Origin of the sequence: Pseudomonas silensiensis (genome assembly GCF_050434865.1) — a bacterium.
Classification (GTDB): Bacteria; Pseudomonadota; Gammaproteobacteria; order Pseudomonadales; family Pseudomonadaceae; genus Aquipseudomonas; species Aquipseudomonas fluorescens_W.
Genome location: NZ_JBNDJH010000015.1, coordinates 57,001 through 112,611, shown reverse-complemented (window position 1 = coordinate 112,611; position 55,611 = coordinate 57,001). Strand labels below are relative to the sequence as shown.

At 59.8% G+C, this 55,611-nt stretch carries 55 protein-coding genes and 2 pseudogenes (2 of these 57 cut by a window edge); 27 read left to right on the top strand and 30 right to left on the bottom strand.

The genetic code is table 11. The annotated features are described in order from the left end of the window. On the bottom strand, window positions 1-109 hold the start of the coding sequence (locus tag QF010_RS21330; RefSeq protein WP_429510195.1) for a monovalent cation:proton antiporter-2 (CPA2) family protein. It extends 1,703 nt beyond the left edge of the window; 109 of the gene's 1,812 nt are visible here — the first part of the coding sequence; its start codon is at window positions 107-109; the stop codon falls past the left edge of the window. A gap of 157 nt (window positions 110-266) precedes the next feature. On the opposite strand from QF010_RS21330, the gene QF010_RS21325 reads away from it, so the two are divergent. Further along, entirely contained in the window at window positions 267-1,172 is a 906-nt protein-coding gene (locus QF010_RS21325; protein WP_033054471.1) for a LysR family transcriptional regulator, read from the top strand. On the opposite strand, the gene QF010_RS21320 is transcribed toward QF010_RS21325, so the two are convergent. From QF010_RS21320 to QF010_RS21305, 4 genes are all read right to left on the bottom strand, one after another. Next, complete coding sequence (locus QF010_RS21320; RefSeq protein WP_429533887.1) at window positions 1,162-1,938, bottom strand: substrate-binding domain-containing protein; 777 nt, start codon at window positions 1,936-1,938, stop codon at window positions 1,162-1,164. The two genes, QF010_RS21325 and QF010_RS21320, sit on opposite strands and share 11 nt — an antisense overlap. A gap of 19 nt (window positions 1,939-1,957) precedes the next feature. Then, window positions 1,958-3,262, bottom strand: coding sequence for an MFS transporter (gene tcuC, locus QF010_RS21315; RefSeq protein ID WP_033054472.1), 1,305 nt, complete (start codon window positions 3,260-3,262; stop codon window positions 1,958-1,960). Window positions 3,263-3,420: 158 nt separating this feature from the next. Further along, entirely contained in the window at window positions 3,421-5,337 is a 1,917-nt protein-coding gene (locus tag QF010_RS21310) for a M48 family metallopeptidase (protein ID WP_429533886.1), read from the bottom strand. Window positions 5,338-5,361: 24 nt separating this feature from the next. Further along, window positions 5,362-5,958 carry a LemA family protein gene (locus QF010_RS21305; protein WP_429533885.1) on the bottom strand — a complete coding sequence of 199 codons (597 nt, stop codon included), beginning with the start codon at window positions 5,956-5,958 and terminating at the stop codon, window positions 5,362-5,364. Between the two features lie 230 nt (window positions 5,959-6,188). On the opposite strand from QF010_RS21305, the gene QF010_RS21300 reads away from it, so the two are divergent. Then, complete coding sequence (locus tag QF010_RS21300; RefSeq protein ID WP_429533884.1) at window positions 6,189-6,497, top strand: RcnB family protein; 309 nt, start codon at window positions 6,189-6,191, stop codon at window positions 6,495-6,497. A gap of 12 nt (window positions 6,498-6,509) precedes the next feature. Here the strand turns inward: QF010_RS21300 and QF010_RS21295 are convergent, their stop codons facing one another. After that, complete coding sequence (locus tag QF010_RS21295) at window positions 6,510-7,583, bottom strand: diguanylate cyclase domain-containing protein (RefSeq protein WP_429533883.1); 1,074 nt, start codon at window positions 7,581-7,583, stop codon at window positions 6,510-6,512. A gap of 164 nt (window positions 7,584-7,747) precedes the next feature. Here QF010_RS21295 and QF010_RS21290 point away from each other — a divergent pair, with 164 nt between their 5' ends. After that, entirely contained in the window at window positions 7,748-8,086 is a 339-nt protein-coding gene (locus QF010_RS21290; protein ID WP_429533882.1) for an FKBP-type peptidyl-prolyl cis-trans isomerase, read from the top strand. A gap of 77 nt (window positions 8,087-8,163) precedes the next feature. Here QF010_RS21290 and QF010_RS21285 read toward each other — a convergent pair whose 3' ends face one another. Together QF010_RS21285 and QF010_RS21280 are read right to left on the bottom strand one after the other, a co-directional pair. Beyond that, the gene (locus tag QF010_RS21285; protein WP_429533881.1) at window positions 8,164-8,472 is read right to left on the bottom strand and encodes a hypothetical protein; all 309 of its coding nucleotides are present in this window, start codon (window positions 8,470-8,472) and stop codon (window positions 8,164-8,166) included. A gap of 200 nt (window positions 8,473-8,672) precedes the next feature. Next, window positions 8,673-9,707 (bottom strand): D-cysteine desulfhydrase family protein, encoded by a 1,035-nt coding sequence (locus QF010_RS21280; RefSeq protein ID WP_429533880.1) that lies wholly within the window; start codon window positions 9,705-9,707, stop codon window positions 8,673-8,675. A gap of 139 nt (window positions 9,708-9,846) precedes the next feature. Here QF010_RS21280 and QF010_RS21275 point away from each other — a divergent pair, with 139 nt between their 5' ends. The 3 genes from QF010_RS21275 to dmeF all read left to right on the top strand — a co-directional run bounded on the left by QF010_RS21275 (window position 9,847) and on the right by dmeF (window position 12,053). Beyond that, a complete protein-coding gene (locus tag QF010_RS21275; protein ID WP_429533879.1) occupies window positions 9,847-10,728 on the top strand; it encodes a LysR substrate-binding domain-containing protein in 882 nt (293 codons plus the stop codon). Window positions 10,729-10,844: 116 nt separating this feature from the next. Next, a complete protein-coding gene (locus QF010_RS21270) occupies window positions 10,845-11,120 on the top strand; it encodes a metal/formaldehyde-sensitive transcriptional repressor (protein WP_033054491.1) in 276 nt (91 codons plus the stop codon). Window positions 11,121-11,132: 12 nt separating this feature from the next. After that, window positions 11,133-12,053, top strand: a complete 921-nt coding sequence (gene dmeF / locus QF010_RS21265; RefSeq protein ID WP_033054492.1) for a CDF family Co(II)/Ni(II) efflux transporter DmeF — start codon at window positions 11,133-11,135, stop codon at window positions 12,051-12,053. Window positions 12,054-12,057: 4 nt separating this feature from the next. Here dmeF and QF010_RS21260 read toward each other — a convergent pair. Both QF010_RS21260 and QF010_RS21255 read right to left on the bottom strand, forming a co-directional pair. Next, window positions 12,058-12,216 (bottom strand): annotated as a pseudogene (locus QF010_RS21260) (cytochrome P450); the annotation flags it as partial. A 125-nt stretch (window positions 12,217-12,341) separates the two neighbouring features. Next, on the bottom strand, window positions 12,342-12,950 hold the full coding sequence (locus QF010_RS21255; protein ID WP_429533878.1) for a LysE family translocator: 609 nt from the start codon (window positions 12,948-12,950) through the stop codon (window positions 12,342-12,344). Window positions 12,951-13,055: 105 nt separating this feature from the next. Between QF010_RS21255 and QF010_RS21250 the strand changes: the two genes are divergently transcribed. Then, window positions 13,056-13,979, top strand: coding sequence for a LysR substrate-binding domain-containing protein (locus QF010_RS21250; protein ID WP_050482763.1), 924 nt, complete (start codon window positions 13,056-13,058; stop codon window positions 13,977-13,979). On the opposite strand, the gene QF010_RS21245 is transcribed toward QF010_RS21250, so the two are convergent. From QF010_RS21245 to QF010_RS21220, 6 genes are all read right to left on the bottom strand, one after another. Next, window positions 13,964-14,491 (bottom strand): serine acetyltransferase, encoded by a 528-nt coding sequence (locus tag QF010_RS21245; protein WP_033055193.1) that lies wholly within the window; start codon window positions 14,489-14,491, stop codon window positions 13,964-13,966. The genes QF010_RS21250 and QF010_RS21245 overlap by 16 nt on opposite strands. Before the next feature lie 162 nt (window positions 14,492-14,653). Continuing rightward, entirely contained in the window at window positions 14,654-15,673 is a 1,020-nt protein-coding gene (locus tag QF010_RS21240; RefSeq protein ID WP_429510187.1) for a branched-chain amino acid aminotransferase, read from the bottom strand. Between the two features lie 243 nt (window positions 15,674-15,916). After that, window positions 15,917-17,302: a dihydrolipoyl dehydrogenase gene (lpdA, locus tag QF010_RS21235; RefSeq protein ID WP_429533877.1), complete on the bottom strand. Its 1,386-nt coding sequence runs from the start codon at window positions 17,300-17,302 to the stop codon at window positions 15,917-15,919. Between the two features lie 3 nt (window positions 17,303-17,305). After that, window positions 17,306-18,577: a dihydrolipoamide acetyltransferase family protein gene (locus tag QF010_RS21230; protein ID WP_429533876.1), complete on the bottom strand. Its 1,272-nt coding sequence runs from the start codon at window positions 18,575-18,577 to the stop codon at window positions 17,306-17,308. Next, a complete protein-coding gene (locus QF010_RS21225) occupies window positions 18,578-19,636 on the bottom strand; it encodes an alpha-ketoacid dehydrogenase subunit beta (RefSeq protein WP_033054499.1) in 1,059 nt (352 codons plus the stop codon). A gap of 1 nt (window position 19,637) precedes the next feature. Further along, on the bottom strand, window positions 19,638-20,873 hold the full coding sequence (locus QF010_RS21220; RefSeq protein ID WP_033054501.1) for a 3-methyl-2-oxobutanoate dehydrogenase (2-methylpropanoyl-transferring) subunit alpha: 1,236 nt from the start codon (window positions 20,871-20,873) through the stop codon (window positions 19,638-19,640). Window positions 20,874-21,058: 185 nt separating this feature from the next. Between QF010_RS21220 and bkdR the strand changes: the two genes are divergently transcribed. Further along, the gene (bkdR, locus tag QF010_RS21215; RefSeq protein ID WP_008005367.1) at window positions 21,059-21,547 is read left to right on the top strand and encodes a Bkd operon transcriptional regulator BkdR; all 489 of its coding nucleotides are present in this window, start codon (window positions 21,059-21,061) and stop codon (window positions 21,545-21,547) included. Window positions 21,548-21,693: 146 nt separating this feature from the next. On the opposite strand, the gene QF010_RS21210 is transcribed toward bkdR, so the two are convergent. After that, complete coding sequence (locus QF010_RS21210) at window positions 21,694-22,557, bottom strand: MBL fold metallo-hydrolase (protein WP_429533875.1); 864 nt, start codon at window positions 22,555-22,557, stop codon at window positions 21,694-21,696. Between the two features lie 159 nt (window positions 22,558-22,716). On the opposite strand from QF010_RS21210, the gene QF010_RS21205 reads away from it, so the two are divergent. After that, window positions 22,717-23,517, top strand: a complete 801-nt coding sequence (locus tag QF010_RS21205; RefSeq protein WP_033054506.1) for a sulfite exporter TauE/SafE family protein — start codon at window positions 22,717-22,719, stop codon at window positions 23,515-23,517. Between the two features lie 83 nt (window positions 23,518-23,600). Continuing rightward, window positions 23,601-23,834, top strand: coding sequence for a hypothetical protein (locus QF010_RS21200; RefSeq protein ID WP_429533874.1), 234 nt, complete (start codon window positions 23,601-23,603; stop codon window positions 23,832-23,834). Here the strand turns inward: QF010_RS21200 and proS are convergent. Beyond that, window positions 23,826-25,316, bottom strand: coding sequence for a proline--tRNA ligase (proS, locus tag QF010_RS21195; protein ID WP_429533873.1), 1,491 nt, complete (start codon window positions 25,314-25,316; stop codon window positions 23,826-23,828). The two genes, QF010_RS21200 and proS, sit on opposite strands and share 9 nt — an antisense overlap. A 200-nt stretch (window positions 25,317-25,516) precedes the next feature. On the opposite strand from proS, the pseudogene QF010_RS21190 reads away from it, so the two are divergent. From QF010_RS21190 to nahK, 4 genes and pseudogenes are all read left to right on the top strand, one after another. Continuing rightward, window positions 25,517-25,663 (top strand): annotated as a pseudogene (locus QF010_RS21190) (sulfite exporter TauE/SafE family protein); the annotation flags it as partial. Window positions 25,664-25,872: 209 nt separating this feature from the next. Continuing rightward, window positions 25,873-27,057 carry a porin gene (locus QF010_RS21185; protein ID WP_429510183.1) on the top strand — a complete coding sequence of 395 codons (1,185 nt, stop codon included), beginning with the start codon at window positions 25,873-25,875 and terminating at the stop codon, window positions 27,055-27,057. A gap of 268 nt (window positions 27,058-27,325) precedes the next feature. After that, window positions 27,326-28,492 (top strand): nitric oxide-sensing protein NosP, encoded by a 1,167-nt coding sequence (gene nosP / locus QF010_RS21180; RefSeq protein WP_033054515.1) that lies wholly within the window; start codon window positions 27,326-27,328, stop codon window positions 28,490-28,492. Then, window positions 28,461-31,058 carry a hybrid sensor histidine kinase/response regulator NahK/ErcS' gene (nahK, locus tag QF010_RS21175; RefSeq protein WP_429533920.1) on the top strand — a complete coding sequence of 866 codons (2,598 nt, stop codon included), beginning with the start codon at window positions 28,461-28,463 and terminating at the stop codon, window positions 31,056-31,058. Before nosP ends, nahK begins: the two co-directional genes overlap by 32 nt. Before the next feature lie 164 nt (window positions 31,059-31,222). Here the strand turns inward: nahK and QF010_RS21170 are convergent, their stop codons facing one another. The 6 genes from QF010_RS21170 to QF010_RS21145 all read right to left on the bottom strand — a co-directional run bounded on the left by QF010_RS21170 (window position 31,223) and on the right by QF010_RS21145 (window position 36,336). Continuing rightward, window positions 31,223-31,885 carry a response regulator transcription factor gene (locus QF010_RS21170; protein WP_008149733.1) on the bottom strand — a complete coding sequence of 221 codons (663 nt, stop codon included), beginning with the start codon at window positions 31,883-31,885 and terminating at the stop codon, window positions 31,223-31,225. A 56-nt stretch (window positions 31,886-31,941) separates the two neighbouring features. Beyond that, window positions 31,942-32,499, bottom strand: coding sequence for a PQQ-dependent catabolism-associated CXXCW motif protein (locus QF010_RS21165; protein WP_033054520.1), 558 nt, complete (start codon window positions 32,497-32,499; stop codon window positions 31,942-31,944). A 138-nt stretch (window positions 32,500-32,637) separates the two neighbouring features. Beyond that, window positions 32,638-33,429 (bottom strand): ABC transporter permease, encoded by a 792-nt coding sequence (locus QF010_RS21160; RefSeq protein WP_429533872.1) that lies wholly within the window; start codon window positions 33,427-33,429, stop codon window positions 32,638-32,640. Continuing rightward, window positions 33,426-34,157, bottom strand: coding sequence for an ABC transporter ATP-binding protein (locus QF010_RS21155; protein WP_033054523.1), 732 nt, complete (start codon window positions 34,155-34,157; stop codon window positions 33,426-33,428). Before QF010_RS21155 ends, QF010_RS21160 begins: the two co-directional genes overlap by 4 nt. Next, the gene (locus tag QF010_RS21150) at window positions 34,154-35,113 is read right to left on the bottom strand and encodes a YVTN family beta-propeller repeat protein (protein WP_033054524.1); all 960 of its coding nucleotides are present in this window, start codon (window positions 35,111-35,113) and stop codon (window positions 34,154-34,156) included. Before QF010_RS21150 ends, QF010_RS21155 begins: the two co-directional genes overlap by 4 nt. A gap of 38 nt (window positions 35,114-35,151) precedes the next feature. After that, the gene (locus QF010_RS21145) at window positions 35,152-36,336 is read right to left on the bottom strand and encodes an ABC transporter substrate-binding protein (RefSeq protein ID WP_429533871.1); all 1,185 of its coding nucleotides are present in this window, start codon (window positions 36,334-36,336) and stop codon (window positions 35,152-35,154) included. A 252-nt stretch (window positions 36,337-36,588) separates the two neighbouring features. Between QF010_RS21145 and pedF the strand changes: the two genes are divergently transcribed. The 13 genes from pedF (at window position 36,589) to QF010_RS21080 (ending at window position 50,026) form a co-directional block, all read left to right on the top strand. Then, window positions 36,589-37,050 carry a cytochrome c-550 PedF gene (gene pedF / locus QF010_RS21140; protein ID WP_033054527.1) on the top strand — a complete coding sequence of 154 codons (462 nt, stop codon included), beginning with the start codon at window positions 36,589-36,591 and terminating at the stop codon, window positions 37,048-37,050. A gap of 3 nt (window positions 37,051-37,053) precedes the next feature. Beyond that, the gene (locus QF010_RS21135) at window positions 37,054-37,929 is read left to right on the top strand and encodes a substrate-binding periplasmic protein (RefSeq protein ID WP_429533870.1); all 876 of its coding nucleotides are present in this window, start codon (window positions 37,054-37,056) and stop codon (window positions 37,927-37,929) included. Then, window positions 37,929-38,690 (top strand): quinoprotein dehydrogenase-associated SoxYZ-like carrier, encoded by a 762-nt coding sequence (locus QF010_RS21130; protein ID WP_429510180.1) that lies wholly within the window; start codon window positions 37,929-37,931, stop codon window positions 38,688-38,690. Before QF010_RS21135 ends, QF010_RS21130 begins: the two co-directional genes overlap by 1 nt. Before the next feature lie 16 nt (window positions 38,691-38,706). Further along, entirely contained in the window at window positions 38,707-39,645 is a 939-nt protein-coding gene (locus QF010_RS21125; protein ID WP_429533869.1) for a quinoprotein relay system zinc metallohydrolase 1, read from the top strand. Window positions 39,646-39,960: 315 nt separating this feature from the next. Next, window positions 39,961-41,739, top strand: a complete 1,779-nt coding sequence (locus QF010_RS21120; RefSeq protein ID WP_033054532.1) for a PQQ-dependent methanol/ethanol family dehydrogenase — start codon at window positions 39,961-39,963, stop codon at window positions 41,737-41,739. A gap of 264 nt (window positions 41,740-42,003) precedes the next feature. Continuing rightward, window positions 42,004-43,524, top strand: a complete 1,521-nt coding sequence (gene exaC, locus QF010_RS21115) for an acetaldehyde dehydrogenase ExaC (protein WP_046055060.1) — start codon at window positions 42,004-42,006, stop codon at window positions 43,522-43,524. 224 nt (window positions 43,525-43,748) lie between these two features. Then, window positions 43,749-43,820, top strand: coding sequence for a pyrroloquinoline quinone precursor peptide PqqA (pqqA, locus tag QF010_RS21110; protein ID WP_003253598.1), 72 nt, complete (start codon window positions 43,749-43,751; stop codon window positions 43,818-43,820). Between the two features lie 55 nt (window positions 43,821-43,875). Continuing rightward, entirely contained in the window at window positions 43,876-44,790 is a 915-nt protein-coding gene (gene pqqB, locus QF010_RS21105; RefSeq protein WP_033054535.1) for a pyrroloquinoline quinone biosynthesis protein PqqB, read from the top strand. Window positions 44,791-44,919: 129 nt separating this feature from the next. Continuing rightward, window positions 44,920-45,672 carry a pyrroloquinoline-quinone synthase PqqC gene (gene pqqC / locus QF010_RS21100; protein ID WP_429533868.1) on the top strand — a complete coding sequence of 251 codons (753 nt, stop codon included), beginning with the start codon at window positions 44,920-44,922 and terminating at the stop codon, window positions 45,670-45,672. Beyond that, the gene (gene pqqD / locus QF010_RS21095) at window positions 45,669-45,941 is read left to right on the top strand and encodes a pyrroloquinoline quinone biosynthesis peptide chaperone PqqD (RefSeq protein ID WP_033054537.1); all 273 of its coding nucleotides are present in this window, start codon (window positions 45,669-45,671) and stop codon (window positions 45,939-45,941) included. The genes pqqC and pqqD overlap by 4 nt, the downstream gene beginning before the upstream one ends. Beyond that, window positions 45,919-47,061 carry a pyrroloquinoline quinone biosynthesis protein PqqE gene (pqqE, locus tag QF010_RS21090; protein WP_429510176.1) on the top strand — a complete coding sequence of 381 codons (1,143 nt, stop codon included), beginning with the start codon at window positions 45,919-45,921 and terminating at the stop codon, window positions 47,059-47,061. The genes pqqD and pqqE overlap by 23 nt, the downstream gene beginning before the upstream one ends. Window positions 47,062-47,151: 90 nt before the next feature. After that, complete coding sequence (ercA, locus tag QF010_RS21085) at window positions 47,152-48,315, top strand: alcohol dehydrogenase-like regulatory protein ErcA (protein ID WP_008149766.1); 1,164 nt, start codon at window positions 47,152-47,154, stop codon at window positions 48,313-48,315. After that, window positions 48,299-50,026 carry a PAS domain-containing hybrid sensor histidine kinase/response regulator gene (locus tag QF010_RS21080; protein ID WP_429533867.1) on the top strand — a complete coding sequence of 576 codons (1,728 nt, stop codon included), beginning with the start codon at window positions 48,299-48,301 and terminating at the stop codon, window positions 50,024-50,026. The genes ercA and QF010_RS21080 overlap by 17 nt, the downstream gene beginning before the upstream one ends. Here QF010_RS21080 and QF010_RS21075 read toward each other — a convergent pair. The 6 genes from QF010_RS21075 to copC all read right to left on the bottom strand — a co-directional run. Beyond that, a complete protein-coding gene (locus QF010_RS21075; RefSeq protein ID WP_429533866.1) occupies window positions 50,011-50,886 on the bottom strand; it encodes an aldose 1-epimerase in 876 nt (291 codons plus the stop codon). The two genes, QF010_RS21080 and QF010_RS21075, sit on opposite strands and share 16 nt — an antisense overlap. 182 nt (window positions 50,887-51,068) lie before the next feature. Beyond that, entirely contained in the window at window positions 51,069-51,956 is an 888-nt protein-coding gene (locus tag QF010_RS21070) for an SMP-30/gluconolactonase/LRE family protein (protein WP_429533865.1), read from the bottom strand. Between the two features lie 34 nt (window positions 51,957-51,990). Then, a complete protein-coding gene (locus QF010_RS21065; RefSeq protein ID WP_429533864.1) occupies window positions 51,991-52,815 on the bottom strand; it encodes an NAD-dependent epimerase/dehydratase family protein in 825 nt (274 codons plus the stop codon). Window positions 52,816-53,143: 328 nt separating this feature from the next. Further along, window positions 53,144-54,442 (bottom strand): OprD family porin, encoded by a 1,299-nt coding sequence (locus tag QF010_RS21060; RefSeq protein ID WP_429533863.1) that lies wholly within the window; start codon window positions 54,440-54,442, stop codon window positions 53,144-53,146. A 185-nt stretch (window positions 54,443-54,627) separates the two neighbouring features. Beyond that, window positions 54,628-55,488, bottom strand: a complete 861-nt coding sequence (gene copD / locus QF010_RS21055) for a copper homeostasis membrane protein CopD (RefSeq protein WP_429533862.1) — start codon at window positions 55,486-55,488, stop codon at window positions 54,628-54,630. 3 nt (window positions 55,489-55,491) lie between these two features. After that, window positions 55,492-55,611 carry the 3' portion of a copper homeostasis periplasmic binding protein CopC gene (copC, locus tag QF010_RS21050; RefSeq protein ID WP_429533861.1) on the bottom strand. 246 nt of this gene lie beyond the right edge of the window, so 120 of the gene's 366 nt are visible here — the last part of the coding sequence; its start codon lies beyond the right edge, outside the window; the stop codon is at window positions 55,492-55,494.

Genomic DNA, 55,611 nt, shown 5'->3' with positions numbered 1-55,611 from the left:
GATAACCCAGCACCGCCCCCAGTTGCAGGCGCTTGGCCAAGGGGACGGTGAGCACCGCCGCGAACAGAAACACGACAGCGGCTTGCAACAGGTTGCCTTCATGGGGCATGACAAAAACTCCATTCACTCGGTACGGCGGGGGGACAAGGATAAAGGCTGGCGCTTGATGCGTCAGCCACGAACGCTCAGCGGAAGGTTATATTTCGCATCAATTGGTTACATTCATAGGATAAGCTGATCAATCTGTCCGTTCCCGAGTTCGCACCATGGCCATCAACTTCGACCTGAACGACCTGCAAGCCTTTCGCGCCGTGGTGGAGCAGGGCAGCTTTCGCAAGGCGGCCGACGCGGTGCGCATTTCGCAACCGGCGTTGAGCCGGCGCATCGAAAAACTCGAAGACGCCCTCGGTGTGAGGTTGTTCGAGCGCACCACTCGCAAGGTCAGCCTGACCCAGGCCGGACGCGGTTTTATGCCGAGCGTCGAACGTCTGCTGGACGACCTGGACGTGGCGCTATTGGGCATCAGCGAAGTCGCCTCGACCCGCCTCGGCCACGTCACTGTCGCCTGCGTGCCTTCAGCGGCTTACTACTTCATGCCGCGAGTAATCGCGCACTACCACCGGCAGTTTCCACGGATCAAGGTCAAGGTGCTCGACTCCAGCGCCCACGAAGTGCTCAGTGCGGTGGTCAATGGCGAGGCGGATTTCGGCCTGAGTTTCATGGGCACCCTGGAGGCGGAAGTGGAGTTCGAGCCGCTGGTACAGGAAGGTTATGTGGTGGCGTGCCGGCGCGATCATCCGTTGGCCGGACGCAGCAGCGTGACGTGGGATGAGTTTTATCAGCAGGACTATATCTCGCTGGACAAGACGTCCGGTAATCGCTTTCTGCTGGACCAGGCGCTCACGGGCATCGTGCCGCAGCGGCCGAGCATCTGCGAAACCCGGCATGTGACGACGATGATTGGTTTGGTCGAAGCGGGGTTGGGCGTGGCAGCGGTGCCGTTGATGGCGATGCCGGCGGCGGATCACCCGATCCTGACACGGGTGCCGCTGACCGATCCGCAGGTGATGCGCAGTGTCGGTTTGATCAAGCGCCGGGGTCGTACCTTGACCCCGGCGGCACTGGAACTGGAACGGCTGGTGGTGGAAATGAAAGTCCAGGTCAGCGTTTGACCGAGTCCAGCCCGGTGGCTTTCACATCCGGCTGAGCCGCGGTGGAGGCCAGGTACTCCAGCAGTGCCTTGGCTTGCGCCGGGTGTTGCGCCCCCACCGGAATGCCAGCGGCGAAACGTGTCACTGACTGCACCGACTCTGGAATCTTCGCCACAAAACTCACGCCCGGCACCGGCAGCAACTCGCTGACCTGCTGAAAGCCCAGTTGGTAGTCACCGGTGGCAACCACCGAGGCCACCGGGATTTTCGGGACCATCGTCGACTTGGGTTTGAGCTGGTCTTCGATGCCCAGCCGTTTGAACAGTTGCTCCTCGATGTACACGCCACTGGCGCTGTCGGAATAGGCCACGGACTTCGCGTCGAGCAAGGTCTTTTTCAGACCGTCGACAGAGCTGATGTCCGGCTTCGGTGCGCCTTCACGTACCACCAGGCCGATCCGCGAGTCAGCCAGCTCTACCCGTGAGGCGGGATCGACTTTACCTTGCTTGATCAGGTCATCGAGGGCGTAGCCGACCATGATCACCACGTCGGCTTTTTCACCGCGAGCCAGACGATTGGGAATCGCTTCCGGCGCCTTGCCCATCGAGGGGCCGAGGGCGGTGTCCAGTGTGTTGCCCGTGGAGGCGGAGAATTTCGGGCCGAGGATTTTATAGGCGGCGGTGAAACCGCCGGAGGTCATCACCCGGATCTCTTCGGCCTGGGCGACGGCGCTCAGCCCCAGGCTGACCAGCAAAGACAGGGCTGCAACATTGAATAGCTTTTTCATGGTCATGTGCTCTCAGGGTTCAGGACATCGCCGGTTGCAAGCGACCGGTCGAACGGCGATAGAGATACAGCGTCGCGCACAGGGCACAGAGCGCGGCAAAACTCATCCAGTAACCGGGCGCAGCCTTGTCGCCGGTGTACTGGATCAGGAAAGTCGATATCGCCGGGGTGAAACCACCGAACACCGCCGTGGCCAGGCTGTAAGCCAGCGAGAACCCGGCGACCCGCACTTCGACCGGCATGATTTCCGTCAGCGCGGCAATCATCGCGCCGTTGTACAAACCGTAAATGAACGACAACCACAGCAGCACCAACAGCATGTTGATGAAGCTCGGCGCCTGCACCAGATACGTCAGCGCCGGATACGCCGTGGCCAAGGTCAGCAGGGCCATGGCAATCAGCACCGGACGACGGCCGATGCGGTCCGACAGTGCGCCGCCAATCGGCAACCAGAAGAAGTTCGAAACGCCCACCAGCAAGGTCACCAGCAGCGCATCAGACGTGCTCAGGTGCAGCACGGTCTTGCCGAAGGTCGGTGCGTACACGGTGATCAGGTAAAACGCGGTGGTGGTCAGGGCAACCATCATCATCCCGGCGAACACGATCACCCAGTTCTGCGCCAGCGTGCGGAACACATCACCCATGCTCGGGCGGTGTTTACGGGCGGCGAACGCTTCGGTTTCCTCAAGGTTACGGCGCAGGAAAAAAATGAACGGCACGATCATGCAGCCGACGAAAAACGGAATTCGCCAGCCCCAGTCGGCAATCATCGCTGGCGCCATCCATTGGTTCAGGCCATAGCCCAACGCCGCCGCGACAATGATTGCCACTTGCTGGCTGGCCGACTGCCAACTGGTGAAGAAGCCTTTGTTGCCGGGCGTGGCGATCTCCGAGAGGTACACCGAGACGCCACCCATTTCTGCGCCGGCCGAGAAGCCTTGCAGCAAGCGGCCGATCAGGACGATGGCCGGGGCGAACAGCCCGATGGTTTCGTAACCGGGTACCAGCACAATCAAAATCGTGCCGCTGGCCATGATCGACAGGGTGACGATCAAGCCTTTGCGCCGACCCACATCATCGATGTAGGCGCCCAGCACCACGGCGCCCAACGGTCGCATCAGAAAGCCTGCGCCGAACACCGCGAAGGTCATCATCAGCGAGGCGAACTCGCTGCTGGCCGGGAAGAACACAGCAGCGATCTGCGTGGCGTAAAAACCGAAAAGGAAGAAGTCGAATTGTTCGAGGAAGTTGCCCGAGGTGACCCGGAAAATCGCACTGGCTCGGGAGCGACCGGAAGTCGCGGGCCGTTGGGTTGATGCTGTCATAGACGTGTACTCCACCGCTTTTATGACGTGCACCGCCTGGACGCGGCGCACGGTTCTTATTGGGGCGGATAGTGGCGCAGGGTGATCGATATGTTAATTGCATTGTTGGCATGCATTGATGTGTGAAACGGATCAATGCGAGTGCGCAGGCGTGAGGCTCAAGCTGTAGTCGTTTGTGCAATTTCGTGCTGCGCAAACAGCACAGGCGGCATGGGGCAATCCAGCAGGTCTGCGATCGCCCGCATCAATTGCGCTTCCGCCACGGTGACCTTGCCGTCATGCTCCACGCAGCGAACCAGGGCGTTGAGCAGGGCGGGTTTTTCCTCAGGCATCAGGTGACGCAGGCGCTTGAGTGCCGCTTCGAGGTTTTCCAGTTCGCTCGGCAGTTCGTACCCGCGCTCGAACGGCAGGCCTTCCCAGGCGTATTCAAGGGCTGCTAAAGCGTCTTCAGGGGCTGGCTGGCCCGCGTTGGCCAGGGTGCCCAGCAGTACGGTGAGTTCATCGGCGCACTGGAACAAACCGAACTTGAATTGAACGGCGGGCGCGCCTTCGACGTTACGCTCGACGATGCGCAGAAGGGTCCACTCCAGCAAATCGATGTCGTTATCGGCTTCAATCAACAGGTTCAAGTTACGTTTCATCGCCGCAAAGGGTTTTTTGCCCAGCTGCTTGAGACTCGGTATCGCCAGATCCAGCAGCGGTAAACGCAACCCTGGGTTGAGGGTCGAGAGCGATTCGCGCAACAGGTTCAGGGTATTGAACACCGTGCTGTCGACTTGTGGCTGCAGTGTCTCGAGTTGCATCGCCAGCAGCGGCGCGGAAGGTGATAACAGCAGACCATAGAGCACGGCCTGGGCGCCGTCAGCACTGCGAGCCGCGAGTTTGAGCGCCTGCGGAATGTCTTCCAGCAACCGGCGAGCCTCGGTGATGTGCTCGGGCTGTGGGGAGCCGATCATCGCGATCGATGCCTGCACGGCGCTGACATCGTAGAGCACCGCTGTGGCGGCAGCGGGCAAGCCACTGAAGGCGTCAGACACCGGCACCACCGTTGCGGCGTCCATCGCAGCCAGTGCCGGTGCTTCGATGGTCGGGAAGCTGCCGTCCCAATGCGCATCAATGCGCCGGATGCGCTCACCCAGTTCAGGGTGGGTGGCCAGCAAGCCACCTATCGACACGCCCGCGCCAAAGTACAAATGACTGAATTCAGCGGCACGGATCGCCTTGATGTTCGAACCCTGCTCATACCCGCCGATCTTTTTCAACGCGCCGCTAATGCTTTGCGGGTTTCGGGTGAACTGCACCGCGGTCGCATCGGCCAGGAATTCTCGTTGTCGGCTGACGGATGCCTTGATCAGATTGCCAAAAAAGCTTCCGGCAAACCCGACCACACACAGCACCATACCCACGACGAAAGGCAGCAATATCAAGCGGCGGAGCGCCACTTGGTCGACTTTTTCCACCTTGCGCAAAATGTAACCGCCCGTCAGGCCCAACACCAGAATCCCGTGCACGATGGCGATAAGTCGGGTATTGAGGCGCATGTCGCCGTTGTAGATGTGGCTGAACTCGTGGGCGATCACGCCTTGCAACTCATCGCGCGAGAGCAGCGAGATCGCCCCCTGCGTGACGCCGATGACGGCGTCCTGAGGCGTGAAACCGGCGGCGAAGGCGTTAATGCCGGGTTCCGGCAGCAGGTACACCGACGGCACAGCGGTGCCCGAGGCGAGGGCCATTTCTTCAACTACGTTGAGCAGGCGCTGTTCTTCCAGGGTGTGTGCACTGTGGTTGATCAAGCGGCCCCCGAGTCGCCGGGCGACCACTTTACCGCCTGTGGCGAGCTCCGAATATTTCGCCACACTGCCCAGCAGCACAATGCTCAATACGACCGTCGAAACCACCGTGACGAGCCGCAAGTCCAGCGTCAGGTATTGCCGCAGGACGTAGGGGACTTCTTCCATTGGCAGGGTCAATGCCAAGCAGGTGATGGCGATCAGGCTGAACACGGCCAGGGTCATCAACAATACGAGCAGCACGGTGCGGCGCTTGGCCTGGCGCTGTTGTTCAAAAAAATTCATGGGTCCATCCGTGGATAAAGAGCGTCAAAAAGAGACTTTCGGAGCGTCCTGAATCACCGCGCTGTCGGCAAATTCCAGCAGGCTGGCGTCGGCGCCATGGCCGAAGGTGGCGGCCAGCAGCACGGCCGGGAAGCTCTGCTTAAGCGTGTTGTAGGCCATGACGGCATCGTTGAACGCCTGACGGGCGAACGCCACCTTGTTTTCGGTGCTGCTCAACTCTTCACTGAGCTGCTGCATGTTCTGCGAGCCCTTGAGATCGGGATAAGCCTCCATCGTTACGTTCAGGCGTCCCATGGCGCTATTGAGCGCACCATCCGCGAGGCTCAGTTGCGCGATGCTGCCTGCATCGCCCGGTTGTGCCCGGGCAGCCTGGAGTCCGGCCAGCGCGGTGTTGCGCGCGGCGATGACCGCTTCAAGGGTGCCGCGCTCGTGGGCCAGATAGCCCTTGGCGGTTTCCACCAGATTGGGGATCAGGTCGTAGCGACGCTTGAGCTGAACTTCAACCTGGGCGAAGGCATTCTTGAATTGGTTGCGGCGGGAGACCAAAGCGTTGAAGACGCCAATGGCATAGAGAATGAAGAGGGCCAGAATGACCAGAATAACGGCGCTGGAAGCTGCCATGTGATGTCCTTATCAGCGAGCGGGTGGGGGCGCGGGATGTTAGCTGAAATCAGCGGGTTTGGCTGCTGCCGGTCGCTCCGATTGATCCAGTGTTCGCGTTTTCGGCGTTGAGCATCAGTCATGTTCCCGGCAGCGGTGGCATCGAGCAGTCCGTGGGTGACAGATTTTCGAATGATTGGGCGTCACTGCGGTCCCAGATCGGGTACCACAAATTTACTGGAGGTTCATCGATGAACAGCAAGACCCTTATCGCCAGTCTCGCCCTTGTCGCAGGCATTGCGGGGATCAGCCCGATCGTTCAAGCGGATGACCCACCACAAAAAACCGTTCAGCCCGGGGTCAACAACACCCGGGAGTTAGTGGTCGGCGACCGCGCCCCGGACGTTTTCCAGCGCAGCGAAAAGGCCTTGAGCAACTGGAAGCAGAAAGGCCTGAAAGCCCCAAAGGCTCAGGCACAGTGGGTGCAGATCAACGACAAGTACATGATGGTGATGATTACCAACGGGACGATTATTGATATCACGCCAGTGGAGCGTTAAACCGTCGGAGGGCTATTCGCTGTGAGCGCGTAGGAGGCTTTCAGTGCCCAACCGATACTGATTATTCCCACTGCGCTTCGCCTCATACATCGCCAGATCCGCAATATGAATCAACCGGTCCATGCTCGGCGCATGGTCCGGGAACACCGCGACTCCCAGGCTGGTGCCGATGTGGCGCTGATCATTACCGATGGTCACCGGTGGCGACAGTTCGACGAAGATTTTCTGGCAGATGCTGCGGGCTTCGTCTTGCAGGCTGTTGCCTTGGGGCAGGCCTTGAAGGATGACCACAAATTCGTCGCCACCGATCCGGGCGACGGTATCGGTTGAACGCAGGATTTTCTTCAGGCGCGTGGCGGTGGTGATCAGTACCCGGTCGCCGGCGGCATGGCCGTAATGGTCGTTGATTGCCTTGAAACCATTGAGGTCGACAAATACCAGCGCAACCCTCGTCGCGCTGATGCGCGCCTGTTCCAGTGCTTCGGACAGACGCTCTTCGAGCACCAGGCGATTGGGCAGACCGGTCAGCGGGTCGAAGTGGGCCAGGTGCTGCAGGTAGCTGGCGGAGGCTTTTTCCTCGGTGATATCGCGTACCACGCCCATCATCTTGATCGTTGCATCGTGGTCGTTCTTGACCACATTGCCGGTTTCCCGAAGCCAGCGGATCGTGCCGTCGGGCCAGACCACCCGGTATTCCTCGTCATGGTTGTCGCCGGTTGCCAGGCAACGCAATTCCCCGGCCCGGACCTTGGCCCGGTCGTCCGGGTGAACACATGAGCAAAACAGCGCGTAGGAGGGCGTTACTTCGTCGATCTTGAAGCCAAACATGCCGTAGATCGCGTCCGACCAGTAGAGCTTGTCGGTGTCGACATCCCAGTCCCACGTACCGATGCGGGCGAAATACTGGCTGCGCTTGAAGCGTTCGGCGTCGCCATCCTGGCGGATATTTTGCCCATCCGTCAGGCTGGTGATCAGCACGCGATACTCGGCCAGCTGCTTTTGCAGCGAGCGCTCGCGACAGATCAACGCGACGATCAGGGCTAGCATCATTGAGCCGATGGTGGCGCTGGTCCAGTCCACATTCATTCAGGGGTTGCCATCATGGCGTATTGATCCGTGGGGTTAGGTGTTGCTTATGTTAGTTCACGGTTAATGCCAGAAACAGATCGAATCGGTTGCCAATCAGGCGCATTTCTGGGAAAACGGCGCCCATAACGCCTTTCAGGCAAACGAACACACGAGTGCATGCAATGAATGATGAGCTTCAGGTAATCGACATCCAGGTGGGCGACGGCAAAGCCGCCGTCAAAGGCGCGCTGATTACCACCCAATACCGCGGCTGGCTGGAAGACGGCCCAGAGTTCGATTCTTCCTACAGCCGGGGTAAACCGTTCCAGTGCGTGATTGGCACGGGTCGGGTGATCAAGGGGTGGGATCAGGGGATTATGGGCATGCAGGTCGGCGGCAAGCGCAAGTTGCTGGTGCCGGCGCATCTGGCCTACGGTGAACGGACCATGGGCAAGATCACGCCGAACTCGAACCTGATCTTTGAGATTGAATTGCTGGAAGTGCTGACGCGCGATGATTGATGCGTGAGTTGAAACTAGCTTTATGACGAGGGCAGCCCCCTCGTCATAATGTTCGTGCGTTCGAGGTCCCCGGCGGATCAGGTGAATACGTCAATATCGTCAAGCGTGTCCGCAATAATTCCTTCAAGGGAAGGGAATTTGTTTTTCACCTTTTCGAGTGTCGCCAGCACCGTTTTCTTATCCAGTTCGCCATGACGACGGGCGAGATGACCAAGAGCCGTGATGGCGGATGCTGCAACTGATTCGGTCTCACTTGCTAGGTATTTAAGGCAAGTGTTCTGAGCCCAGGTGTTGTCTGCTTCATTCAGACCGATGGAAATCAATGCGGCAGTAACATTCGTATCCACTCCGCTTGTAAGAAGCGTCGTCGCTTCATCATGGCTCATTGATGGATCTAGATAGACGCGGTGCCCATCGCCTGAAGGTGGGTTATGAATCCTCGGTATGCCTGTTTTGCGAGCCATGAGCGTCCTTGTTTCATCTTTTGAAAACGATGCGGACGCTATATCAAACGGCATTTGATAGATGTAGGACGAGTCTGAAACTCTATGAACTACTGGAAGTGCTGCCCCGCCACGATTAACCGCTAAGACTGAAAGGTTTCCCTGTAGGCATAAAGACCCGGTGTTCCACCGGTCATCACAAACAGCACATTGTCCCCGGAACGGAAGCGTCCTTGCCTGAGATCGGCCAACAGACCGGCAAACGCTTTGCCGGAGTACACCGGGTCGATCAACAGGCCTTCGGCGCGGGCCATCAGGCGCACGGCTTCCTGCATGGCTGGCGTCGGCAGGCCGTAACCGTCGCCCAACTGACTGCCGTCGATGGCGATCTCTTCAGCCTGCACAATGGCGCTACTGCCCAACAGCGCCAGTGCGTCCTGGGTCAATTGCCGGGTTCTGGCCGCTGACGTTTCTCGATCGGACAACACCGAATAGGACTTGACGATCGAGGTGCCTCGGCCCAGCAACTGGAAGCCCGCCGCGAGCCCGGCGTGGGTGCCGGCACTGCCGTTGGGCACTACGACTTGATTGAAGGTGAGGCCGAGTTCCGTCTCCTGTTGCGCGATCTCCGCCGCGCAGCGTGCATAACCGAGACTGCCCAGCGGCGTTGAACCACCCGTGGGAATCACCAGCACATTGCGCCCCGAATCCCGAAGTTGCGTGGCCCGTATTTCGGCCACGGCGAGTGAGGCGCTGCCACCGGCAAGCACCTGTAGGTTTGCGCCAAACAATTGGTCGAGTAGAACGTTGCCGTTGAGTTCGTAATCCACATCGGTTTTGGGAACCGCGCGGGTCAGGATCAGTTCGCAGGCAAGGTCCAGGCGAGAACACACCGCGGCGGTCAGGCGCGCATGGTTGGACTGAATGCCGCCCACGGTGATCACCGTGTCGACTCCGGCCGCCAGCGCTGCGCCGATATGGAATTCGAGTTTGCGCAGTTTGTTACCGCCACCGCCAATCAGCATATGATCGTCGCGCTTGAGAAACAGGCCGATTCCCTGCGACTTCAAGCCCAGCAGTTGTTCGAGGCGTTCGGCGCGTTGAATGGGCGTGGGGCCTAGCAGAAGGTCTGCCCGCGCAAAAGAACTCAGTGACGTGTCCAGTAGTAGGGTTTGCATCAATGGAGCCTCGTTGTTCACTTTAATTAAGTGACTCTAGGGAGAAAGCCCTTCGTGATAAACGCATTGCCGGTTATTACTCCTTTAACCTGATGTACTTAATCAAGCGTTCCGTTTCCTCCCTTCACAAGGCATGGTCATGAGCAAACTCAGGCAAATGGAAGTTTTCGTCGCCGTGGTCGAGGCGGGTAGCTTCGCCGACGCGGCCAGTGACGTCGGGATGTCGGCGGTCATGGTGGGACGGCATATCCAGAGCCTGGAGAAAACCCTCAATACCAAACTGATTCAACGCACCACGCGACGCCAGTCCATCACCGGCGAAGGGCAGTTGTTTTATGAAGAAGCCAGGCGGGCGCTGGAGCAGGTGAAGTACGCGTTCAGCCGGGTGGAGGCGTCGAGCCCGGAGCCCAGCGGCCTGTTGCGAATCACCGCGCCGATGGCCCTCGGCGTGGCATTGGTCGGTCCTCTGGTGTCGGAGTTCATGCAGTGTTATCCGCAGATCCAGGTCGAGCTGATTCTGAGCAACGAAGTGGTGGACCTGTACGAGACGTCATTCGATCTGGCGTTCAGGATTTCCGAACTGATCGGCGTGAACCTGCTGGCCAAGCCGTTGCCACCGTATCGAATGGTGATCTGCGCATCGCCCCGGTATCTGGAGAAATGGCAGGAACCCCAATCCCCCGAGGACCTGCACCGACACAGAATCCTCACCCACACGTCCTGGAACAACCGGTTTGCCTGGCCTTTGCAAAACGGCGCTAGCGAGGTTCCCTGGCCTGAAGGGGCGGTGCTGAAAAGCAATGACGGCCAAGTTCTGCTGCAGGCCGCCGTGGCCGGAGAGGGGATTTTGATGCAGCCCGACTTCCTGGTGTCAGCCGCCTTGGCCAAAGGCGAACTCGTGCGGATCCTGGACGCCTATGCTCCACCGCCCAAGCCGGTACAGATGGTGTATCCACGCTCGCGTAAATCACTGCCCAAGTTGAAAGCCTTTATCGATTTTGTTGTGCAGCGACTGGCGTGACTGTTGCGGATGCGGATTTTTTAGCGGGGTTTCGATAGACCCTCGCTGATTGTCGTCTTGCCAGTTCTACCGGGATCAGTGACTATGTGCGCCATATAGGGGTAGGGGGTATAGGTATGGCGCACATCCACGAACACAAAGATGACTTGCTCAACCGGGTTCGGCGAATTTCAGGTCAGGTGCAGGCCATAGAGCGGGCGCTTGAGTCCGACGCCGATTGTGCGAAGACCTTGCATCTGGTTGCGGCTGTCCGCGGTGCGGTTAACGGTTTGATGGATCAGTTCATCGACGCCCACGCCCGTGAACATGTCGCACGTCCTGGCCTCAGCGACGAAGAGCGCGCCGAAGGCCTGGAAGAGTTGCTGCAAGCCATTCGCCGTTACTCGAAATAGAGATCCGGACACATGACACAAACGCCGCAAGCTTCGAATTTTTCTCACGACCACATGTTTCTCGCCGCCTCCCATGATGAAAACGCCCGCCGCACTTTGTGGGTGGTGGCGCTGACCTTCGTCATGATGATTGGCGAGATTACTGCCGGTTACATCACCGGCTCCATGGCACTGCTGGCCGATGGTTTTCACATGGCGACCCATGCCGGTGCCTTGGGCATTGCGGCGGCGGCGTACGGTTTTGCCCGACGCAATGCCAACAATGCCCGTTACAGCTTCGGTACCGGCAAGGTCGGTGACCTGGCCGGTTTTGCCTCGGCCATGGTGTTGGGGCTGGTGTCGCTCGGTATCGCCGGTGAATCCATCTTGCGACTGTTTCAGCCGACCACCGTGGCCTTTTCGGAGGCGACGATGATTGCGGTGGTGGGGCTCGCGGTAAACATCGTCAGTGCGTTTTTGCTGGCGGGCAATCATGGGCATCACGGCCATGATCATGGCCACGGACATCACCACCATCACGACAACAACCTGCGCTCAGCGTATGTCCATGTGCTCGCCGACGCCTTGACTTCGGTGCTGGCCATTGCCGCTTTGCTGGCCGGCCGTTACCTCGGTTGGGTCTGGCTGGACCCGGTGATGGGCATCGTCGGCGCCATTGTCATCGCCAAGTGGGCCTATGGCCTGATGCGCACCAGTGCTGCGGTGCTGCTCGACACCACCGATGAGCACGTGGCCGCTGAAATTCGTGAACTGCTGGAGTCGTCGGGTGACGTGCACATCAGCGACCTTCACGTCTGGCAGGTCGGGCCTGAGGCGCGGGCAGCGATTGTCAGCGTAGTGGCGGCAGCGGGAGTGAGTGCCGATAACGTTCGCGAACGTCTGGCGCCGGTTCATGAGTTGTCTCACTTGACCGTCGAGTATCGCAACGCTTGATGCCTCAGGGGCAATCGCTGAAGAGCGGAATGCGGCCGTTGAGAGAAGGGCGGTAGTGCCATTCCAATTGGTCTAGCGCAGGTTTCATTGCCAGAATCTCCCTCAATGTGGCGCTGGCAATACTCAACGCCAACAACTGTCCCGGGAATTGATGCCGATCAGCCCGGCGGTGGCTTCATAGGACTGGGAACTCAGCAGTCGGTTTGCCGTTGAACTGCCGGTTCAGCTATCGGCAGCACAACCCGCGTCCACCGAGACCAGACGCCGCGCGATCGCCAGTTCTGCGCCTTAGCGACTGGCCGAGGCCATCAGCACTCCGAAACCGGCGAAGGTCACGCCCGAGACTTTCGCCGCCAGCCAGGAACCCTTCGGGCTGGACAACCAGCCTTTGGCAGCATTGGCGAGCAAGGCATAGCTGCCATGCACCAGAATCACCAGTACGGCGTAGGAGGCCACCAACTTGAAGAACTGGGTGGAGAAGTGCGCCGAGGTGTCGATGAATTGCGGAAACACCGCCAGAAAGAAAAACACAGCCTTGGGGTTCAAAAACTGGAGCGAAGCCGCTTCAAGGAAGCGATAGCCCGGGCTTGAGGGGCGTGTTTCAAGCAACGAGCTTAAACAATCCGAACCCCAGCTTTTGTAACCCAGGTACAACAGATAGGCCGCCCCGGCATATTTCAATGCGGTGAAGGCGTTCGCGGAGGTGCTGAGGATCAGGCCGACACTGGTGGCGCTAATGGCGGCGACGATAAACGCTCCCGATGCGATCCCCAGAATGCCCGGCACGGCCCCCGTCCAGCCGTGGCGTACTGCGTTGGACAGGGTCAGGACCACGCCAGGCCCTGGACTCAAAATGGTCAAGGTGGCGAAAAGCAGAAAGAGTCCGTAGCTGTTCATGTCTTGCTCCGTCAGTTGGCGCAGGCTGCGTGCGGGCAGATTGGCGTGGCGACGTGAGCGTGACAAACGCTTTAATTGCGCTTCATATGTGACTAAATTAGACGCATGACAAATCCACTACCGCCGCTTAATGCTGTTCGCGCCTTCGCCGTTGCTGCTCGCCATCAGAGTTTCAGCCTGGCGGCCGAAGAGCTGCATGTCAGTCACAGTGCCGTCAGCCGGCATATCAAATTGCTTGAGGAACACCTGGGCGTGCTGTTGTTCGAGCGGCGTGTCCGTCAATCGGTGCTGACGCCGGCCGGCCAGCGTTTTTATGAGCAGGTCAGCGCCGGGCTGGCGCAGATTGCCAACGCCGCCGCCGCGCTCAAGCAACATGCCTCGCTGCCAACCGTGAAGATCAATGTCCGTCCGTCCTTTGCGATGCTTTGGCTGATGCCCAGGCTGGAGGATTTCATTGCGCGGCACCCGGACATCAAACCGCAAGTGATTACCCAAACCCAGGCACCGGATCATGCACGCGACGGGTTCGACATCGTCATTCGCCGTGGTCGTGACGACTGGGCGCCGGCGATAGAGGCTCGAGTGCTTTTCGAAGACGAACTGTTGCTGGTCGCGGCACCCTCGCTGATCGAGCGCATGGCCCTTGAAGACCTCGCGTCCCTGAGCCAGCACACGTTACTGACCGCCAAGGCGCGTCGCGAAGACTGGCACAATTGGGCCCTGCATTTTGGTCAAGGCCAGTCAGCCACTCAGGTCACCCGGCAGTTTGACAACATGCATTTGGTGCTTGAGGCCGCCGTGGAAGGACAGGGCATTGCCTTGTGCCCGACCTCTTTGCTGGGCACCCACCTCTCGAGCGGTCGCCTGATTTGCCCGTTGCCCGAATTGCGGATGCCGTTGCCGCGTTATTACTACGGCGTTGCGCCGGACGTGACGGCGCAGACACGGGTGTTTGTGGAGTGGTTGTTTGCCCGCATTGCTGAGGATGAGCACACACCAGCAGGTTCTCAAAATTATCGGGCGTTATAAAAAGTAGCGCCTTCAGGAATGTTTTTATTGACGAAGGACATGGCCCCGATAGTAACGTTATCGCCAATTGAGAGGGTGTCGGCGATGATGCAACTATTTGCCCCAATACTTACGTTATCACCGATCTTGAGTTCATATTCAGGTAACCCCATGGTTTTTATGCCAATGGTGGTATTTTGACGGATAAAGAAATTTCGGCCGATCTGAACATGGCCAGTGATGACGATCCCAGGCAAATGGCCGATACGAAAGCCGGGCCCTATTTTGGCATCAATACTTATATCAACCCCGTACTTTAGATTGATCTTCCTTTCCAATCGTTTCGCATAAACGTGGAACAAACCTTTTCGAGCATTTAAATACTGCGCAAGTCTAAATACAAACAAGTACCTGAGCGTGTTGTTCTTTCTGGTTCGTTTAATAATGTTGGTTATCAGGCCGATGCGACTTCCCGGTTTTTTCTTGTTTGAAACTTCCGACTTCCAATGCATCGTCAAAGTTTCTAAATTCACGGCGCAGCCCTTAGCCTTACGGCTCTGAAAAATGGGTGAGTTTAACAAGTGAGCTATGGAATGGGTACGGACCCTGAATTGCCTTTCTTTTGGCAATAAAAACCCACCCATCGCCAATGCGATGGGTGGGTTATATGCCGCTTGGGCCCAGGCCCCGTCAAATCAAACCTTGACGATCCAACCCGCTGGCGCTTCGATGTCGCCGGTCTGTACGCCCGTCAGCTCTTTGTAGAGCTTCTGGGTGACCGGGCCGACGTCGGTTTCGCTATGGAACACGTGCAGGTGGTCGTTGTAGCTGATGCCGCCGATCGGTGTGATCACCGCAGCAGTACCGCAAGCGCCGGCTTCCTTGAAGTCGGACAGCTTGTCGATGAACACGTCGCCTTCGATCACTTCCAGGCCCAGACGCGATTTTGCCAGTTCGATCAACGACAGACGGGTGATGCCCGGCAGGACCGACGGCGAGTTCGGGGTCACGAACTTGTTGTCGTGGGTGATCCCGAAGAAGTTGGCCGAACCGACTTCTTCGATTTTGGTGTGGGTCATCGGGTCCAGGTAGATGCAGTCGGCGAAGTGGGCTTTCTTGGCCTGGGAACCTGGCATCAGGCTGGCCGCGTAGTTACCACCGACCTTGGCTGCACCGGTGCCTTGTGGGGCGGCGCGGTCGTAGCTGGAGATCAGGAAGTTGTGCGGGGTCAGGCCGCCCTTGAAATAGGCACCGACCGGAATGCAGAAAATCGAGAAGATGAACTCGGGGGCGGTACGCACGCCGATGTTATCACCCACGCCGATCACGAACGGGCGCAGGTACAGCGCGCCGCCGGTGCCGTAAGGCGGGATGAAACGCTCGTTGGCGCGGACCACTTCCTTACACGCTTCGACGAACTGTTCGGTGGACACCTGTGGCATCAGCAGGCGCGCGCAGCTGCGTTGCATGCGTGCGGCGTTCTGGTCCGGGCGGAACAGGTTGATCGAACCGTCCTTGCAGCGATAGGCCTTCAGCCCTTCGAAGCATTGCTGGCCATAGTGAAGGGCAGTGGAACCTTCGCTGATGTGCAGCACATTGTCTTCGGTCAGGGTGCCTTTGTCCCACTCGCCATTACGCCAGTGCGACAGATAGCGCTTGTCTGTCTTGATGTAGTCAAAACCCAACTTGTCCCAATTGATGCTTTCGTTACCCATGACACCCTCTATCACTTAACAACCGCCGAAACGGTTCAAGGCTTCTGACGTTTTTCTGGATGGGGACAACAATACTTCATTCCGGGCCTAAATCGCAGCCCGGAATGCGTTCCTTTGATCGTTCGAAATCCTGTGGCGAGGGAGCTTGCTCCCGCTGGGCGGCGAAGCGGCCCCATGCTGACTTCCAGATACACCGCATTGTCTGGATTTACGGCCAAGCTCCCTCGCCACAGTGGATTGCGATTACAGGTGCAGAGCATGCCCCAAGGCACGCAACGCCGCTTCTTGAACAGCTTCGCCCAAGGTCGGATGCGCATGGATGGTGCCGGCAATGTCTTCCAGTCGTGCGCCCATTTCCAGGCTCTGACCGAACGCCGTCGACAATTCCGACACGCCCACGCCGACCGCCTGCCAGCCGACAATCACATGATTGTCACGCCGCGCCACGACCCGCACGAAGCCGCTTTTCGATTCCAGCGTCATCGCCCGGCCATTGGCCGCAAACGGGAAGCTGGAAACGATGCAGTCCAGACCCGCCGCCTTGACGTCGTCCGGGGTCTTGCCGACAACGACCAGTTCCGGGTCGGTAAAGCACACGGCGGCGATGGCAGTCGGGTTGAACTCGCGGGATTTACCGCTGATCAGTTCGGCCACCATCTCGCCCTGGGCCATGGCCCGGTGCGCGAGCATCGGTTCGCCGCTCACGTCGCCGATGGCGTACACGTTACGCATGCTGGTCTGGCAGCGGTTGTCGATCTTGATCGCCGAGCCGTTCATGTCCAGGTTCAAACCTTCGAGGTTCCAGCCTTGGGTGTTCGGTTTGCGGCCAACGGCCACCAGCACCTGATCGGTTTCCAGGTTCAGGGTGTCACCGTTCGGGTCAAGAACTTGCAGTGTATTGTTAATAGAATCAAAGCCTTGGACGCTGTGCTTCAAGTAAAGCTTTATGCCGAGCTTTTTCAGTTCGTCATGCACAGACTGCGTCAGTTCGGCATCGTAGGCCGGCAGGATGCGATCCTGGGCCTCGACCACGCTGACCTCGGCACCGAGTTTGCGATAGGCAATCCCCAGCTCCAGACCGATGTAACCGCCACCGACCACGATCAGCCGTTTCGGCACGGACGTCGGCGCCAGGGCTTCGGTGGAGGAAATGATCGGCCCGCCAATTGGCAGCATCGGCAGGTTCACGCTTTTCGAGCCGGTGGCCAGCACCAGGTGCTCGCACTGAATGCGCGTGTCGCCGACTTCTACGGTTTTACCATCAATGACTTTCGCAAAACCTTGAATAACCTGGATTTTGTTCTTTTTCAGCAGCGCCGACACGCCGGTGGTCAGGCGATCGACGATGCCGTCCTTCCACTCGACACTCTTGCTGATATCGAGCGTCGGCGCCGACACGCTGATGCCCAGCGCCGAGTGCTGGCTGTGGTGCTGCGTCTGGTGAAACTGTTCGGCGACGTGGATCAACGCCTTGGACGGAATGCAGCCGATGTTCAGGCAAGTACCGCCCAGTGATTCGCCTTCCACCAGAATGGTCGAGATGCCCAACTGACCGGCACGAATCGCCGTCACATAACCGCCGGGGCCGCCGCCAATGATCAATAGCGTGGTGTTCAAAGTCTGTTGCATGACCTACTCCACAAACAGGGTGGCGGGTTGTTCGAGCAAGCCACGGATGGCCTGGATGAATTGCGCCGCGTCCATGCCATCGACCACGCGGTGATCGAAGGAGCTGGAGAGGTTCATCATCTTGCGAATCACGATCTGGCCTTTGACGACCATCGGGCGTTCGACGATTTTGTTGACGCCCACGATCGCTACTTCCGGCAGGTTCAGTACCGGGGTGCTGACGATACCGCCCAAGGCGCCGAGGCTGGTCAGGGTAATGGTCGAGCCGGACAGCTCATCGCGGCTGGCCTTGCCAGTGCGGGCAGCGGTAGCGAGGCGAGAAATTTCCTGAGCGCTGTCCCACAGACTGCGGGTTTCGGCGTGACGGACCACCGGCACCATCAAACCGATGTCGGCTTGGGTGGCGACGCCGACATGCACCGCGCCAAGGCGCGTGATGACTTGGGCTTCGTCGTCGTAACGGGCGTTGATCTGCGGGAAGTCGCGCAAGGCAACGACCAATGCGCGGACCAGGAACGGCAGCAAGGTCAGCTTGCCGCGGGTTGCGCCGTGTTTTTCGTTCAGATGAGCACGCAGTTCTTCCACGGCGGTGACGTCGATTTCCTCGACGTAACTGAAGTGAGCGGCACGCTGAGTGGCGTCCTGCATGCGCTGGGCAATCTTGCGGCGCATGCCGATGACCGGGATTTGTTCTTCGTCGTTACGCTGGGCGTAAGCGGCCGCAGCAGTGGATTGCGGCTGCTGACCCTGGGCCAGGTAGGCGTCGAGGTCTTCGTGCAACACCCGACCGGCAGGGCCGGTGCCACGCACCAGACGCAACTGGATGCCGAGGTCCAGCGCATGTTTGCGTACGGCCGGGGAGGCCAGCGGACGCTCATCGGCTTCGCGAGCAACCATCGGGCCTTGGCATACGGCAGCTCGTGGCGCTGCAGCGGCAACCGGTTTGCTTTCAACAGCGGCGGCAACTTTCGGTGCCGCAACCGGTGCTTCTTTAACCGGTGCAGGCTGAGCCGACTCTTTAACGTTGCCCGCGCCTTCGACCTCAATGCTGATCAGGATGCTGCCAACCGCCATGACTTCGCCGGGCACACCGCCCAGCGCAATCACCTTGCCGTTCACCGGCGACGGGATATCGACCATCGCTTTGTCAGTCATGACATCGGCGAGTACCTGATCTTCGACGACCATGTCGCCGACTTTGACGTGCCATACCGACAATTCAACTTCTGCAATGCCTTCACCAATGTCCGGCATTTTAATAACGTGCGTGCCCATTCAGACCTCCATAACCCGATGCAAAGCCGCGCCCACTCGGGACGGACCAGGGAAATACGCCCACTCTTGTGCGTGCGGGTAGGGGGTGTCCCAACCGGTGACGCGCTCGATAGGCGCTTCCAGGTAGTGGAAGCAGTGCTCTTGCACCAAGGCGACCAGTTCGGCGCCGAAACCGCAGGTACGGGTCGCCTCGTGAACGATCACGCAACGGCCGGTTTTCTTCACCGACTTGACGATGGTGTCCAGGTCCAGCGGCCACAGGCTGCGCAGATCGATGACTTCAGCATCGATACCGGTTTCTTCAGCCGCCACTTGCGACACGTAAACGGTGGTGCCGTAAGTCAGGATGGTCACGTCCTTGCCCGGACGGGTGATGGCGGCGACGTCCAGCGGCACGGTGTAGTAACCGTCCGGCACTTGCGCGGCCGGGTGTTTCGACCACGGGGTTACCGGACGTTCGTGGTGACCGTCGAACGGGCCGTTGTACAGGCGTTTTGGCTCGAGGAAGATCACCGGGTCATCGTTTTCGATGGAGGCGATCAACAAGCCTTTGGCGTCGTAAGGGTTGGACGGCATGACCGTGCGCAAACCGCAGACCTGGGTGAACATCGCTTCGATGCTCTGGCTGTGCGTCTGGCCGCCGTAGATGCCGCCGCCGCAAGGCATGCGCAGGGTCATCGGTGCGGTGAACTCGCCGGCCGAGCGATAACGCAGGCGGGCGGCTTCGGAAATGATCTGGTCCGACGCCGGGTACACGTAATCGGCGAACTGGATCTCGGCCACCGGGCGCAGACCGTAGGCGCCCATGCCGACGGCGACGCCGACGATGCCGCTTTCGGAGATCGGCGCGTCGAACACCCGGGAGGTGCCGTACTTGTTCTGCAAGCCTTCGGTGCAACGGAACACGCCGCCGAAGTAGCCCACGTCCTGGCCGAACACCACGACGTTGTCGTCACGCTCAAGCATCACATCCATGGCCGAGCGCAGGGCCTGGATCATGGTCATGGTGGTTGTGGTCATGGCGGTTTCCAACTCGATTTTGTTGTTGTGATCGTTCATGTCAGATCCCCAACTCTTGACGCTGGCGCTTCAAGTGCTCCGGCATCTCTTTATAGACGTCTTCGAACATGGTCGCGGCGCTCGGAATCTGGCCGCCGGCGAGGGTGCCGTACTGCTCGGCTTCTTTTTGCGCGGCAATCACTTCGGCTTCCAGTTCGGCGCTGACGGCGACGTGTTCCTCTTCGGACCACTGACCGATTTTCACCAGGTGCTGCTTCAGGCGCGCAATCGGGTCGCCCAACGGGAAGTAGCTCCAGTCGTCGGCAGGACGGTATTTGGACGGATCATCGGAAGTGGAATGCGGACCGGCGCGGTAGGTGACCCATTCGATCATGGTCGGGCCGAGGTTGCGGCGCGCACGTTCGGCGGCCCAGGCAGAGGCGGCGTAGACCGCGACGAAATCGTTGCCATCGACCCGCAGGGAGGCAATGCCGCAACCGACGCCACGACCGGCGAACGTAGTGGCTTCACCACCGGCAATCGCCTGGAATGTGGAGATCGCCCACTGGTTGTTGACCACGTTGAGGATCACTGGCGCACGGTAAACGTGGGCGAAGGTGAGGGCGGTGTGGAAGTCGGATTCAGCGGTAGCACCGTCGCCGATCCAGGCCGAGGCGATTTTGGTGTCGCCCTTGATCGCCGAGGCCATGCCCCAGCCGACACCCTGTACGAATTGGGTGGCGAGGTTGCCGGAAATGGTGAAGAAACCGAAGTCTTTGACCGAATACATGATCGGCAACTGACGGCCCTTGAGCGGATCGCGCTCGTTGGACAGCAGTTGGCAGATCAGGTCCACCAGCGGCACGTCTCGCGCCATCAGAATGCTTTGCTGGCGGTACGTCGGGAAGCACATGTCATCGACGTTCAGTGCCAGGGCCTGGCCGCTGCCGATGGCTTCTTCGCCAAGGCTCTGCATGTAGAACGACATTTTTTTCTGGCGCTGGGCGACCACCATGCGGTTGTCATAGATCCGCGTCTTGAGCATGGCGCGCATGCCTTTACGCAGGATCTCGGCCGGTACGCCTTCAGCCCATGGGCCGAGGGCATTGCCCTCGTTATCGAGCACGCGAATCAGGCCTTTGGCCAGATCAGCGGTGTCGGCCGGTTCAACGTCGATTGGGGGTTTGCGCACCGTGCCGGCGTCGGTCAGACGCAGGTAGGAGAAGTCGGTTTTGCAGCCAGGACGACCCGATGGTTCGGGAACGTGCAGTTGCAGCGGTTCGTACGCTTGGTTCATGGCTTCTACGCTCGATCTTGTGAATTTTTTGTAGTGAGCTGACCGTCATTCTTCGATGAAAGAATTCTTGTCCTACAACAATCATAGGCCGGGCCAAGAAGAATATTTCTCTCTGTTTCGTTGCGTTGGCGATCATTTGAGGATAAAAAATCTGCATAAACATAAAAAACAGGTGTTTTTGTCTCATGCGCAAACTGGACCGTACCGATATCGGCATTTTGAACAGCCTTCAGGAGAACGCGCGCATCACCAACGCCGACCTCGCACGCTCGGTGAACCTGTCGCCAACCCCGTGCTTCAACCGGGTCAAGGCGATGGAAGAATTGGGCCTGATTCGTGAGCAAGTGACGCTGCTGGATGCCGACCTGCTGGGGCTGCATGTGAATGTGTTCATTCATGTGAGCCTGGAGAAGCAAGTGGAGGAGGCGTTGCAGCACTTTGAGGAGGCGATCTCGGATCGCCCGGAAGTAATGGAATGCTATTTGATGGCCGGCGACCCGGACTATTTGATTCGCGTACTGGTGCCGACCATTCAGTCGCTGGAGCGCTTCATGATGGACTTCCTCACCAAAGTCCCCGGCGTCGCCAACATCCGTTCGAGCTTTGCGCTCAAGCAGGTGCGCTATAAAACCGCGCTGCCGTTGCCGGCCAACGGCTTGACCCTCAACAACTAAGCGCAAACTCCCTGTAGCAGCTGTCGAGCACCGCGAGGCAGCGTTCGGCTGCGAAGCAGTCGTAGACCCTGCAACCGAGTTCCTTCAGGTAAACCGCGGACGCAGCCTCGCGGTGCTCGACAGCTGCTACGGGTTATGTGTTCGGTTTAGAGTTTGTTGATCGGGATCTTCAGGTAAGTCACGCCATTGTCCTCGGCCGGCGGCATATTCCCCGCCCGCACATTCACTTGGATGGCCGGCAGCAACAGCGTCGGCATGCCCAACCCCGCATCGCGATGGGTGCGCATGGCGACGAACGCGGCTTCGTCGATACCGTCATGGATGTGAATGTTGCTTTTGCGCTGCTCGCCCACCGTGCTCATGCACTGAGGTTCGCGGTTTGCGGGTGGGTAATCGTGGCAGACATACAGTCGAACGCTGGCAGGGAAGGCCAGCAGTTTGCGAATCGAAGCAAACATCTGGTTGGCATTGCCGCCGGGAAAGTCGCAGCGCGCGGTGCCCACGTCCGGCATGAACAGCGTATCGCCCGCCAGAATCACATCGCTGTCGATCAAATAGGCCATGTCCGCTGGCGTGTGGCCGGGCACATGCAGGGCCGTGGCTTTCAGGTTGCCAATGCGAAACGATTCATCCGGCGCGAACAGATGATCGAACTGCGAACCGTCACTGCGAAATTCCGGCTCAAGGTTGAACAGGGTCTTGAACACGCCCTGAACCTTGCTGATGGATTCGCCGATAGCAATCTTGCCGCCCAGTTCCCGACGCAAATACGGTGCGGCGGACAGGTGATCGGCATGGGCATGGGTTTCCAGCAGCCATTGCACCTGCAACTGATGTTGGCGAACGAAGGCGATGATCTTGTCGGCCTGGACGGTGGCGGTTCGTCCGGCGGCGGGGTCGTAGTCGAGCACCGGGTCGACGATCGCGCAGTGTCCGCCATCGTGCTCGTAGATCACGTAGCTGTAGGTCGACGAGGCAGGGTCTAAAAAAGCTTCAATCAAGGCGGGCATGGTGGCCGTTTCTTTCTGGACAAGTCATGAGGGTAGTTTCATTTTCCCTGCGCTGACCAGCCTGCATCAATTCAATTAATGAAAAAAGCTGAGCGGGCTCTATCCTGTCAGTCATCGATACCGGGCGCTCCCGGCTTTTTTGCAGATCACGAGAGTTTTATGTTGCTGGCGAGTTTTTTTGGCGTAGTGATGGGGTTGGTACTTGGTTTGACCGGCGCCGGTGGCGGGATTCTTGCGGTGCCGGCCTTAGTGCTGGGGCTGGGTTTGACCATGACCCAGGCTGCGCCGGTCGCACTGTTCGCAGTGGGCAGTGCGGCGGCTGTCGGCGCAATCGACGGGTTGCGCCATGGTCTGGTGCGTTATCGCGCAGCGTTGCTGATCGCCCTGCTGGGGGCGGTTTTTTCGCCGGTCGGCATCTACTTCGCCCATCAGTTGCCGGAAAAAATCCTGATGATCCTGTTCAGCCTGCTGATGGTCATGGTGGCCTGGCGGATGCTGCGCCGTGAGCGCCAGGACGAAGGTCCAAGCGACCACGGGCACGCCAACTGGGGCCAGAAGAACTGCATGCTCGATCAGCAGACCGGGCGCTTTTCCTGGACCGCCAAGTGCACCGCGACCCTCGCGGCACTGGGTGCGGTGACCGGGGTGGTCTCCGGGTTGCTGGGGGTGGGCGGCGGCTTCCTGATCGTCCCGGCGTTCAAGCAACTGACCGACGTGCAGATGCGCGGAATCGTCGCCACTTCCTTGATGGTGATCAGCCTGATTTCGTTGACTGGTGTCATCGGCGCGCTCCATGCGGGAGTGTCCATCAACGCCACCGGCGCCGTGTTCATCGTCGCGAGCATTGTCGGGATGCTGATTGGCCGACGGATGTCTTCCCACGTGCCCGCCCGAGGGTTGCAGCTGGGATTCGCCAGTATTTGCGTGGTAGTGGCGGGTTATATGTTGCTCAAGGCATAAGATCGAGAGGCGGTTTCAGCGTCTGGTAGCGCAGGCTCAAATCCAGCTTCTGCTTCTACATCACCCGGATAGCTCCGGCGCACATGGCAGGGGCTTACTACAGTTCGCAAAACCTCACTTACCTGGGCGCGGCGTCGACGCCGGTGGTGTGTGGTTTCATTCTCGCCGGCTTCAATCCGCTGTATTTTTTGTTGTACTTGCTGGTGTTGCTGATGGTGGGGGGTGTGATTTTCTATGTAGAAGGGGGAAAGTTAATCCAACCGGTAACAAAAAAGCCCCTGGCAAACGGGGCTGTTGGTGATCAAGGATCAATATGACTTCGCATACAGTGCCCAGGATTTGGTGGGCTGACCTGTAAATAAGCAGGTGGCTGCAACCTTGGGTTGAGCGAGTGGAATGCATCGAACTGTTACACCCAGTTCGCTGATGGCTTTCTCAACTTTCTCGTCATCGATGAAGGGGGCGAGAACGAATGTATTGAGTTTGTCCTTGCGTTTGAAAGCTTGTTTGAAGTTGTCAAGTGTAGTAACTGTTTCGGTATTGTCCGACAGATTTTTTCTGGCACTTTCAAGCATGCCTACCTGAATAGTCTGCAGTATTTTTGGCAAGTCTTTAACAAAGCTAATCACCTCATCGTTTAACGTGTTCTTGCTGTTGTCTCTGCAGGAATAAGAAACCATGTTCTGCTCCAGTTCCTTTATCCCGATCTCGACCCGAACAGGCACACCGCGCTTGATGTGATACCACTTTTTTTCGCCGCCATTCATGTCCCGCTTATCAACGCTTACACGCAGGTTTTGTCCCTTCAGTTTCTTTCGGGAGATCTGCTTTTGCAGCTTGTCGCAGTAAGCATGGATTAATTCGGCATCCTGTTCACTGCGTACGATCGGAACAATGATGACCTGCGTCGGTGCAACCAGCGGTGGGATCACCAGGCCATCGTCATCGCCATGGGCCATGATCATGGCCCCAATCAAACGCGTGGAAACACCCCACGAAGTGGTCCAAGCCAGTTCTTTTACCCCTTCCTTATTAACAAAGCGGATGTCTGATGCCTGGGCAAAATTTTGTCCCAGGAAATGTGAGGTGCCTGCTTGCAAGGCCTTACCGTCCTGCATCATTGCCTCTATGGTGTAGGTACTGACAGCGCCCGGGAAACGTTCCCATGAGCACTTTTCACCCTTGATTACTGGTATGGCCAGGTGCTCGACAGTAAACCGCTCATAGATATCCAGCATCTTCAGCGTCTCGTCCAAGGCCTCTTCACTAGAACCGTGAACGGTGTGGCCTTCCTGCCATAGGAACTCTGAGGTGCGCAGGAAGATCCTTGGACGCATTTCCCAGCGCAGGACGTTGGCCCACTGATTGATGAGTAGCGGCAGATCCCGATAACTTTGCACCCATCGTGAAAAGGAGGCACCGATCACCGTTTCGCTGGTAGGCCTGATGATCAAAGGCTCTTCCAGTTCACCAGCGGGAGTGAGTTTTCCATCTGCGGTCTGTTCCAGACGGTGATGGGTTACGACTGCGCACTCCTTGGCAAAACCATCGACATGCTCTGCTTCTTTTTGAAGAAAGGATAATGGGATCAAAAGTGGGAAATATGCGTTCACATGGCCTGTATCCTTGAATTTTTGATCAAGCTCTCGTTGAATTTGCTCCCATATGCCATAGCCCCATGGGCGGATGACCATGCAACCTCTAACGGGAGAGTTTTCAGCCAGTTCAGACTGACTGATGACTTGTTGATACCAGTCGGAAAAGTTTTCACTTCTTGTAGGTGATATTGCGTTTTTCATATTGCCCCGGCTTTGAAAAGACAGCGTGTGATTCTGAGATTGGTGTTGTGTAGGTGTATGTATATTTTTTGATGTTTGAAATTTCAAGAACTCTTGTTTTTTGTTTGATCTTTCGGAAAATTCTTTCAGGCAGCTCTGTTTTTTTTGTAAGGTTTTTCTTTTCTTTGTACGACGCTTGAGCACTATTAAGGATTGCTTGGGGCGTGGCGTTTATCGTCGCGAGCATCGTCGGCATGATCATTGGCCGAAGACTTTGCGCGCGAATACCGGCCCGGGGATTACAGATCGGCTTCGCCAGCATCTGTGTCTTGGTCGCCGCTTACATGCTGTTTAGAGCGGGCGTCTAGCAAGTACCGGTTCCTGTGGACGCCAGTCCGTTCCACAGGCGTACACCTTAAGTTCCGGGCCTCGTCGACGGGCGGTCTTACACCGAACTTGCCGCGCATCACCTGCCACTCCAAAGCACTTCAAAACCGCCGCCAAGGCAGCGTATGACGCCGCCGGTCAGCTTTCGATAATCGCCTCCGACATCCAGTCCCCCGCTGCGGAGCGCGTCATGCACAACAATAAGAACATCAAGCATCGTTTCTTGCCTGCCTTCATCGCCAGCCTGTCGACCCTCGGTTTGAGCTCGATGGCCGAAGCCGAGATCGTGCTGTACGACAAGGACCAGACCACGTTTTCCACCGACGGCTACATCAACGCTTTCTATGTGAACAGCAAAGTGGACCGTGCTGGTGACCAGTTCGACCGGCGACAGGCGCGTGTGAAGATGGGTTTTCTGCCCAACTACCTGGGCTTCAACATGAGCAAGCAGGTCGATGACCTCAAGCTCGGCGCCCGGTCCTCCTTCTGGGTGACCATCAACGACAGCGAAACCAACGGCACCGACACCGCCATTGACGTGCGGCAGTTCTACGGCACGGTGGCCAACCCGGAGTGGGGCGAAGTGCTGATCGGCAAGGACTTTGGCCTGTTTGCCCGTTCCAACATCCTGCTGGATGAAATGCTCGCCGGTTACGGTCAGGTCAGCGATTCCCTGGGGCTGGTGGACGGTGGCGGGGTGTCGTTCGGCAACATCGGCACGGGTTATCCGTATCCGTTCCCGACGTCGCAGATTACCTATCGCACGCCGGTGATGGAGGGCTTGCGGGTGGCCGTGGGGATCATGGACCCGGTGGACACCAACGATAGCAGTCCATTGGGCAAGGCCTATCAGGAGAACCCGCGCACCGAGAGCGAGATCACCTATCAGTTCGACGTTGCCGGCGCGAAGATCTACAGCTGGGTCAACGGCAGCTACCAGACGTCGGACAATACCGATTCCACCGTCGCGTCCGTCACCTCCAAAGGGGTCGGCTATGGCGTGCAGGCGAAAATGGGCGGCTTGTCCCTCACCGGCTCCGGCTTCCAGGCCAAGGGCATCAACCCGTTCTTCACCAACAACGCCGGCGAACCGACCCTGCGCAATGTCGACAGCGACGGTTACCTGCTGCAGGGCTCCTACAAACTGGGCAAGAACCGGTTGGCCTTGTCTTACGGCAAGACCAACGACGACGGCAATGGCGTGGTCGGCAGCGGCGCGGACTATGAAACGCGCGGCATTGCGCTGTTCCATGACGTCAACGACAACCTCAAGCTGGTGGCCGAGTACAACCAGTTCGCAATCAACGGCCACGACACCAGCGACCAGAACGAAGACACCGACACCTTTGCGGTGGGGGCGGTGCTGACCTGGTAAGCCTGTAGCGACGCAGATACCTGTGGCGAGGGAGCTTGCTCCCGCTGGACCGCGTAGCGGTCCCGATCCTGGTCGCGCATCGGCCGGTTGGGACTGCTTCGCAGTCCAGCGGGAGCAAGCTCCCTCGCCACAAAGCGTCGGTCACCACGCCGCAATCCGTCCACTCTCATCCCATCGAAGCGGCTACCCGCTACCCAAGTAGCATACGTAGCCGCTCACAGGCTTCGTACACTCGAACCTCATACATGCGCACCTGCGGGAGGCGACGATGCAGCAGGTCCAGAGTGATGAAGGTGTGGTCAGTGCAATGTCCCAGGCCACCGATGCCCAGCAAGTGGCCCAGGAGCTGGCGCGGCAACTGTTGCACCCGCACTTGGGTTTCGTGCTGTTCTTCTGTTCCGCCGAGTACGACTTGCAGGCGCTGGGCCAGGCCTTGCAACAAAGCTTCGGCGGCATTCGCCTGGTGGGTTGCACCAGCGCCGGGGAAATCACGCCCCTTGGCTACGGCCGCAATTGCGTGACCGCGGTGGGCTTCGACCACCGGCATTTTTCCATCGACGCCGAACTGATCTGCGAAATGGAACGCTTCAGCCTGATCGACGCCCAGCAAATGGTCGAGCGCCTGGTCAGTGGCTGTCGCAGCAATACCCTGGCGCCGATCAAGGGCAACAGCTTTGCGTTGACCCTGCTCGATGGCTTGTCCAGTCGTGAAGAAATGGTCCTTGCGGCTCTGAGCGCGGCGTTGGGCGACATTCCGCATTTCGGCGGTTCGGCCGGCGACGACAATTACCTGACCCACACCCACGTCTACTTTAATGGCGAGTTCCACAGCGGCGCGGCGGTGGTGGTACTGGTCAATACCTGGCTGGATTTCGAGGTGTTCACCACTCACCACATCTTGCCGAGGGCAGAAAAACTGGTGGTCACCGGGGCCGACAGCGCCTCGCGCCGGGTCTTTGAACTGAATGCCGAGCCAGCCGCCGAGGAGTATGCCCGGCACATTGGCGTGCCGGTGGCCGAGCTCGATCACCGGATCTTCGCCGCGCACCCGTTGGCCGTGCGGATCAACGATCAGTATTACGTACGGGCGATCCAGCAGGTTCACCCGGACTTGAGCCTGAGTTTCTACTGCGCGGTGGAAAACGGCATCGTCCTCACGGTCATGACGCCAGGCCCGATGCTGCCGAACCTGCAAACCCTGTTCGAAGGCTTGCAGGAGCGCCTCGGCGACCTGTTGCTGACCATCGGCTGCGACTGCTTTCTCAGGCGTCTGGAACTGGAAGACGGCGGCAGTCTGGAGCAGATCGGAACGTTTTTGCGTGACCAACGGGTGATGGGTTTCAACACCTACGGAGAACAGTTCAATGGCATGCACATCAACCAGACCTTCACCGGGGTTGCCATTGCCCGAGGTCGGTCCCCTGGACACCGTTGAGCTTCAGGCACAGATCGCCAGCCTGCAGCGCGACAACCACAAACTGCAGCGCATCAATGGCGCGCTGATCGAGCGGATCGAGTCCGGCATCACTCGCGGCAACGATCCGTACGCGGCGTTCCAGCATTCGGTGGTGCTGGCCGAGCAGGTGCGTGAGCGCACCGACGCCTTGAACCAGGCCATGGCTGAACTCAAGTCGGGCAATCACTTGCTCAGCGAGGCACGCCTGCGGGCGGAAACCGCGCATCAGCATTTGATCGATGCGATCGAGAGCATTTCCGATGCGTTTGTGCTGTTCGATGCGGACCAGCGGATCGTGCTGTTCAACAGCCGTTTCAAGGCGTTCTGGGGCAACAGCCGGGTGCGGATCAACGCCGGCATGCGCCTGGCCGAGGTCAAGCGGCTGATGTCCGCCACCGGGTTGTTCACTGAAGAGCCGCGCGGGCACGCCGACGAAAACCTGCTCTATCGCCTGCAGGACGGTCGCTGGTTGCAAGTCAGCGAACGACCTACCCAGGAAGGCGGGCGGGTGATCCTGTTCACCGACATTACCGACGTCAAACTCAGCGAAACCGTGCGCCGCGAGCAGGCGGTGGCGCAGAAATCCCATTTGTTGCAACGGGCGGTCGACAACCTGTCCCAAGGCGTGGCGATGGTCAACGCCGAGGGCATTCTGGAGTTGTGGAACCGGCGTTTCCTCGAGCTGAGCGGGCTGGCACCGGTGGCGGCCCATCGTCCGTTTGCCGAAGTGATTGGCGACAGCGAATTGAACCTGCTGACCCCGGCCAGTCGGGATCTGAACGGGCGGCACGTGCAGGAATGCGAGCAGCGCCTCTACGATGGCCGGGTGCTGGAAATCCGCACCCATCCGTTACCCACCGGCGGTTTCGTCAACACCTTCACCGACATCACCGAACGCTATCAACACGCCGAAGCACTGAGCGAAAGCGAGCGCTGGATTCGTCTGATCACCGACCATGTGCCGGCGCTGATTGCCTACCTGAATGCCGACCTGGTCTACGAGTTCACCAACAAGGTGTATGAAGAATGGTACTGCTGGCCTCGGGGCGTGATGCTTGGACAGAGCCTGCGCGAAGTCCACAGCGAACAGCATTACCAACGCCTGGAAGCCTACGTGGCCCGGGCCTTGGCCGGTGAGAGCGTGACGTTCGAGTTCGCCGAAACCAACATCAACAATCAGGAGCGCTACATGCTGCGCTCCTACGTACCCAATCGCCTGGCTACCGGGGAAGTGGTGGGGATTTTCGTGTTGATCCGCGACATCACCGAACGCCGCCGCACCGCCGAGGCACTGCACCAGGCCTATCAGAATCTTGAGTTGCGGGTGCGCGAACGTACGGCGGAACTGACCACGCTCAACGACCAGTTACTGCGTGAAATCGACGAGCGTCGGCGAGCGGAATCTCGCCTGCGTGAAGCCAAACTCGAGGCCGAACAGGCCAACCTGTCGAAGACCAAGTTTCTCGCAGCAGTCAGTCACGATTTGCTGCAACCGCTCAACGCTGCGCGGCTGTTTACCAGCGCGTTGCTTGAACGGAGGGAGCCGGTGGCCAATGCGATTTTGGTGCGTAATGTCAGCAACTCCCTGGAAGATGTGGAGAACCTGCTGGGCACGCTGGTCGATATCTCCAAACTGGATGCCGGGGTGATCAAGCCCGATATTGCGCCGTTTGCTCTGAGCGAATTGCTGGAGAACCTCGCGGCCGAGTACACCCAGGTGGCTCGCAGTGAAGGTCTGGAGCTGCATTTCATCCCTTGTTCGGCACTGGTGCGCAGCGACATTCAGTTGCTGGCGCGGATCCTTCGAAATCTGTTGAGCAACGCCATTCGCTACACCTACAGCGGTCGTGTGGTGCTCGGTTGCCGGCGTCATCACCAGCGCCTGTCGATCGAGGTCTGGGACAGCGGCATGGGCATCGCCGAAAACCGCCTGGAAGAGATTTTTCAGGAATTCAAACGGGGTGACGTGCAGCGTCCTGATCAGGATCGCGGTTTGGGCCTGGGCCTGGCGATCGTCGAAAAGATTGCCGGGATTCTCGGTCACCGCATTCATGTGCGTTCGTGGCCGGGCAAGGGCTCGATGTTCTCTGTTGAAGTGCCGCTCAGCGCCACGGCACCCAAGGCGCTGCCGAGTCTGCTGATGAGTGAGCCGATGCTTGAACGTCTGCGTGGGGCGCGGGTGTGGGTGCTGGACAACGACGCGGCCATTTGTGCCGGCATGCGCACGTTGCTCGAAGGGTGGGGGTGTCTGGTGGTCACTGCACTGTCGGAGCAGGACCTGGCGCGGCAAGTGGACAACTATCACGAAGAAGCCGATTTGCTGATCGCCGACTATCACCTGGACGACGATCAGAACGGCGTCGATGCCGTGGCCCGGATTAACGCCCGACGCGGTTCAGCCATTCCGGCGATGATGATTACCGCCAACTACAGCAATGAACTCAAACAGCAAATCCGCGAACTGGGCCACACCTTGATGCACAAACCGGTGCGGCCGATGAAGCTCAAGACAGCGATGAGTCACTTGCTCGGCCCGTCCCGATAAATTGAGCCGGGCCTGAACTTGTGGCGAGGGAGCTTGCTCCCGCTGGGTCGCGGAGCGGCCCCTTACAAAACTTCAGATAGGCCGAGTCGTCTGGACTACGACTGCTTCGCAGCCGAACGGGAGCAAGCTCCCTCGCCACAGGAATCGGGGGAAAGCCCAAGCACTCAGCGCCGTAAATAAGACCCGAAATCTATGTCGCCCGCGCTCAAAATCGCCTGCACCCGATTGTGCACATTGAGTTTGCGCAGGATTGCCGAGACATGGGCCTTGACTGTGGTTTCGGCGATTTCCAGGGTGTAGGCGATCTGTTTGTTCGACTCGCCTTTGGTCATGCGTTCGAGCACCAGCAATTGCTTGCGGGTCAAGGCCTGGAGCAATTCCGGTGGGAAGCTCGGGGCATCGTTCATGCGCCGTGTACCGCATTTTTGCGTGCGGATGATGTCCGGCGGCAAGTAGACATTGCCGTTGAGGATCTGCTGGATGGCCTCGGTCATCTGTACCCGTGGCGAGGATTTGGTGATGAAACCCACTGCGCCATAAGTGATGGCTTGCAGCACGACTTGTTTGTCCTGTTCGGCCGAGACGATCACCACCGGAATGGTCGGCGCTTCGTTGCGCAGGTTGATCAGGCCATTGAGGCCGTGCATGCCGGGCATGTTCAGGTCGAGCAGGATCAGGTCCAGATCATCGTGTTCCTGTGTCAGCACCAGGGCGCTGTCCAGGTCGGCGGTTTCCATCACCTCGCTGCCCGGAAAACCATCGCTGATGACGTTATGAATGGCTTCGCGAAACAGCGGGTGATCGTCGGCAATCAGAATTTTGTACATAGCCTTTCACCTCATTATTTTGATTAGGGTGTGGCAACAACACGCACGCGTAAAGGTCAGGGAAAGGGCTCGGGCTGAGCCGGCGTCACGGGCAGATTGGCTGCCTGCCAGGCGTCCAGGCCGTCGCGATACCAATACAGCGTCTTATAGCCCATGGCGGCGGCGCGCTTCACGGCGTTCCAGCTCAGCCAGCAATCGGAGCGGCAGTAGAAGACCAGCGGTTGCGCGAGATCACCTTCGGTCAATGTATTCAGCTTACGCGCAAAATAGTCCTGCCAGTCGGGCGTCAGGTCACCGTCGCCGGTATTGGCCAGCCAATGGCTGCCGGGGAGGTTCTCGTGGGGCTGGTCCTCGATGAAACGTCCTTGCAACCACTGGCGGCGGTAGACGTCGATCAGCACTGGACGCGGCGTCTGGGTCAGCAGGGTTTGCAGGGCCGCGGTATCGATGATGCCGGCGCCCTGGACTTGATTCGGGGTCGGGCTGCGGTACAGACCGATGCGATAGCCGTCAGCGGAGAACAGCGGGGTTTCGGCCTGCGCGACACCCAGCAACAGGCTCAGCGATAGCGCAGCGAGAGAAGGGCGCAGCAGACGACGTCGGGCACGCGGCATGGGGTTCAATCCTTATAGTTATGAACCTATTACATGCCAGTCTCGGTGCGATTGGAATGCGACGATAGACAGGAAAACCAGTACTAAAGTAGTAATTTCACCCCGTTCAACACAAGTCCCACAGGGGGATTTGTGTTGTCAGTTGGTTTTGCGCAGGGCGGCGTGTTGCGGGTTGAAGGTGAATACGGCGAGCAGGGCGAACACCAGCGTCAGCCCCACGCACACCGCCAGCGCCAACGGATTGAAGCGTTCATACAGGGCAAACCGCACCAGTTCTACCGCATGGGTGAACGGGTTGAAGGCGCACAGCCAGTACAGCCACTCGCTGGACTCGCGCATTTTCCACAGCGGATACAGCGCCGACGACAGAAAAAACAGCGGGAAGATCACGAAATTCATCACCCCGGCAAAGTTTTCCAGCTGACGGATCGCGTTCGACAGCAACAAACCCAGCGCGCTGAGCATCAACGCCACCAGCAGCAACGCCGGTAACGCGATCAACAGCCCCATGGCCGGTGGTTGCACGCCGTACACCCAGGCAATCGCCAGAAAGGCGTACACCTGCATCAGCGAGATCAGCGAGGTGGCCAACAGTTTGCTGCACAGCAGGAAAGTCCGGGGCAGGGGGCTGGTCAGCAGCACGCGCATGCTGCCCATTTCCCGGTCGTAGACCATCGACAGCGAACCTTGCATGCCGTTGAACAGCAGGATCATGCACGCCAGCCCGGGGATGATGTAAACCTCATACGGAATGTAGGTGTCGTAGGGCTCGATGATCGCGATCCCGAGTGCCGCGCGAAAACCGGCGGCGAACACCAGCAGCCACAGTAATGGCCGAACCAAAGCGCTGAGAAACCGCGTGCGCTGCAATACAAAACGCAGCCATTCACGCAGCACGATGCCGCTGAAACATTGCCAGTAGGCATTCATTGGGCGGCTCCTGAAGTGGTCAGTCGAGTGAAGGCCGAACCCAGGTCGCCGCCGTGCTCCAGGCTCAGGGCATCGGCTTGTCCGCTGGCGACCAGCCGGCCCTGATGCAGGATCAACAAGTCGTCGCTGGGCTGTACTTCATCGAGTAAGTGAGTGGTCCAGAGCACGCTGATGTTCTGCTCGCGGCACAAACTGCGAATGTGCTGATTGAGCGCCAGCCGACTGGCCGGGTCGAGGCCGACGCTGGCCTCGTCGAGCAGCAGCAGACGCGGTTCATGCAGCAAGGCGCGGGCGATTTCCACCCGGCGACGGTGGCCGCCATTGAGTTCGCGGACCCGTTCGCGGCGGCGTTCGGTCAAGGCTTGCCGTGCCAGTTCGGCGTCGACCCGCAGGCCGGTTTGGCGCCGGGACATCCCATGCAGCGCGGCGTGATAACGCAGGTTCTGCTCGACGCTGAGGTCCAGGTCCAGGGTGCTTTGCTGAAACACCACACCCAATTGCTTGAGCGCCGGACGCGCCGCGTTGCGCAACGAGCAGCCGCCGACACGGATGTCGCCACGCTGCAAATCGTAGAGTCGAGTGAGCAGGGCAATCAGCGTCGATTTGCCTGCGCCGTTCGGCCCCAGCAGCGCCGCAAACCGGCCGGGCGCGAGGCTGAAACTCACCTGGCGCAATGCCTCTTTCGCACCATAAGCGAAACTCAGCTCGCTGACTTCGAGTGCGTTCATGGCGTCACCACCACGCCCCACGGATAGCGCCCGACCTTGATCGATTGGGTGACCTTGAGGCTGTCGACATCAATCACCGACACGTCGCCGCTGACACCGTTGGTGGCCAGTAATTGCTTTTGATCCGGAGTAAACGACATCTGCCAGACCCGCCGGCCGACCAGCAGGTAATCAAGAATCTCAAAGGTCTTGGCGTCGATCACCGCCACATGATTGGCGGGGCCGAGGGCGACGAAACCGTACTTGCCGTCGGCGCTGAGTTTGATCCCCACCGGTTGAACCTTATCCGGGTGCACGCCCTTGATCTGGAAGGTCAGGGTCTTGAGGGTTTTGCGGGTCGCGACGTCGAGAATGGTCACCGTGCCGCCGATTTCCGCCGAGGCCCAAAGCTTCGATCCATCTGGCGTGAACTCGACGAAGCGCGGTCGTTGATCCACCAGGGTGCTGTCGGCCAGGGTCTGGGTGCTGGTGTCGATCCAGTGCAGCATGTTGGTGGTTTCACTGGTGTTTACCGCCCACTTGCCGTCGGGGCTGACGGCCATGCCTTCGGGTTCGACGCCGACGTTGATCTGGCTCAGCACCTTGGAGGTTTCGGTGTCGATCACTGTCACCAGCGCATCGTCTTCGTTGGAAACGTACAACCAGCGATTATTCGGGTGCAGAGCGAACTGCTCTGGATCCTTGCCCGAGGGCAGTTCCTTGATGATCTTGCGCGTAGCCACGTCCATCACCTGGACCCGGTCCGAGTCGCTGGCGCAGATGTACAGCAGCTTATTGTCGTGGGACAGCAGCAGACCGCGCGGGCGCTGGCCGACGGGCAGGGTGTCGGTGACTTGCAGGGTCTGCAGGTCGATCAGGCTCAGGCTGTTGTCTTTTTCGTTGGAGACCCAGGCGGTGCTGGCCGCGGCCTGTCCGGCGGCGAGCAGCAGGGCGCAAGAGAGCAGGGTGCGGCGCATGGCGGATTCCTTTTTTTTTCATTGTTGTGGAAGTTGAATCAGGGAAAGCGGCAACTGACCTCGGGCTTGTCGTAGCCGAGGCTGTCCATCTCGTTGGAGGGGTGCAGGAAGCCGTCTTGCGGCGACGTGCTGACCAGCGCCCGGGGCTGCACGATGGGAATGGGTTGGCGCAACTGACCGTTCCACGGCCGATAACTGAGCTTGCGCCCCTTGAAACCGTCCAGCGGCAATTGATCGCTGATCTCAAGCGTACGGATCGCCATCGCATCGACCTGACGCAACTTGCTCACCGCACTGGCGATGCTGCGCACGGCGATCCAGGCCGCAAAATCGCGGTCATTCATCCAACGCCCGGTCAGGGCTTCGAAGCGTTTCTGCAACTGGGCGGCGCCGTAGGTTTCCACGGTTTTGTGCCAACCCACCGGGGTCAGGCCCTGAGTGCCGGCGACCGGCCGTGGGTACCAGGTCTGGTAGGGCACGTATTCGCCGAAATCACCGCGTTCATCCGCCACCAGCACCACGTCGTACTCGGCGGTCTGGGTGAACAGCGGCATGTCGGCCTGGGCGCTGCGGCGCTGATCGTTGTCGAAACTCCAGGCTTTTTCCGCGACCAGTTTCAGGCCGAAGCGTTTGGCGGCGCGGCGCAGGGCGGCGGCATAGGCTTGATCGTCCGGGGTCGGGCCGACGATCAGCAGCGCCCGTTGCCATTTGCGCACCACCAGAAATTGCGCCAGCGCATCGGCGAGCATCGCCCGACTCGGCAGGCTGTGCAGCACGTTCGGCAGGCAGTCGGTGGTGCGCAGGCTGTCGTCGGGGCTGCCGGCGTTGAACAGTAAGCTGTCGGGCAGCACGGCGCTGAGCCGGCGCAGGCTGGCGGCCGGTGCGTTGACGACAAACAGGCGCAGACCTTGTTCATGTTGAGCCTTGGCCGCTTCGACCAAGGCATCGGGATTGTCGACGGTGGCGCTGACCAGGCTGTAGCTCTGGTTGAGGAAACGCCCTGTGCTGTTGCTGTCAGTGATCGCCAGTTCGGCGCCACGCAACCCGGCATCGACCGGCTCGGGAATGACGTTCGACAGCAACGGTCCCGGGTCGGGGCGATAGCCCAGGTAGCCGATCTGCACCTGCAACGGCGCGTCCGCGGCCTGGCTCTGGGTCGGCAGCCCGGCGGCGCAGACAATCGCCAACAGGTAGATCAGGGCGTAAGGGGCAAGCTGGCGCATAAGGCACTCCATTACAGGTAGCGCCAGCATAGGAATGCTGTGAGGCAGAAGGAAATATGCAGAAAGTACCAGTGAGCCAGTACCAAGGTAGTAAAGGCGTCGGAAGCGTACTCGGATGCACGCCACACGCCCTACTACCAAGGGACTAGACCGCGCCCACCAAAGCAGCATGGGGCTTGTGCGAAGCCCTTCCTAAGATGGGTGCCATAGCCTCTTCAAAGAGGTTTTGCGTGCAATCAAGAGGGCATAACAATGAAAACAAAACGCAACGCCTTACTCGTTGCCGGACTGCTGGCCGGTTTTATCAGCGCAGGTTCCGTCTGGGCCCACGGCAATGTGGTTCCCCAGGCTGTCGCCACCCCGGGCCTGACTCCGATCAAGGACGCTGGCGTACCGGTGGATGCCGATGGTTGGGCATCGGTGAACCCTTACCGCACCTCCCCGGAACACGATAAGGCCCTGGAAATCGGCTCTTCGGCGTACAACCAGAACTGTGCGGCCTGTCATGGCCTGGAAGCCAAATCCGGCGGCATCGCCCCTGATTTGCGCATGCTCGATGTCGCTGATGCCGGTGATGAGTGGTTCGTCGAACGCGTGCGCCATGGCGCCGTGCGTGACGGCCGGGTCTACATGCCGAAGATGGCCGACTACCTGAGCCAGGAAGCCTTGTGGGCGGTACGCACTTATCTGGACAGCGTTCACGTCGAGGAGTAACCCATGCGCCTGCTCGCTGTGTTGATCAGTGCTGTGTTGCTGTGCTGCCAGGCAGTGCAGGCGCAGGTTCGTACCTATGACGAAATGATCGCCGCCGGGGAGCTGAAAATAGCGGTCTACAAGGACTTCGCCCCCTACAGTTTCGAGGACGCCGGCCAGGCCCGTGGCGTTGATGTCGAGCTCGCCGAAGCGCTGGCCAAGGCCCTCGGCGTACGCCTGACGTTGATTTGGGCGCCGGCCGGCGAGAAGCTCGATGACGATCTGCGCGATTACATCTGGCGTGCCAGTCAGTTGCATGATCTGCAACTGGCCGACCTGATGATGCGCGTGCCGTATGACCGCGATTACGCGCAAAAACGCAATGAACTGGGCGAGCTGGAAAACGGCCATGTGGTGATGTTCGGGCCGTACCAGAACGAACAATGGCAGGTCGCCTATGACCGTCGCCGGCTGGACAAGGTGGGCAGCGTGGCCGTGTTCGAGCACCACCCGATCGGCGTCGAAGTCGACAGCGTGCCGTCGTTCTACCTGACCTCGGTGTTCAACGGCATGCTTGCCGGCAAAACCCACCACTACCCCGGCGTGCCCCAGGCTTTCGCGGCCATGAAGGCCGGTGAAGTCGACGCGGTCATGGCCATGCGCGGCGAGATCGACTGGCAAGTGCATGAAGCGGCGGACCCGCAAGTGGCGCTGGCGGAAAACGCCTACCCGAACATGGGCAAGCAACTTTGGGAGATCGGCATGGCGGTGCACGAAAGCAACCGGCAACTGGCCTATGCCGTGGAAGAGGCATTGGAAGCCTTGATCCGCGAGGGCGCGGTCAAAACCATTTATGGCCATTACGGCCTGCGCTATGACGTGCCCGAGATGTATCAATAGTGAACTGGCGAGCGAGTTGCCTGTTGGCCTGTTGGTTACCCATCGCCGCGCACGCGGTAGACATCGAGCCGGGCAAAGACCCGGTGCCCTCGGTGATGTGGGCCTTCTATCACAAGCAAATGCTCGGCGATGCGCCGTTCGTGTTCGACGAGCGGGTCAAGCTGCTGGCGCCACCGTTCGCCGAAGATGCCCGGCAGGTGCCATTGGAAATCGATGCGCGAGCGTTCAAGGGCGAGGTGGTGAAAATCCTCGCCTGGGCCGAGCTCAACCCTTTGCCGAAAATTGTCGATTTCCAGCCGCTGGACCGCGTGCTGCCCTGGCTGTCGATCCGCATCCGTATCGAACAGGCCACGCCGTTGCGTGCGGCGGTACTGACTCGCGATGGGGTTTGGCATGTCGGCTCGACGCTGATCGATGCGGCGGGCGGCGGTTGCACGGCGCCGAGTGTGGTGCGCACTCAGCCGGGATGGGAAGAGCACATCGGCGAAGTGCTGGGCGGTCGTTATCCCCGGGGCGAATTCAGCCGTGTGCGCTTGCAGGTGGCGCACCCGATGGACAACGGCATGGTCAGCGGCATCCCGGAATTCTTCATCAACCATGCCGAACTGCGGGATCAGAACGATCAACTGCTGGCCCGTCTGGAGCTGTTTCCCGCTGTCAGTGAAAACCCCAACCTGGCCTTTGATATCGAAGGGGCAGGGCAGACGCGCCTGATGCTGCGCGACAACAGCGGCAATCAATTCGATGCGGCCATACCCTGACCCAAAGGAGCGCGTCATGCGCTGGATGCTGCTGTTGTTCATGAGCCTGAGCCTGCCGGCCCTGGCCGATCTCGAGTACTCACTCAAGCCTCGGCAGATCGCCGAAGACACCTGGCTGCTGGAAGGCAGCACCGACAATTTCGCCAAGGCCAACGGCGGCAACATTGTCAACACTGCGTTCATCGTCACCGAGCGCGGCGTGGTGGTGATCGACACCGGGCCGTCGAAACGCTACGGCGAAGCGATGCGCAAGGCGATTGCCTCGATCACCGACAAACCGGTGATCGAGGTGTTGTTGACCCATCATCATCCTGATCATGTGCTCGGCAACCAGGCCTTCAGTGACGTGCCGATCGGCGCATTGGCCGGCACCACCGAGCTGTTGCATCAGCAGGGCGATGCCATGGCCGAGAACATGTACCGCCTGGTGGGCGACTGGATGCGCGGCACCGAAGTGGTGTTGCCAACCGAGGCGCTGACGCCTGGCGTGCGAAGTTTTGGGGATCACGACCTGCGTCTGCTGGGCCTGGGTGGGCACACGGGCGCGGATCTGGCTATTCTCGACCAGAAAACCGGTGTGTTGTTTGCCGGGGATCTGGTGTTTTACCAACGGGCGCTGACCACGCCCAACAGTCCGGGGCTGTCGGTGTGGCTGGCGGACATCGCCACCCTTCAAGGCCTGCCGTGGACGCTGATCGTCCCCGGTCACGGCCCCGTGGCCAGCGATCAACTGCCGTTCGAGCAAATGCGTGACTACCTTAGCTGGCTCGATCAGCTCATGCGCGACGGCGCCGCCAATGGCAGCGACATGGCCGAGATGATCCGCAGCCCCATTCCCGAGCGTTTCGCCGGGATCAGCCTGAGCCGCTACGAGCTGATCCGCAGCGTCAGCCATCTGTATCCGCGTTACGAACGCGGCCAAATGACCCGAGTCGATTCCGCCGCGAACCAGTGACCTAGCGGCGACACAACCCCCTGTAGCAGCTGGCGAAGCCTGCGTTCGGCTGCGCAGCAGTCGTAAATCCGGTTTGCACGGTTTTCCTGATGCACCGCGAGCGCTGATTTTACGACTGCTACGCAGCCGAACGCAGGCTCCGCCAGCTGCTACAGGTCGAGGTGAGTCCTAACTCGTTGGCATCATCCGACCCGGTACTAAGGAACTAGCAAACTCAGCACTGCGGGCAATTGTTCCAAGGGCGGCGGCGCCCAAGAATCTGCACCAGACCGGGAAAATTTCCCGGGTATAACAAAAACTGCAGAGGTAGCCGTCATGACCCAACCCGCACGTCGCCAACCCTTCGTCTTGAGTGTGCTGCTCAGTGCCATGCTGTTGTCTGGCTCGGCATTGGCCGGCGTCACTGATAAAGACATCCTCCAGGACCCCAAGAACCCGGAGCAGGTCGTCACCAACGGTCTGGGCGTCCAGGGTCAACGCTACAGCCCGCTGGACACGCTCAACGTCAACAACGTGAAGGATTTGCGGCCGGTCTGGGCGTTCTCCTTCGGCGGTGAAAAACAACGCGGTCAGCAAGCACAGCCGATGATCAAGGACGGCGTGATGTACATGACCGGTTCTTACTCGCGGGTGTTTGCGGTGGACGCGCGCACCGGCAAGAAACTCTGGCAATACGATGCACGCCTGCCCGATGACATTCGCCCTTGCTGCGACGTGATCAACCGTGGTGTCGCGCTGTACGGCGACCTGGTGATCTTCGGCACCCTCGACGCCAAGCTCGTGGCCCTGAACAAGGACACCGGCAAGGTCGTCTGGAGCAAGAAAGTCGCCGACCACAAGGAAGGCTATTCCATCAGCGCCGCGCCGTTGGTGATCAACGGCAAACTGATCACCGGTGTCGCCGGTGGCGAGTTCGGGGTGGTTGGCAAAATCGAAGCCTACGACCCGAAAAACGGCGACCTGCTGTGGACCCGTCCAACCGTCGAAGGCCACATGGGTTACACCTACAAGGACGGCAAAGCGATAGAGAACGGTATCTCCGGCGGTGAAGCCGGCAAGACCTGGCCCGGCGATCTCTGGAAAACCGGCGGCGCCGCCCCTTGGCTAGGCGGTTACTACGACCCTGAAACCAATCTGCTGCTGTTCGGTACCGGCAACCCGGCACCGTGGAACTCGCACCTGCGTCCTGGCGACAACCTCTATTCGTCGTCGCGTCTGGCGCTCAATCCGGATGACGGCACCATCAAATGGCACTTCCAGAGCACGCCTCACGATGGCTGGGACTATGACGGCGTAAACGAGCTGGTCTCGTTCAACTACACCGAAGGCGGCAAAGAGATCAAAGCCGCCGCGACCGCGGACCGTAACGGCTTTTTCTACGTGCTGGACCGCACCAACGGCAAATTCATTCGCGGCTTCCCGTTCGTGGACAAAATCACCTGGGCCACCGGCCTGGATAAAGACGGCCGGCCGATCTACAACGAAGCCAGCCGCCCAGGCGCGCCCGGCACTGAAGCCAAAGGCAGTTCGGTATTTGTAGCCCCGGCGTTCCTTGGCGCGAAAAACTGGATGCCGATGGCCTACAACAGGGACACCGGACTGTTCTACGTGCCGTCCAACGAGTGGGGCATGGACATCTGGAACGAAGGCATCGCCTACAAGAAAGGCGCGGCGTTCCTCGGTGCCGGTTTCACCATCAAGCCATTGAATGAAGACTACATCGGCGTGTTGCGTGCCATCGACCCGAAAACCGGCAAGGAAGTCTGGCGCCACAAGAACTTCGCGCCGTTGTGGGGCGGAGTGCTGACCACCAAGGGCAACCTGGTGTTCACCGGTACGCCAGAAGGTTTCCTGCAGGCGTTCAATGCCAAGACCGGCGAGAAAGTCTGGGAATTCCAGACCGGCTCCGGCGTACTCGGCTCGCCCATCACTTGGGAAATGGACGGCGAACAGTACGTCTCGGTTCTCTCCGGTTGGGGTGGCGCCGTACCGCTGTGGGGCGGCGAAGTGGCCAAGCGCATCAAGGATTTCAACCAGGGCGGCATGCTCTGGACCTTCAAGCTGCCGAAAGACCTTGTAGTGGCCAAACACTAACCCTGAGCTCACCGCTTAACCCCTGTAGGAGTGAGCCTGCTCGCGATAGCGGACTTCCAGTCAAAAGTGATGCTGACTGACACTCCGTCATCGCGAGCAGGCTCACTCCTACAGTGAGATTCGCCACAGATAGATTCGCGCAAACCTACTACCAAATAACGAGAGTCCTCCTGCCAACGGCGCATTCGTCTGACGCGCAGGGCTCTCTACTATCGGTTCATCGCCTGTTTGCCCGACAGGCATCGACCCAGACAGAGGCCCACCATGATCTACGCACAACCTGGTACACCTGGCGCCGTCGTTACGTTCAAACCGCGCTACGGCAATTTCATCGGCGGCGAGTTCGTCGCTCCGGTCAATGGTGAGTACTTCACCAACGCTTCGCCGGTCACCGGTGAAGTGATCGCCGAATTCCCCCGCTCCAGCGCCGCCGACATCGAAAAAGCCCTCGACGCAGCGCATGCCGCGGCTGATGCCTGGGGCAAGACCTCGGCGCAGGACCGCTCCCTGGTGCTGCTGAAAATCGCCGACCGCATCGAGCAGAACCTGGAAATCCTCGCTGTCACCGAAACCTGGGACAACGGCAAAGCCGTGCGCGAAACCCTCAACGCTGACGTGCCGCTGGCCGCTGACCATTTCCGTTACTTCGCCGGGTGCATCCGCGCTCAAGAGGGCGGTGCCGCCGAGATCAATGAGCTGACCACGGCTTATCACTTCCACGAGCCATTGGGCGTGGTCGGTCAGATCATCCCGTGGAACTTCCCGCTGCTGATGGCCGCCTGGAAACTCGCGCCGGCCCTGGCCGCCGGTAACTGCGTGGTGCTCAAACCCGCCGAGCAGACGCCGCTGTCGATCATGGTCTTCGCTGAACTGATCGCCGATTTGCTGCCACCCGGCGTGCTGAACATCGTTCAGGGTTTCGGTCGCGAAGCCGGTGAGGCGCTGGCCACCAGCAAGCGCATCGCCAAGATTGCCTTCACCGGTTCCACCCCGATTGGCGCGCACATCATGAAATGCGCGGCCGAGAACATTATTCCGAGCACGGTCGAACTGGGCGGCAAGTCGCCGAACATCTTCTTCGAAGACATCATGCAAGCCGAGCCGCAGTTCATCGAGAAGGCCGCCGAAGGTCTGGTGCTGGCGTTCTTCAACCAGGGCGAAGTCTGCACCTGTCCATCGCGAGCGCTGGTGCAGGAGTCGATCTACGACGACTTCATGAAAGTGGTGATGAAGAAGATCGTCAAGATCAAGCGCGGCAACCCGCTGGACACCGAAACCATGGTCGGCGCCCAGGCGTCCGAGCAGCAATACGACAAGATCCTCTCGTACCTGAAAATCGCCCAGGAAGAGGGCGCCGAGCTGCTCACCGGCGGCGCAGCCGAGCGTCTTGAAGGCGACTTGTCGACGGGTTATTACATCCAGCCGACCCTGCTCAAGGGCCACAACAAAATGCGCGTGTTCCAGGAAGAAATCTTCGGCCCGGTGGTGGGTATCACCACCTTCAAGGACGAAGCCGAAGCCCTGGCCATTGCCAACGACAGCGAGTTCGGCCTCGGCGCCGGCCTGTGGACCCGCGACATCAACCGCGCCTACCGCATGGGCCGGGCGATCAAGGCCGGGCGTGTCTGGACCAACTGTTACCACCTGTACCCGGCCCACGCCGCGTTCGGTGGCTACAAGAAGTCCGGTGTCGGCCGTGAAAACCACAAGATGATGCTCGACCATTATCAGCAGACCAAAAACCTGCTGGTGAGCTACGACATCAATCCGATGGGGTTCTTCTGATTCGACACGAGACCGTGTAACGACCTTCGCGGGCAAGCCTCGCTCCTACAGGTTTATGTGATCTGTAGGAGCGAGGCTTGCCCGCGAATGGCCGTGTCTGACACTCCGCGACACCCCCTACCAATGCACGCCGCCACCTCGTTCGAAAGTAGCATTCGGGTGCCTGGCGCCCCGTGCATTAATGGCTTTACCGGAATCGTCCGGCATAAGAAGAGGATTGACCCATGTGGACTAAACCCGCGTTTACCGATCTGCGCATTGGCTTCGAAGTGACGATGTATTTCGCCAACCGCTGATTGTTCACCCGGCCAGCCGTCATGTTGGCCGGGCCTGCCTTCTGGAGCATTGCCCATGCACATTCGCGTTCTCGGTTCCGCCGCTGGCGGTGGTTTTCCGCAATGGAATTGCAACTGCCGCCAGTGCGCCGCGATGCGCAATGGCAGCCTGCGGGCCCAACGGCGCACCCAGTCCTCGATTGCCCTGAGCGACAACGGTGTGGATTGGGTGCTGTGCAATGCTTCACCGGACATTCGCGCGCAACTCGAGAGTTTCGCGCCGCTGCAACCGGCACGTCGAGTGCGTGATACTGCAATCGCTGGTGTCGTCCTGCTGGACAGCCAGATCGACCACTGCACCGGCCTGTTGAGCCTTCGCGAAGGTTGCCCGCATCAGGTCTGGTGCACCGAACGGGTCCATGAAGACCTGAGCAGCGGCTTCCCGTTGTTCACCATGCTCAAGCATTGGAACGGCGGGTTGCAGTGGCAACCGGTCGGGCTCGACCGCGAGCCCTTCAGCATCCCGGCGTGCGCGCACCTGCGAATTCGTGCGATCCCCTTGGTCAGCAACGCACCGCCGTACTCGCCCAATCGCGGCAATCCGCAGCCGGGCGACACCATTGGCTTGTTTATCGAAGACCGGCGCAGCGGCGCTTCGCTGTTCTACGCGCCGGGCCTGGGACAGGTCGACGACGAGGTTCTGAGCTGGATGCAACGTGCCGATTGCCTGTTGCTGGACGGCACCTTGTGGCGCGACGACGAGATGCGCGTCTGCGAAGTCGGCCAGAACCTGGGCAGTGAAATGGGGCACCTGTCGCAAAGCGGCCCTGGCGGCATGCTCGACATCCTTGAAGGCTTCACCCGCCAGCGCAAGGTGCTGATCCACATCAACAACACCAACCCGATCCTCGATGAAGACTCGGCCGAGCGGGCGCTGCTGGATCGGCGCGGGATCGAAGTGGCCTATGACGGCATGAGTATTGAGCTGTAGCGGAGGGCCCCTTCGTCGGAACGCCGCCCGGAGCAAGCCCGCTCCCACAGTCGATCGCATTCCCCTGTAGGAGCGAGCCTGCTCGCGATGAGGCCAGACCAGACACCGCAGATTCCCCGGAGAACCGCAATGACTGACACACCCATGTCCCCAGCCGAATTCGAAGCAGCCCTGCGCGCCAAAGGCGCGTATTACCACATCCACCATCCATTCCACCAAGCCATGTACGCCGGCCGATCAACCCGCAAGCAGATTCAAGGCTGGGTCGCCAATCGCTTCTATTACCAGGTGAACATCCCCCTGAAGGACGCGGCGATTCTCGCCAACTGCCCGGACCGCGACGTACGCCGGGAATGGTTGCAACGGATACTCGATCACGACGGTGCCCCCGGCAGCGATGGCGGGATCGAAGCCTGGCTGCGGCTGGGCGAAGCGGTGGGGCTGGATCGCGAGCAAATCCTTTCGCAGGAATTGGTGCTGCCCGGTGTCCGTTTCGCCGTGGACGCCTACGTCAATTTCGCCCGTCGCGCCTGTTGGCAGGAAGCTGCCAGCAGTTCGCTGACCGAGTTGTTTGCGCCACAGATCCACCAATCCCGGCTCGATGCCTGGCCGACCCATTACCCGTGGATCGACGTCGGCGGTTACGACTATTTCCGTACTCGCCTGAGTCAGGCACGACGGGATGTCGAGCACGGCTTGCGCATCACCCTGGCGCACTACGTCACGGTCGAGGGCCAGCAGCGCATGCTGGAAATCCTGCAATTCAAGCTCGACGTGCTGTGGAGCATGCTCGACGCCATGAGCATGGCCTACGAGCTGGAGCGCCCGCCGTATCACAGCGTCACCACGGAGCAGGTCTGGCATCGGGGGATTGCCCTGTGAGCCTGATCAACCGCGAGCAATCACCGTCGCTGCGCCAGGGTTTTCGCCTGCAATGGGAACCCCGTCAGGACTGTCACGTGCTGCTGTACCCCGAAGGCATGATCAAACTCAACACCAGTGCCGGGCAGATCCTCGGTCTGGTGGACGGCCAGCGCAGTGTCGCGGCGATCATTGATCGACTGTCTGAGAGTTTCCCCGGCGTACCGGGGATCGATGAAGATGTGCTGGCGTTTCTGGAGGTGGCCCATGCTCAATTCTGGATCGAATGACTCGCGTCCGGGGCCGCCGCTGTGGCTGTTGGCGGAGTTGACCTATCGTTGCCCGCTGCAATGCCCGTATTGCTCCAATCCCCTGGACTTTGCCCAATCAGGCGAAGAGTTGAGCACCGAAGAATGGATCCGGGTGTTCCGCGAGGCCCGTGAGATGGGCGCCGCGCAACTGGGCTTTTCCGGCGGTGAGCCGTTGGTTCGCCAGGACCTGGCCGAACTGATCAAGGCTGCCCGGGACATGGGTTACTACACCAACCTGATCACCTCGGGCATCGGCCTGACCGAGCAGAAAGTGCGCGATTTCAAGGTCGCGGGGCTGGACCATATCCAGATCAGCTTCCAGGCCGCCGACGAAGCGGTGAACAACATGCTCGCCGGTTCGCGCAAGGCCTTCGCCCAGAAACTCGCGATGGCCCGGGCGGTAAAGGCCCAGGGCTACCCGATGGTGCTGAACTTCGTCACCCATCGGCACAACATCGACCAGATCGCGCAGATCATCGACTTGTGCCTGGAACTGGAAGCGGATTTCGTCGAATTGGCGACGTGCCAGTTTTACGGCTGGGCCGAGCTCAACCGGGTTGGCCTGTTGCCCACGCGCGAACAATTGCAGCGTGCCGAGCGCATCACCAACGAATACCGCGAGCGTCTTGAAGCGCAGGGTCACCCGTGCAAGCTGATCTTCGTCACCCCGGATTACTACGAAGAACGCCCCAAGACCTGCATGAACGGCTGGGCCAATCTGTTTCTCGACATCACCCCCGACGGCACGGCATTGCCTTGCCACAGCGCCCGCCAGTTGCCGGTGCAGTTTCCCAACGTGCGCGAGCACAGCATCGAGCACATCTGGACTGATTCTTTCGGTTTCAATCGCTTTCGTGGCGATGACTGGATGAAGGAGCCGTGCCGCTCCTGCGATGAAAAGCACAAGGACCTGGGCGGCTGCCGCTGCCAGGCATTCATGCTGACCGGCGATGCCGCCAACGCGGACCCGGTGTGCAGCAAATCCCCGCACCACGGTGTGATACTCAAGGCCCGCGAGGAAGCCGACGCACCGGGGCTGGGCATGGAACACCTGACGTTGCGTAACGAGAAAGCTTCGCGACTGATCTATCGCGGGTGAGCCCGGGGCTACCCATTGGTCTGATTGCATTCACCGCCGGATGCTTTAGTGTGGACATTACCTTCCAAAACAATAAAAACAGGCTTTCCAATGAGCCAGAGTCTCAGCCAGCTGCGTAAATTCGTTTCGCCTGAAATCATCTTTGGTGCCGGCTGCCGGCACAACGTCGGCAATTGCGCCAAAACCTTTGGTGCGCGCAAGGTGCTGTTGGTCAGCGATCCCGGGGTGATTGCCGCCGGTTGGGTCGCCGATGTCGAGGCCAGCCTGCAAGCCCAGGGCATCGAGTACGTCCTGTACAGTGCGGTCTCGCCCAACCCGCGGGTCGAAGAAGTGATGCTCGGCGCCGACCTGTACCGGGAAAATCATTGCGATGTGATCGTGGCCGTCGGTGGCGGCAGCCCGATGGATTGCGGCAAAGGCATCGGCATTGTCGTCGCCCACGGGCGCAGCATCCTCGAATTCGAAGGCGTGGACACCATCCGTGTCCCCAGCCCGCCGCTGATCCTGATTCCGACCACCGCCGGGACTTCAGCCGATGTCTCGCAATTCGTGATCATCTCCAACCAGCAAGAACGCATGAAGTTCTCCATCGTCAGTAAGGCGGTGGTGCCGGACGTGTCGCTGATCGACCCGGAAACCACCCTGAGCATGGACCCGTTCCTGTCAGCCTGTACCGGCATCGATGCGTTGGTGCATGCCATCGAAGCGTTTGTTTCCACCGGTCACGGGCCGTTGACCGACCCCCATGCGCTGGAGGCGATGCGCCTGATCAACGGCAACCTGGTGCAGATGATCGCCAACCCGAACGACATCGCCCTGCGCGAGAAAATCATGCTCGGCAGCATGCAGGCCGGGCTGGCGTTCTCCAACGCGATCCTCGGCGCGGTGCATGCCATGTCCCACAGCCTCGGCGGCTTTCTCGACTTGCCTCATGGGCTGTGCAACGCGGTGCTGGTGGAGCACGTGGTGGCGTTCAACTACAGCTCCGCACCGGAGCGTTTCAAGGTGATCGCCGAGACTTTTGGCATCGATTGCCGTGGCTTGAATCACCGGCAGATTTGCGGGCGTCTGGTCGAACACCTGATCGCCCTGAAACACGCCATCGGCTTCCACGAAACCCTCGGACTGCACGGGGTCAGCACGGCGGACATTCCGTTCCTGTCGCAACACGCCATGCACGACCCGTGCATCCTGACCAACCCGCGCGAGTCCAGTCAGCGTGATGTCGAGGTCGTCTATGGCGAAGCCCTCTGACGAGCAGCAACGGGCGCTGGCGGGGTTACTGGGATTAGGCAGCCACTCGGCGCGCAAGAGTCATTACCCGGAACTGGCCGCGCGCCTCGACGAGCTGGAAGCCGAGCGCAATCGCTACAAATGGCTGTTCGAAAACGCGGTCCACGGGATCTTCCAGGCCAGTCTCCTGGAAGGCATGCGTGCTGCCAACCCGGCGCTGGCGCGGATGCTCGGCTACGACAACCCTCAAGAGGTGTTGTTCTCGCTGGCGGATCTGGCCAGCAACTTGTTTGTCGGCGGTGCCAAGGAGCTTGCAAACATCGGCGAAATGCTCCGGCACCAGGGCAGCCTGCACGGCTACGAAACCCAATTGCGGCGCAAGGATGGCAGCAGTCTCGACGTGCTGATGAACCTGTTGCTCAAGCCCGATCAGGAAGGGCTGGTGGAGGGGTTTGTCGCCGACATCACCGAACGCAAACTCGCCCAGCAGCGCCTGCAGCAACTCAACGACGAACTGGAGCAGCGCGTCACCGCGCGCACCGACGAGTTGCTTGAGGCCAACCGTAACCTGCAACAGCAGATCACCCAGCGTAAACAGATCGCCCAGGCCTTGCGCGATGCCCGGGACGCCGCCGAGGCCGCCAACCGCAGCAAGGACAAATACCTCGCCGCCGCCAGCCATGACCTGCTGCAACCGCTGAATGCCGCGCGTTTGCTGATCTCCACCTTGCGCGAGCGCAAGCTGCCCGACGTCGAGCAAGTGCTGGTGGAGCGTACGCATCAGGCGCTGGAAGGCGCGGAAGATTTGCTCACCGATTTGCTGGATATTTCCCGGCTCGATCAGGCGGCGGTCAAACCGGACATTGCGCTGTACCGCCTCGATGAATTGCTCGCGCCGCTGGTGTCGGAGTTCCAGTCAGTGGCCCAGGCTGAAGGGTTGAACCTGCGGGTGCACATGGGCGATTACGCCATCAGCACCGACTTGCGCCTGATGACGCGGATTCTGCGCAACTTCCTCAGCAACGCCTGCCGCTACACCGATGAGGGCAGCATCCTGCTGGGTGCCCGACGCCGGGGTGAAATGCTGCGCCTGGAAGTCTGGGACACCGGGCGCGGGATCGCGGCGGATCGACTGGATTCGATTTTCCTCGAGTTCAACCAACTGGATGTCGGACGCGCCGCCGACCGCAAGGGTGTGGGCCTGGGACTGGCGATCGTTGAACGGATCGCCAAGATCCTCGGCTATAAAGTCGGGGTTCATTCGCTGCCGGGACGCGGTTCGATGTTCAGCATCGACGTGCCGATTTCCCATGAGGTTCCGCTGCCGATCAGTCAGGCCGCACCCCTGCCGGGCACCGGAAATCCATTGCCGGGCCGGCGCTTGCTGGTGCTGGACAACGAAGTGAGTATCCTCGAAAGCATGAGCGCGCTGCTCGGGCAATGGGGCTGCGAAGTGGTCACGGCCACCGATGAATTCTCCGCACTGGCCGCCTTGCAGGGGCGACCACCGGAACTGATTCTGGCGGACTACCACCTCGATCACGGGGTGGTGGGCTGTGATGTGGTTCGGCATTTGCGCGAGCATTACCACCGGGCGATTCCGGCGGTCATCATCACCGCAGACCGCACGGATCAATGTCGGCGCTCATTGCAGAAACTCGACGCACCGCTGCTGAACAAACCGGTGAAACCCGGCAAGTTGCGTGCGGTGCTGAGTCAGTTGCTGGGGTAGCGATAGTGCAGGCTGAAGCCGAGCTCGGCTGACTCGCCTTGCTCCAGCAATCGTAACCCCGGTCGACCGGGCAGGTGATGCGCGTTGACCGGGTGGCTCACCGGTTCGATACAGAAAAAATCCAGGCCCACCGGGCAGTAGAGCAGGTAGTAATCGCTGCCGGTGGCCTGGCATTCCAGCTCATAGCCCAGCGCTGGCTGGCGGATCAGGCAGCGGCCGTCCCATTCGCAGAAGCCGTTGTCGACCAATGTCTCGGGCAGCGCCTTGATCGACTGGAAATCCCATTCGGCCGGCAACGCACTGAGGTGCGTCGGCAGTTTGGTTACGTCACACAACCAGACTTGCCGGGCTTGCGCCTGCAACTGGGTGCCCGTGGTACGCGGAAAGTAAGGATGAAAACCCAGCCCATGCCAGGCAGGGTTTTCGGCCAGATGGGTGACCTTAAGATCAAGGCTCAGCTTGCCGTTGCGCAGGTGGAATCGTTGCCGGGCGCGATAGGCGAAGGGCGTGGTGCTGTCGAGTTGCAGGATGACTTCATCGCGCGTCTGCGAAACCACCTGCCACGGCTGTTGCCAGGCGCTGCCGTGAATCGGCAGGGGATCGGTGAGGCTGTTGGGTGTCAGTGCCAGCCAGCCATCGGGGCATTCAAAGCCGCCTTCGGCAATGCGGTTCGACCACGGCGCCAAGGGAAAACACCCGAGCTTGCCCGGCCGGCCGGTGTTCAGCGCGTGAGCATCGCTGTGGCGCAACAGCGGCTGCCCCGAGCCACGCACGCTCCAGTTGACGATGCTGCCACCGAGTTGCGGGGCGAGGGTGAGGTGGGTGAATTCGTCTTCAAGGTTCAGCAACATTGGCGTCATTTCAATTGAACTCTGATGTAAGAACACCGCTGAGCCTTGTAGCAGCTGGCGAAGCCTGCGTTCGGCTGCGTAGCAGTCGTCAATCCGGTGAATGCGATTTTCCTGATACACCGCGCCGTATGGTTTTACGACTGCTGCGCAGCCGAACGCAGCCTTTGGCAGCTGCTACATGGGGACCGGGTTCATCCCTGGAACTGCGGTTCCGGCAAGCCTTGCACGCCCGGATTGAGGGCGAACACACCGCCGGCCAGCGACTGTTCGTCATGGTCGTCGCCGGGGCGGATCGAGGTCACGAACAGTGTGTCCAGGCAACTGCCGCCGAAGGCACACATGCTCGGTTTTTTCACCGGTACGGAGAGGGAGCGGTCCAGTCGGCCGTCGGGAGTGAAACGGTGAATCAGCCCGGCGTCATTGGCGCAAATCCAGTAGCAGCCTTCGGCATCGACCGCCGCCCCGTCGGGACGACCAGGGAACTGATGCATGTCGACAAACAGCCGCCGGTTGGACGGCGTGCCGCTGTCGGTGTCGTAATCAAAGGCCCAGATTTGCTGCACTAGAGGATGAGAGTCAGACAGGTACATCGTCCGGCCATCCGGGCTGAAACCCAGGCCGTTGGGCACGATAAACCCGCTGAGTTGCGCCTTGAGTGGCCCGCGTTGACCGGCGCTGTAGCGATACAGCGTGCCGTCGGCAGCGTTGGCGCCCATGTTCAGCACCATGCTGCCGGCCCAGAAACGCCCCTGACGATCGCAGCGACCATCGTTCAGGCGCATATCTGTACGGGCGTGTTCGACCGGAGCCAGAAGGTTGCTGTCGAGGCTGCCATCGTTATGCGGGTGCAGATGAAAGAACCCGCTTTCCATCCCGGCCACCCAACCGCCGTTGCTGTGACGTGCAATGCAGGCGAGCATCTGCGGCGCCGTCCAGGCATGGACATGACCGGTTTCGGCGCTCCAGCGTTGGAGGCCTCCGACAGGAATATCAACCCAATACAGGGCGTTTTCCTCGGGGACCCAGACCGGGCATTCACCGACTGCGTTACGGGCATCGACAATCAATTCGGCTTGCATGGCAACCTCGGGGTTTTATCTGGAGTGAGGAAGGTCAGTCGCCGAACGGGCCAGACGCGACAAACGCGCCACCCTGGTAAACCATCGCCGGGTCATCCGCGGCCGGCATCGGTTGGGCTTCGACTTTTTCGCGGAACACTTCGGAGCTGTCCTGGGGCTTGTAACCCAGGCCGGCCGCGAAACGGTTATCCCACCAGACGTTCTTGTTATCGGACACGCCGTAGACCACGGTATGGCCGACGTTCGGCGCGTACAGCGCGCATTCGAGCAATTGGGTCAGGTCGCCGAAGCTCAACCAAGTGCTCATCATTCGGCGGTTCAATGGTTCCGCGAACGAGGAGCCGATGCGCACGCTGACGGTCTCGATGCCATAGCGATCGAAGTAGAAACTGGCCATGTCTTCGCCGTAGGACTTGGACAAGCCGTAGTAGCTGTCCGGGCGGCGAGGGGAGTGGGCGTCGATGACTTCATCCTGCTTATAGAAGCCGATCACGTGGTTGGAACTGGCGAAAATCACCCGCTTCACACCGTGGCGGCGAGCGGCTTCGTAGATGTGGAACACGCCGCAGATGTTGGCGCCGAGGATGTCTTCGAATGAATGCTCCGTCGACACGCCGCCGAAGTGCAGGATCGCGTCCACGCCTTCGACCAGTTGATGGACAGCTTGCTTGTCTGCCAGGTCGCAGGGCACGACTTCTTCACGGTCATCGGGGGCCGGGGTGATGTCGACGATGTCCGACAGGCGAATCACGTTGGCATAGGGGCGCAGGCTTTCGCGCAAGACTTTGCCAAGGCCACCGGCGGCACCGGTCAGCAACAGACGATTGAAAGGGGCGCGGGCTGTAGAAGTGGTTGTCATGGAAGTCCCTGCACAAGCAGTTATTGTTATTGAGTTCGTTGTAGGTTGTCGTACGACTAGATCGAAGTATCGTTAGCCTTTCTGGTGGTTGTCAACGACACATCAATTGAAATTGACAAAGGGTCTGGCCGCCCCACGATCGATGTAGCAGCTGGCGAAGCCTGCGTTCGGCTGCGGAGCAGTCGTAAAATCAGTCGACGCGGTGAATCAGGATAATCACGTGCGCAGGATTTACGACTGCTTCGCAGTCGAACGCAGGCTTCGCCAGCTGCTACAAAGGGTGAGTTGCGGCACAAATCGGGGATTCAACCTTGTCGTGATACCCGCCTTACAGCAACGAAATCGGGTAGTTGATGATAATGCGGTTTTCGTCGAATTCATTGGTGCTGAAGTCCTTGCGGATAGACGCGTTACGCCATTTGACGTTGAGGTTCTTCAGCACGCCGCTCTGTACGGTGTAAGCCAGTTCTGATTCGCGGCCCCATTCCTTGCCGTCGGTGATGGTGCCTGTGTGCACGTTATCGCCGCTGATGTAGCGGTTCATCATGGTCAGGCCGGGAATGCCGAGCGCTACAAAGTTGTAGTCGTGGCGTAGCTGCCAGGATCTTTCCTTGGCGTTGTCGTAGCTGGAGTTGTAGCTGTCGTTGGCCAAGGTGCCGCCGCTGGTACCGTTGACCCGCATCCAGACATCGTCGCCGGTGAGTTTTTGCAGGCCGACATAGAAGGTGTTGCCACCGTATTTGGCCGAGAGCATGGCGAACGCGGTTTTGTTATCGAGGTCGCCGGCCAGGGCGCTGCCGTCTTCCTTGCCGATGAAGTAGCCAAGGTTGGCGCCGAGGGTCCAGTCGCCGATGGGCTGGCTGTGGCTCAGGTTGAAATACTGCTGCTGATAAATGTCGCTGAGTTGCGCGTACCAGACGCCGACCTGGGTACGCTTCTCATTGAACGCATATTCACCGCCGCCAAAGTTGAAACGGTCCGAGGTGAAGGCAGCCGATTTGCCGTTCATGAACATGTCTTCCATGCTCGCATCGTTGCGCGGGCTGTTGGCGCGGAACTGGCCGCCATAGAGCGTCAGGCCACTGATCTCGGTGGACGTCACCTGACCACCACGGAAGGTTTGCGGCAGCGAGCGGCCGTCGTCGGAGCGCAGGATCGGCAACACCGGCATCCATTCGCCGACCTTCAATTCGGTTTTCGAGACTTTGCCTTTCAGCGCCACACCCAGGCGCCCGAAATTGTCGGCCGGGCGGCCGTCATCATGAATCGGCAGCAACGAGGTACCGCCCGTGCCTTTGCCACCGTCGAGTTTTTCCGAGTACAGGCCCAGCACATCCATGCCGAAACCGACGGGGCCCTGGGTGAATCCGGATTTTGCGTCGAGGATGAAGCTTTGTGTCCACTCTTCAGCCTTGCCCTGCGGGTAGGCCGGGTTCGTGAAGTTGCGGTTGATGTAGAAGTTGCGCAGGTTCAACGTGGCTTTGGCGTCATCGACGAAACCTTCGGCATGACTGGTCATGGGCAGGGCGAGGGCCAGGCTGCTGCAACCGATCAGGCTCAGGGCAGTACGGCGTGCGAAGGTTGGGCGAGGGGTGCAGACGGAGGAATTGCGGACGAGCTTGCTCACAGTGACGCTCCCGTGTTTCTTGTTGTTTTTATTTTTTGTTATACGTCGTCGTACAACGTCGGGGCGGATTATTTGCAAGTGTTACGGGGAATGTCAATCAGAAGTTGTACGATGACTTGGCGCGATTTTATGGAATGTCGAAGAACCCCTGTGGGAGCAAGTCCGCTCCCACAGGGTTCTGTGTTTTAGCCAGTGATCATCGGCGGCATAGTGCCGAGTAAAGAAACGGCAGCCACCGCTCCCATCCCCAGCAACCATTCGAAGATGACGCTGCTTTCCAGAGCAGTCGGACGCTGCTCGCAGTCGTTGATCCGCAGCCGATTGAACAACGCCAGCCCCAGCATCGCGGCGACCAGCACCATCTTGATCAACAGAATCAGCGCAAACCCGGACCACAACGGCGTCGGCCAGAACTGCCCGGTGAGTACGCGAACGTTGACCAAACCGGTCATCACCAACCCCGCCACCAAGACGTAACCAACGCCGCTGAAGCGTTGCAAGGTCGCCTTGATTGAATGCGCTGCCGGCTGCCGCAGAATCATCACCAGCAGCATCAAACCGCCGAGCCAGGCGCCTACGCAGGTCAGGTGAATGATTTGATTAAGGATCAGCAATTGGCCGTTGAGGCCGTCGAGCATGGCGCCGTGGCCGACTGGCGCGAGGGTGGCCAGCAGCAGGCTGGCGAGGCCGATTCGCAGGGGCAGGTTTGAACGCAAGGGCGTCATCAGCAGCGCGACCAACAACGCATTGAGCAGCAAGTGCCAGCGCCAGACCTGGCCGAAAAATGTCTTGCCCAGCACCAGTCGCAGGGTCGACGGATCGAATGCCGCGTCCCACGAACCGGCCATGCTGGCGGTGATCAACAGCAACCAGCTAACGCCAGTGACCAACGCCAGCGCCGCCAGCCAGCGGCTTGTCTTCGTCAGTCGCTGATCCAGATGTCCAGCGTCGCCATTGACCAGCAGCGGCCTGAACACCCACGCCCCGAACAGCATCAGCACAACGGTGAAATGCAGAAAGCGGCACAGCACCATCGCGCTCGTCATGAATTACTGGCCAACCTTGAAGCCATAGGCGCCTTCGCTTTTGTGGGTATCGACCGACACCGCGTGCCATTCGACTTTGTAGGCACCCGCTGCCAACGGTGCGGCCGGGGTGACGATCAGGGT

What these genes read in the sequence shown, in the direction of transcription:
- QF010_RS21325 (WP_033054471.1), top strand. Translation starts at nt 267, where the DNA reads ATGGCCATCAACTTCGACCTGAACGACCTGCAAGCCTTTCGCGCCGTG.
- QF010_RS21320 (WP_429533887.1), bottom strand. Translation starts at nt 1,938, where the DNA reads ATGAAAAAGCTATTCAATGTTGCAGCCCTGTCTTTGCTGGTCAGCCTG.
- tcuC (WP_033054472.1), bottom strand. Translation starts at nt 3,262, where the DNA reads ATGACAGCATCAACCCAACGGCCCGCGACTTCCGGTCGCTCCCGAGCC.
- QF010_RS21310 (WP_429533886.1), bottom strand. Translation starts at nt 5,337, where the DNA reads ATGAATTTTTTTGAACAACAGCGCCAGGCCAAGCGCCGCACCGTGCTG.
- QF010_RS21305 (WP_429533885.1), bottom strand. Translation starts at nt 5,958, where the DNA reads ATGGCAGCTTCCAGCGCCGTTATTCTGGTCATTCTGGCCCTCTTCATT.
- QF010_RS21300 (WP_429533884.1), top strand. Translation starts at nt 6,189, where the DNA reads ATGAACAGCAAGACCCTTATCGCCAGTCTCGCCCTTGTCGCAGGCATT.
- QF010_RS21295 (WP_429533883.1), bottom strand. Translation starts at nt 7,583, where the DNA reads ATGAATGTGGACTGGACCAGCGCCACCATCGGCTCAATGATGCTAGCC.
- QF010_RS21290 (WP_429533882.1), top strand. Translation starts at nt 7,748, where the DNA reads ATGAATGATGAGCTTCAGGTAATCGACATCCAGGTGGGCGACGGCAAA.
- QF010_RS21285 (WP_429533881.1), bottom strand. Translation starts at nt 8,472, where the DNA reads ATGAGCCATGATGAAGCGACGACGCTTCTTACAAGCGGAGTGGATACG.
- QF010_RS21280 (WP_429533880.1), bottom strand. Translation starts at nt 9,707, where the DNA reads ATGCAAACCCTACTACTGGACACGTCACTGAGTTCTTTTGCGCGGGCA.
- QF010_RS21275 (WP_429533879.1), top strand. Translation starts at nt 9,847, where the DNA reads ATGAGCAAACTCAGGCAAATGGAAGTTTTCGTCGCCGTGGTCGAGGCG.
- QF010_RS21270 (WP_033054491.1), top strand. Translation starts at nt 10,845, where the DNA reads ATGGCGCACATCCACGAACACAAAGATGACTTGCTCAACCGGGTTCGG.
- dmeF (WP_033054492.1), top strand. Translation starts at nt 11,133, where the DNA reads ATGACACAAACGCCGCAAGCTTCGAATTTTTCTCACGACCACATGTTT.
- QF010_RS21255 (WP_429533878.1), bottom strand. Translation starts at nt 12,950, where the DNA reads ATGAACAGCTACGGACTCTTTCTGCTTTTCGCCACCTTGACCATTTTG.
- QF010_RS21250 (WP_050482763.1), top strand. Translation starts at nt 13,056, where the DNA reads ATGACAAATCCACTACCGCCGCTTAATGCTGTTCGCGCCTTCGCCGTT.
- QF010_RS21240 (WP_429510187.1), bottom strand. Translation starts at nt 15,673, where the DNA reads ATGGGTAACGAAAGCATCAATTGGGACAAGTTGGGTTTTGACTACATC.
- lpdA (WP_429533877.1), bottom strand. Translation starts at nt 17,302, where the DNA reads ATGCAACAGACTTTGAACACCACGCTATTGATCATTGGCGGCGGCCCC.
- QF010_RS21230 (WP_429533876.1), bottom strand. Translation starts at nt 18,577, where the DNA reads ATGGGCACGCACGTTATTAAAATGCCGGACATTGGTGAAGGCATTGCA.
- QF010_RS21225 (WP_033054499.1), bottom strand. Translation starts at nt 19,636, where the DNA reads ATGAACGATCACAACAACAAAATCGAGTTGGAAACCGCCATGACCACA.
- QF010_RS21220 (WP_033054501.1), bottom strand. Translation starts at nt 20,873, where the DNA reads ATGAACCAAGCGTACGAACCGCTGCAACTGCACGTTCCCGAACCATCG.
- bkdR (WP_008005367.1), top strand. Translation starts at nt 21,059, where the DNA reads ATGCGCAAACTGGACCGTACCGATATCGGCATTTTGAACAGCCTTCAG.
- QF010_RS21210 (WP_429533875.1), bottom strand. Translation starts at nt 22,557, where the DNA reads ATGCCCGCCTTGATTGAAGCTTTTTTAGACCCTGCCTCGTCGACCTAC.
- QF010_RS21205 (WP_033054506.1), top strand. Translation starts at nt 22,717, where the DNA reads ATGTTGCTGGCGAGTTTTTTTGGCGTAGTGATGGGGTTGGTACTTGGT.
- QF010_RS21200 (WP_429533874.1), top strand. Translation starts at nt 23,601, where the DNA reads ATGGCAGGGGCTTACTACAGTTCGCAAAACCTCACTTACCTGGGCGCG.
- proS (WP_429533873.1), bottom strand. Translation starts at nt 25,316, where the DNA reads ATGAAAAACGCAATATCACCTACAAGAAGTGAAAACTTTTCCGACTGG.
- QF010_RS21185 (WP_429510183.1), top strand. Translation starts at nt 25,873, where the DNA reads ATGCACAACAATAAGAACATCAAGCATCGTTTCTTGCCTGCCTTCATC.
- nosP (WP_033054515.1), top strand. Translation starts at nt 27,326, where the DNA reads ATGCAGCAGGTCCAGAGTGATGAAGGTGTGGTCAGTGCAATGTCCCAG.
- QF010_RS21170 (WP_008149733.1), bottom strand. Translation starts at nt 31,885, where the DNA reads ATGTACAAAATTCTGATTGCCGACGATCACCCGCTGTTTCGCGAAGCC.
- QF010_RS21165 (WP_033054520.1), bottom strand. Translation starts at nt 32,499, where the DNA reads ATGCCGCGTGCCCGACGTCGTCTGCTGCGCCCTTCTCTCGCTGCGCTA.
- QF010_RS21160 (WP_429533872.1), bottom strand. Translation starts at nt 33,429, where the DNA reads ATGAATGCCTACTGGCAATGTTTCAGCGGCATCGTGCTGCGTGAATGG.
- QF010_RS21155 (WP_033054523.1), bottom strand. Translation starts at nt 34,157, where the DNA reads ATGAACGCACTCGAAGTCAGCGAGCTGAGTTTCGCTTATGGTGCGAAA.
- QF010_RS21150 (WP_033054524.1), bottom strand. Translation starts at nt 35,113, where the DNA reads ATGCGCCGCACCCTGCTCTCTTGCGCCCTGCTGCTCGCCGCCGGACAG.
- QF010_RS21145 (WP_429533871.1), bottom strand. Translation starts at nt 36,336, where the DNA reads ATGCGCCAGCTTGCCCCTTACGCCCTGATCTACCTGTTGGCGATTGTC.
- pedF (WP_033054527.1), top strand. Translation starts at nt 36,589, where the DNA reads ATGAAAACAAAACGCAACGCCTTACTCGTTGCCGGACTGCTGGCCGGT.
- QF010_RS21135 (WP_429533870.1), top strand. Translation starts at nt 37,054, where the DNA reads ATGCGCCTGCTCGCTGTGTTGATCAGTGCTGTGTTGCTGTGCTGCCAG.
- QF010_RS21125 (WP_429533869.1), top strand. Translation starts at nt 38,707, where the DNA reads ATGCGCTGGATGCTGCTGTTGTTCATGAGCCTGAGCCTGCCGGCCCTG.
- QF010_RS21120 (WP_033054532.1), top strand. Translation starts at nt 39,961, where the DNA reads ATGACCCAACCCGCACGTCGCCAACCCTTCGTCTTGAGTGTGCTGCTC.
- exaC (WP_046055060.1), top strand. Translation starts at nt 42,004, where the DNA reads ATGATCTACGCACAACCTGGTACACCTGGCGCCGTCGTTACGTTCAAA.
- pqqB (WP_033054535.1), top strand. Translation starts at nt 43,876, where the DNA reads ATGCACATTCGCGTTCTCGGTTCCGCCGCTGGCGGTGGTTTTCCGCAA.
- pqqC (WP_429533868.1), top strand. Translation starts at nt 44,920, where the DNA reads ATGACTGACACACCCATGTCCCCAGCCGAATTCGAAGCAGCCCTGCGC.
- pqqE (WP_429510176.1), top strand. Translation starts at nt 45,919, where the DNA reads ATGCTCAATTCTGGATCGAATGACTCGCGTCCGGGGCCGCCGCTGTGG.
- ercA (WP_008149766.1), top strand. Translation starts at nt 47,152, where the DNA reads ATGAGCCAGAGTCTCAGCCAGCTGCGTAAATTCGTTTCGCCTGAAATC.
- QF010_RS21080 (WP_429533867.1), top strand. Translation starts at nt 48,299, where the DNA reads ATGGCGAAGCCCTCTGACGAGCAGCAACGGGCGCTGGCGGGGTTACTG.
- QF010_RS21075 (WP_429533866.1), bottom strand. Translation starts at nt 50,886, where the DNA reads ATGACGCCAATGTTGCTGAACCTTGAAGACGAATTCACCCACCTCACC.
- QF010_RS21070 (WP_429533865.1), bottom strand. Translation starts at nt 51,956, where the DNA reads ATGCAAGCCGAATTGATTGTCGATGCCCGTAACGCAGTCGGTGAATGC.
- QF010_RS21065 (WP_429533864.1), bottom strand. Translation starts at nt 52,815, where the DNA reads ATGACAACCACTTCTACAGCCCGCGCCCCTTTCAATCGTCTGTTGCTG.
- copD (WP_429533862.1), bottom strand. Translation starts at nt 55,488, where the DNA reads ATGACGAGCGCGATGGTGCTGTGCCGCTTTCTGCATTTCACCGTTGTG.